Annotated in this window: 50 protein-coding genes (1 of these 50 running past the window's edge); 17 read left to right on the top strand and 33 right to left on the bottom strand. The window is 70.9% G+C overall.

The features are described 5' to 3' along the window. Positions 1-360: 360 nt before the first annotated feature. Complete coding sequence (locus AB0N07_RS17915; RefSeq protein WP_365835952.1) at positions 361-1,632, bottom strand: family 10 glycosylhydrolase; 1,272 nt, start codon at positions 1,630-1,632, stop codon at positions 361-363. A gap of 185 nt (positions 1,633-1,817) precedes the next feature. Here AB0N07_RS17915 and AB0N07_RS17910 point away from each other — a divergent pair, with 185 nt between their 5' ends. Further along, on the top strand, positions 1,818-2,693 hold the full coding sequence (locus AB0N07_RS17910) for a 3-hydroxybutyryl-CoA dehydrogenase (protein ID WP_365835950.1): 876 nt from the start codon (positions 1,818-1,820) through the stop codon (positions 2,691-2,693). A gap of 224 nt (positions 2,694-2,917) precedes the next feature. Continuing rightward, positions 2,918-3,175, top strand: a complete 258-nt coding sequence (locus AB0N07_RS17905) for a hypothetical protein (protein ID WP_030945808.1) — start codon at positions 2,918-2,920, stop codon at positions 3,173-3,175. 27 nt (positions 3,176-3,202) lie between these two features. On the opposite strand, the gene AB0N07_RS17900 is transcribed toward AB0N07_RS17905, so the two are convergent. The 10 genes from AB0N07_RS17900 to infC form a co-directional block, all read right to left on the bottom strand. Continuing rightward, positions 3,203-3,742, bottom strand: coding sequence for an NUDIX hydrolase (locus AB0N07_RS17900; RefSeq protein WP_365835948.1), 540 nt, complete (start codon positions 3,740-3,742; stop codon positions 3,203-3,205). A gap of 74 nt (positions 3,743-3,816) precedes the next feature. Beyond that, positions 3,817-5,157 (bottom strand): transcriptional regulator, encoded by a 1,341-nt coding sequence (locus AB0N07_RS17895; RefSeq protein ID WP_365835946.1) that lies wholly within the window; start codon positions 5,155-5,157, stop codon positions 3,817-3,819. A 336-nt stretch (positions 5,158-5,493) separates the two neighbouring features. Further along, the gene (locus AB0N07_RS17890; RefSeq protein WP_365835944.1) at positions 5,494-6,567 is read right to left on the bottom strand and encodes a PP2C family protein-serine/threonine phosphatase; all 1,074 of its coding nucleotides are present in this window, start codon (positions 6,565-6,567) and stop codon (positions 5,494-5,496) included. Positions 6,568-6,867: 300 nt separating this feature from the next. Continuing rightward, complete coding sequence (gene pheT / locus AB0N07_RS17885) at positions 6,868-9,381, bottom strand: phenylalanine--tRNA ligase subunit beta (RefSeq protein WP_365835942.1); 2,514 nt, start codon at positions 9,379-9,381, stop codon at positions 6,868-6,870. Next, the gene (gene pheS / locus AB0N07_RS17880; RefSeq protein ID WP_365835940.1) at positions 9,381-10,502 is read right to left on the bottom strand and encodes a phenylalanine--tRNA ligase subunit alpha; all 1,122 of its coding nucleotides are present in this window, start codon (positions 10,500-10,502) and stop codon (positions 9,381-9,383) included. The genes pheT and pheS overlap by 1 nt, the downstream gene beginning before the upstream one ends. Before the next feature lie 150 nt (positions 10,503-10,652). Beyond that, entirely contained in the window at positions 10,653-11,798 is a 1,146-nt protein-coding gene (locus AB0N07_RS17875) for an ATP-binding protein (RefSeq protein ID WP_365835938.1), read from the bottom strand. Between the two features lie 55 nt (positions 11,799-11,853). Next, a complete protein-coding gene (locus AB0N07_RS17870; RefSeq protein WP_365835936.1) occupies positions 11,854-12,696 on the bottom strand; it encodes an RNA methyltransferase in 843 nt (280 codons plus the stop codon). A 95-nt stretch (positions 12,697-12,791) separates the two neighbouring features. Then, positions 12,792-13,175, bottom strand: a complete 384-nt coding sequence (gene rplT, locus AB0N07_RS17865; RefSeq protein WP_004933571.1) for a 50S ribosomal protein L20 — start codon at positions 13,173-13,175, stop codon at positions 12,792-12,794. A gap of 111 nt (positions 13,176-13,286) precedes the next feature. After that, positions 13,287-13,481 carry a 50S ribosomal protein L35 gene (gene rpmI, locus AB0N07_RS17860; RefSeq protein ID WP_004933563.1) on the bottom strand — a complete coding sequence of 65 codons (195 nt, stop codon included), beginning with the start codon at positions 13,479-13,481 and terminating at the stop codon, positions 13,287-13,289. Between the two features lie 111 nt (positions 13,482-13,592). Next, positions 13,593-14,285, bottom strand: coding sequence for a translation initiation factor IF-3 (gene infC / locus AB0N07_RS17855; RefSeq protein ID WP_365835958.1), 693 nt, complete (start codon positions 14,283-14,285; stop codon positions 13,593-13,595). A gap of 361 nt (positions 14,286-14,646) precedes the next feature. Between infC and AB0N07_RS17850 the strand changes: the two genes are divergently transcribed. Continuing rightward, positions 14,647-15,024, top strand: coding sequence for a DUF1844 domain-containing protein (locus AB0N07_RS17850; RefSeq protein WP_365835933.1), 378 nt, complete (start codon positions 14,647-14,649; stop codon positions 15,022-15,024). Between the two features lie 15 nt (positions 15,025-15,039). Here the strand turns inward: AB0N07_RS17850 and AB0N07_RS17845 are convergent, their stop codons facing one another. Next, positions 15,040-15,774: an SseB family protein gene (locus tag AB0N07_RS17845; protein ID WP_365835931.1), complete on the bottom strand. Its 735-nt coding sequence runs from the start codon at positions 15,772-15,774 to the stop codon at positions 15,040-15,042. A gap of 160 nt (positions 15,775-15,934) precedes the next feature. On the opposite strand from AB0N07_RS17845, the gene AB0N07_RS17840 reads away from it, so the two are divergent. After that, complete coding sequence (locus tag AB0N07_RS17840; RefSeq protein ID WP_365835929.1) at positions 15,935-16,939, top strand: serine hydrolase; 1,005 nt, start codon at positions 15,935-15,937, stop codon at positions 16,937-16,939. Between the two features lie 13 nt (positions 16,940-16,952). On the opposite strand, the gene mycP is transcribed toward AB0N07_RS17840, so the two are convergent. Together mycP and AB0N07_RS17830 are read right to left on the bottom strand one after the other, a co-directional pair. Continuing rightward, a complete protein-coding gene (mycP, locus tag AB0N07_RS17835; protein WP_365835927.1) occupies positions 16,953-18,119 on the bottom strand; it encodes a type VII secretion-associated serine protease mycosin in 1,167 nt (388 codons plus the stop codon). Continuing rightward, a complete protein-coding gene (locus AB0N07_RS17830) occupies positions 18,116-19,036 on the bottom strand; it encodes a hypothetical protein (RefSeq protein ID WP_365835925.1) in 921 nt (306 codons plus the stop codon). The genes mycP and AB0N07_RS17830 overlap by 4 nt, the downstream gene beginning before the upstream one ends. Before the next feature lie 1,123 nt (positions 19,037-20,159). Here AB0N07_RS17830 and AB0N07_RS17825 point away from each other — a divergent pair. After that, the gene (locus AB0N07_RS17825; RefSeq protein ID WP_365835923.1) at positions 20,160-21,362 is read left to right on the top strand and encodes an amino acid deaminase/aldolase; all 1,203 of its coding nucleotides are present in this window, start codon (positions 20,160-20,162) and stop codon (positions 21,360-21,362) included. Between the two features lie 15 nt (positions 21,363-21,377). Here the strand turns inward: AB0N07_RS17825 and AB0N07_RS17820 are convergent, their stop codons facing one another. Genes AB0N07_RS17820 through AB0N07_RS17805 form a run of 4 tightly spaced genes read right to left on the bottom strand, consistent with a single transcriptional unit; the run spans position 21,378 to position 26,181 of the window. Continuing rightward, the gene (locus tag AB0N07_RS17820; protein ID WP_365835921.1) at positions 21,378-22,616 is read right to left on the bottom strand and encodes a haloacid dehalogenase-like hydrolase; all 1,239 of its coding nucleotides are present in this window, start codon (positions 22,614-22,616) and stop codon (positions 21,378-21,380) included. A gap of 33 nt (positions 22,617-22,649) precedes the next feature. Continuing rightward, complete coding sequence (locus AB0N07_RS17815; RefSeq protein WP_365835919.1) at positions 22,650-23,432, bottom strand: 3-oxoacyl-ACP reductase; 783 nt, start codon at positions 23,430-23,432, stop codon at positions 22,650-22,652. Beyond that, positions 23,429-24,802, bottom strand: a complete 1,374-nt coding sequence (locus tag AB0N07_RS17810) for an aldehyde dehydrogenase family protein (protein WP_365835917.1) — start codon at positions 24,800-24,802, stop codon at positions 23,429-23,431. Before AB0N07_RS17810 ends, AB0N07_RS17815 begins: the two co-directional genes overlap by 4 nt. A gap of 8 nt (positions 24,803-24,810) precedes the next feature. Then, positions 24,811-26,181 (bottom strand): glutamine synthetase family protein, encoded by a 1,371-nt coding sequence (locus tag AB0N07_RS17805; protein WP_365835915.1) that lies wholly within the window; start codon positions 26,179-26,181, stop codon positions 24,811-24,813. Between the two features lie 95 nt (positions 26,182-26,276). On the opposite strand from AB0N07_RS17805, the gene AB0N07_RS17800 reads away from it, so the two are divergent. Together AB0N07_RS17800 and AB0N07_RS17795 are read left to right on the top strand one after the other, a co-directional pair. Continuing rightward, complete coding sequence (locus AB0N07_RS17800) at positions 26,277-27,011, top strand: FCD domain-containing protein (protein WP_351466300.1); 735 nt, start codon at positions 26,277-26,279, stop codon at positions 27,009-27,011. Between the two features lie 85 nt (positions 27,012-27,096). Next, a complete protein-coding gene (locus AB0N07_RS17795; protein ID WP_365835912.1) occupies positions 27,097-27,810 on the top strand; it encodes a gamma-glutamyl-gamma-aminobutyrate hydrolase family protein in 714 nt (237 codons plus the stop codon). Positions 27,811-28,124: 314 nt separating this feature from the next. Here AB0N07_RS17795 and AB0N07_RS17790 read toward each other — a convergent pair whose 3' ends face one another. Then, positions 28,125-29,048: a LysR family transcriptional regulator gene (locus AB0N07_RS17790; RefSeq protein WP_365835910.1), complete on the bottom strand. Its 924-nt coding sequence runs from the start codon at positions 29,046-29,048 to the stop codon at positions 28,125-28,127. A 69-nt stretch (positions 29,049-29,117) separates the two neighbouring features. On the opposite strand from AB0N07_RS17790, the gene AB0N07_RS17785 reads away from it, so the two are divergent. Next, positions 29,118-30,290: a TDT family transporter gene (locus tag AB0N07_RS17785; protein ID WP_365835908.1), complete on the top strand. Its 1,173-nt coding sequence runs from the start codon at positions 29,118-29,120 to the stop codon at positions 30,288-30,290. Here AB0N07_RS17785 and AB0N07_RS17780 read toward each other — a convergent pair. The 4 genes from AB0N07_RS17780 to AB0N07_RS17765 all read right to left on the bottom strand — a co-directional run bounded on the left by AB0N07_RS17780 (position 30,202) and on the right by AB0N07_RS17765 (position 35,949). Further along, complete coding sequence (locus AB0N07_RS17780) at positions 30,202-30,921, bottom strand: helical backbone metal receptor (protein WP_365835906.1); 720 nt, start codon at positions 30,919-30,921, stop codon at positions 30,202-30,204. The genes AB0N07_RS17785 and AB0N07_RS17780 overlap by 89 nt on opposite strands. Positions 30,922-30,926: 5 nt before the next feature. After that, on the bottom strand, positions 30,927-31,502 hold the full coding sequence (locus tag AB0N07_RS17775; RefSeq protein WP_365835904.1) for an XRE family transcriptional regulator: 576 nt from the start codon (positions 31,500-31,502) through the stop codon (positions 30,927-30,929). Positions 31,503-32,288: 786 nt separating this feature from the next. After that, positions 32,289-34,907 carry an ABC transporter permease/substrate binding protein gene (locus AB0N07_RS17770; RefSeq protein ID WP_365835902.1) on the bottom strand — a complete coding sequence of 873 codons (2,619 nt, stop codon included), beginning with the start codon at positions 34,905-34,907 and terminating at the stop codon, positions 32,289-32,291. After that, positions 34,900-35,949: a glycine betaine/L-proline ABC transporter ATP-binding protein gene (locus tag AB0N07_RS17765; protein WP_365835900.1), complete on the bottom strand. Its 1,050-nt coding sequence runs from the start codon at positions 35,947-35,949 to the stop codon at positions 34,900-34,902. The genes AB0N07_RS17770 and AB0N07_RS17765 overlap by 8 nt, the downstream gene beginning before the upstream one ends. 140 nt (positions 35,950-36,089) lie before the next feature. Between AB0N07_RS17765 and AB0N07_RS17760 the strand changes: the two genes are divergently transcribed. From AB0N07_RS17760 to AB0N07_RS17750, 3 genes are all read left to right on the top strand, one after another. Further along, positions 36,090-36,443 (top strand): hypothetical protein, encoded by a 354-nt coding sequence (locus AB0N07_RS17760; protein ID WP_365835898.1) that lies wholly within the window; start codon positions 36,090-36,092, stop codon positions 36,441-36,443. A gap of 21 nt (positions 36,444-36,464) precedes the next feature. Next, complete coding sequence (locus tag AB0N07_RS17755) at positions 36,465-37,394, top strand: 5'-3' exonuclease (RefSeq protein ID WP_365835956.1); 930 nt, start codon at positions 36,465-36,467, stop codon at positions 37,392-37,394. 102 nt (positions 37,395-37,496) lie between these two features. After that, positions 37,497-38,345, top strand: a complete 849-nt coding sequence (locus AB0N07_RS17750; protein WP_365835897.1) for a siderophore-interacting protein — start codon at positions 37,497-37,499, stop codon at positions 38,343-38,345. Between the two features lie 70 nt (positions 38,346-38,415). Here the strand turns inward: AB0N07_RS17750 and AB0N07_RS17745 are convergent, their stop codons facing one another. The 3 genes from AB0N07_RS17745 to AB0N07_RS17735 all read right to left on the bottom strand — a co-directional run bounded on the left by AB0N07_RS17745 (position 38,416) and on the right by AB0N07_RS17735 (position 41,013). Further along, positions 38,416-39,192 carry an ABC transporter permease gene (locus AB0N07_RS17745; protein WP_365835896.1) on the bottom strand — a complete coding sequence of 259 codons (777 nt, stop codon included), beginning with the start codon at positions 39,190-39,192 and terminating at the stop codon, positions 38,416-38,418. After that, complete coding sequence (locus tag AB0N07_RS17740) at positions 39,189-40,205, bottom strand: ATP-binding cassette domain-containing protein (protein ID WP_365835894.1); 1,017 nt, start codon at positions 40,203-40,205, stop codon at positions 39,189-39,191. The genes AB0N07_RS17745 and AB0N07_RS17740 overlap by 4 nt, the downstream gene beginning before the upstream one ends. Positions 40,206-40,392: 187 nt before the next feature. Then, positions 40,393-41,013 (bottom strand): PadR family transcriptional regulator, encoded by a 621-nt coding sequence (locus AB0N07_RS17735; protein ID WP_115909222.1) that lies wholly within the window; start codon positions 41,011-41,013, stop codon positions 40,393-40,395. A 228-nt stretch (positions 41,014-41,241) separates the two neighbouring features. Between AB0N07_RS17735 and AB0N07_RS17730 the strand changes: the two genes are divergently transcribed. Continuing rightward, complete coding sequence (locus tag AB0N07_RS17730) at positions 41,242-42,801, top strand: amino acid permease (RefSeq protein ID WP_365835892.1); 1,560 nt, start codon at positions 41,242-41,244, stop codon at positions 42,799-42,801. 1 nt (position 42,802) lies between these two features. Here AB0N07_RS17730 and AB0N07_RS17725 read toward each other — a convergent pair whose 3' ends face one another. Next, on the bottom strand, positions 42,803-43,384 hold the full coding sequence (locus tag AB0N07_RS17725) for a GNAT family N-acetyltransferase (RefSeq protein WP_365835890.1): 582 nt from the start codon (positions 43,382-43,384) through the stop codon (positions 42,803-42,805). 67 nt (positions 43,385-43,451) lie between these two features. Here AB0N07_RS17725 and AB0N07_RS17720 point away from each other — a divergent pair, with 67 nt between their 5' ends. Beyond that, complete coding sequence (locus tag AB0N07_RS17720; RefSeq protein WP_365835888.1) at positions 43,452-44,402, top strand: RluA family pseudouridine synthase; 951 nt, start codon at positions 43,452-43,454, stop codon at positions 44,400-44,402. Positions 44,403-44,891: 489 nt separating this feature from the next. Beyond that, positions 44,892-45,941, top strand: coding sequence for a hypothetical protein (locus AB0N07_RS17715; protein ID WP_365835886.1), 1,050 nt, complete (start codon positions 44,892-44,894; stop codon positions 45,939-45,941). 49 nt (positions 45,942-45,990) lie between these two features. Here AB0N07_RS17715 and AB0N07_RS17710 read toward each other — a convergent pair whose 3' ends face one another. From AB0N07_RS17710 to AB0N07_RS17685, 6 genes are all read right to left on the bottom strand, one after another. Further along, positions 45,991-47,475, bottom strand: coding sequence for a cytochrome P450 (locus AB0N07_RS17710; RefSeq protein ID WP_365835884.1), 1,485 nt, complete (start codon positions 47,473-47,475; stop codon positions 45,991-45,993). Positions 47,476-47,623: 148 nt separating this feature from the next. Further along, positions 47,624-48,244, bottom strand: a complete 621-nt coding sequence (locus AB0N07_RS17705) for an ATP/GTP-binding protein (RefSeq protein WP_365835882.1) — start codon at positions 48,242-48,244, stop codon at positions 47,624-47,626. Beyond that, positions 48,225-48,638, bottom strand: coding sequence for a DUF742 domain-containing protein (locus tag AB0N07_RS17700; RefSeq protein ID WP_365835880.1), 414 nt, complete (start codon positions 48,636-48,638; stop codon positions 48,225-48,227). The genes AB0N07_RS17705 and AB0N07_RS17700 overlap by 20 nt, the downstream gene beginning before the upstream one ends. Beyond that, positions 48,635-49,042: a roadblock/LC7 domain-containing protein gene (locus AB0N07_RS17695; protein ID WP_016434374.1), complete on the bottom strand. Its 408-nt coding sequence runs from the start codon at positions 49,040-49,042 to the stop codon at positions 48,635-48,637. Before AB0N07_RS17695 ends, AB0N07_RS17700 begins: the two co-directional genes overlap by 4 nt. Continuing rightward, positions 49,039-50,631: an ATP-binding protein gene (locus AB0N07_RS17690; RefSeq protein ID WP_365835878.1), complete on the bottom strand. Its 1,593-nt coding sequence runs from the start codon at positions 50,629-50,631 to the stop codon at positions 49,039-49,041. The genes AB0N07_RS17695 and AB0N07_RS17690 overlap by 4 nt, the downstream gene beginning before the upstream one ends. Before the next feature lie 316 nt (positions 50,632-50,947). Continuing rightward, positions 50,948-51,583, bottom strand: a complete 636-nt coding sequence (locus AB0N07_RS17685; protein WP_365835876.1) for a helix-turn-helix domain-containing protein — start codon at positions 51,581-51,583, stop codon at positions 50,948-50,950. A 183-nt stretch (positions 51,584-51,766) separates the two neighbouring features. Between AB0N07_RS17685 and AB0N07_RS17680 the strand changes: the two genes are divergently transcribed. The 3 genes in view from AB0N07_RS17680 to AB0N07_RS17670 are tightly spaced (each overlapping or abutting the next) and all read left to right on the top strand, a layout consistent with a single transcriptional unit that may run on beyond the window. Next, entirely contained in the window at positions 51,767-52,591 is an 825-nt protein-coding gene (locus tag AB0N07_RS17680; protein WP_365835874.1) for an urea amidolyase associated protein UAAP1, read from the top strand. Continuing rightward, entirely contained in the window at positions 52,588-53,190 is a 603-nt protein-coding gene (locus AB0N07_RS17675) for an urea amidolyase associated protein UAAP2 (RefSeq protein WP_365835872.1), read from the top strand. The genes AB0N07_RS17680 and AB0N07_RS17675 overlap by 4 nt, the downstream gene beginning before the upstream one ends. Continuing rightward, on the top strand, positions 53,187-55,114 hold the 5' portion of the coding sequence (locus tag AB0N07_RS17670) for a 5-oxoprolinase/urea amidolyase family protein (protein WP_365835870.1). It continues 1,600 nt past the right edge of the window; only the first 1,928 of its 3,528 coding nucleotides appear in the window; the start codon lies at positions 53,187-53,189; its stop codon lies off the right edge, out of view. The genes AB0N07_RS17675 and AB0N07_RS17670 overlap by 4 nt, the downstream gene beginning before the upstream one ends.

The following is a 55,114-nucleotide window of genomic DNA, read 5'->3' as shown; positions in this document are numbered from 1 at the left end:
ATCTACCAGCGGTCCCGTTCGTCATTCACCGCAGGGCCAGCACGCCCACCCGCGCCTGGACAGCGCCCCAGCCAGCCTTAACTTCCCGGCCTTGCTCTTTGGAGGGGCTGTCCCGCCTCCCCGCTTGAGCCTCAGACGACTACGCCCCTTGCCTTCTGACGACAACCTTGACGGAGCCGTCCCCTGCCTTTCTCCGGGGCAGCGGAGCCACATCCCCCACTTCTGCGCATCGTTGTTGGGAGACCACCTCAGCTCTGAACAACTGCCCCCGTATAAGGGCCTGCTCCCGCTCGCTGTGCTGGTCAAGAAGCTTGGCTAACAGGGCATAGCAACCATCGAGCCCCGCCCCACTGCTGTCCGTCATCGCGGCACCCTCGCTGGCCGCTGGTAGTGATCGGCAACCACGCGAGCCATCGCACCGATGCGATCCGTCGCAACATCCTTGGCTGCGAAGAAGATGTGGCCCTTCACCTCCGGATACTTCGCGGCCAGCGTGAGATGCCGGGAGAGTTCGGCCGGGTCCTGCCATGCCGCAGGCTGCGCCGGGTCGCCCGCCTTGTACAGAGCTTCGCCGATGTAGAGCTGTACGCCGGTACCCCGCGCGACGTTCGCCCACCACGGCACGACGACGGAATAATTTGCGGGAACCTGCTGGTCAAGAGGTTGTGCCAACCAATACACCTGCGGGGCGATGTAGTCGATCCAGTGCTCCCGCACCCATTTGCGGGTGTCCGCGTGCAGGTCGTCGTACGTCTGCACGCCCGCCCGGGTGTCGGAGCCGCGTGCGTCGGTGGCGGCGTTGCGCCACACCGCGAACGGGCTGATGCCGAAGCGCGTGCCCGGCCGCACCTGCTTGATTCGCGCGGCGATCCCGGACACCAGCTTGTCGATGTTGTCGCGGCGCCAGGCGTCCCGGTCCGGGAAGGCCTTGCCGTGGCGGGCGTAGGCCGCGTCGTCGTCGAAGGTCTGGCCGGTCACCGGATACGGGTAGAAGTAGTCGTCGAAGTGGACGGCGTCCACGGGGTACTTCCGCACCGCGTCGAGCATCGCGTTCTGCACGAAGGCACGCACCTTCGGCAGCCCCGGGTTGTAGTAGAGCTTCCCGCCGTACGGCACCACCCACTCCGGGTGCTTGCGCGCGGGGTGGGAGGGGGCCAGTTTCGTCACGTCGGTGTTGTTGGCGATGCGGTACGGGTTGAACCAGGCGTGCAGTTCCAGACCGCGGGCGTGGGCCTCCTTCACCGCCGTGCCCAGCGGGTCCCAGCCCGGGTCCTGGCCCTGGGTGCCGGTGAGGACCTGCGACCAGGGCTCGTACGGGGAGGGCCACAGCGCGTCGGCCGTCGGACGTACCTGGAACATCACCGCGTTGAGGCGGTCGTGCACGGCTCGGTCCAGGATGGCGATCAGCTCGGCCCGCTGCTCGGCCGCGGTCAGCCCCGGTTTGGAGGGCCAGTCCCGGTTGGCGACGGTCGCCACCCAGACGCCCCGCATCTCCGGCACGGACCGCCGGCGCTCGGAGTCGCCGCCCGCCATCGCGGCACTCGCCGCCACTGCACCGCCCCCCGCCACAAGAGCCGACAGGGCCGTCGCTGCGAACGCCCGCCGCGACAGCCGAGACCTACGGTGCAGCATTCCCGTACCTCCATGCGCCGATGTGCGTGACCGGGGGAGATTCTCGACCCGGGCCGCCTCCCGCGTCAGGCTGCCACGCGGACCCGAACGATCGATCAACGATCGCCGGAGGTAACGTGCAGGTTTGGAGCAGGCACCGAACCACCGGGGCGCTGCCGCATTCGTAGATCAGCGAAGGGGACGATGTGACGGACTTCCCAACGGGAGACATCTCGCGCGTCGGAGTGGTCGGCTGTGGCCAGATGGGAGCGGGCATCGCCGAGGTGTGCGCCCGGGCCGGTCTGGACGTCAAGGTCGCCGAGACCACCGGGGAGGCCCTGGAGATCGGCCGGACCCGGCTGTTCAGTTCCCTGGGCAAGGCGGCCGAACGCGGCAAGATCACCGAGCGGGAGCGGGACGAGACGCAGGCCCGGCTGAGCTTCACCACCGACCTGGGCGAGTTCGCCGACCGTGACCTGGTGATCGAGGCCGTCGTCGAGAACGAGCAGGTGAAGACGGAGATCTTCCAGGTGCTCGACCAGGTGGTGACCCGCCCGGACGCCATCCTGGCCTCCAACACCTCCTCCATCCCGCTGGTGAAGCTGGCGGTCGCCACCTCCCGCCCGGACCACGTCGTGGGCATCCACTTCTTCAATCCGGCCCCGGTGCAGCAGCTGGTCGAGCTGATCCCGGCGCTCACCACCTCCGAGGGCACGCTGGGCCGGGCGCACCTGTTCGCGGAGAAGGTTCTCGGCAAGCACGCCATCCGCGCCCAGGACCGCTCCGGCTTCGTGGTCAACGCGCTGCTCGTGCCGTATCTGCTGTCCGCCATCCGCATGTTCGAGTCCGGCATCGCGGGCCGCGAGGACATCGACAACGGCATGGAGATGGGCTGCGCCCACCCGATGGGCCCGCTGAAGCTGTCGGACCTGATCGGCCTGGACACCATCGTGTCCATCGCCAATTCGATGTACGCGGAGTACAAGGAGCCCCTGTACGCCGCTCCCCCGCTGCTCCAGCGCATGGTCGACGCGGGCCGGCTCGGCCGGAAGACCGGCTCGGGCTTCTACACCTACGGCTGACCTCGGCCGGGGTTTTGCACAGTGCCCGTTCCAGGGTGCTGATTACACAGTGCGACCGACACGGGCCCGGCACTCTTCGGAGTGCCGGGCCCGTGCCATTCACACACCGTGTGCGCGCCGGGCCCGCATATGCCCGTCGCACACGCTCCCCACGCACCCACCAGGCGGGTTGACTCTCCATGCGCAATGCAAGGGATGTGACGACTACGGAAAGGAGCGGACTCGTGACCGCCGACCCGGAGCATCCCGTGGTCCATGGAGAACTCGCAGAGTTACGCCGCCGCCTCGATGTCGCGTACGCGCGTGTCGAGGGAGGGCTGGCCCTGCTCAACCATCGCACCGAGGAGACACACAAGGAAGTCGACGATCTCAGCGCACGGATCATCGCCCTGGAGCACGCCCGCTGGCCGCTGCCCGCGGTCGCGGCACTGACGGCAGTGGGCGCGCTCGTCGTGACGGTATGGCAGGCCCTGGGCCACTGAGGGACAAGGGCGCGGTAGGGATCAGGGTCAGTCGTCCTGCCCGAGCCTGAGGTGGTGCAGGAGCAGTAACGCGGCCGCCATGTTGGCGGCCGGGACCTCGCCGCGGGCGACCATGTCGGGGACGAGTTTGAGGGGGACCCATTCCCGGCGGTCCGACTCGAAGTCGTCCACGGGATGTCCGACGTACTCGCCCTCGTCGGCCCAGTAGATGTGATGCCGGGCGTCGGTGAGGCCGTTGGACGGCTCGACGCTCATGAGGTGCTGCAGCGGTCCCGGTCGCCAGCCGGTCTCTTCCTCGAGTTCCCTGGCGGCCGCGACGGCGATGTCCTCGCCGTCCTCGACCACGCCCGCAGCGAGTTCCCACCCCCAGCTGTCGGTGATGAAGCGGTGGCGCCACAGGAGGAGGACTTCATTGGCCTCGTTCACCACCGTGGCCACGGCGACGGGCCGCAGCCGTATCAGAAAGTGGTCCAGGTGCCGCCCGTCCGGCAGTTCCACATCTGCCAGGTTGACGGTGAACCAGCGGTTTTCATACACAGTTTGTTCGTTCTGTTTCGTCCACTGCACGGTTCTGCCACCTTCCGTCGAGTAAGTGGCAATATCGCAGCAGGGACGGTGAGTGTCGGCGCTCAGGAACCTGTCTACAGCGGTACGCGCAGTGCTCCGTCGATGAGTTCGGCGGCTTCGCCGGTGCCCGCACAGCCGCTGCGCACCAGGTATTCGCGTACCGCGCGGAGTCTGTCGCGCAGCCGCTGGGACTCCATTCCGCGGGCCTGTTCGGCCATCTGCACCGCGGTGGCCACGGCCTTGTCGGCGTTGCCCTGGCGCAGTTCGATCGTGGAGAGCATGGCGAGCCGGTGCACCCGGCCGCGGTCGTGCGCGGGGTTGTCGACGGCCGCCGCGGCATGCTCCCCGGCGGCCACGAGTTCGCCGAGGCTGAGCAGTGCCTCCGCCACCTGGACGTTGACAAGACCCGGCTGGACATAGCCGGTTTCGTCGGGTTCGTACCCCCGCCGGATGCGTTCGGCGGCCAGCTCGGCACGCCGGATGCAGGACAGGGCGCTCGTGCCGTCGCCGAGGTGTGCGTACGCCTTGGCCTGCATCGCGTACAGATCGGAGGCGAGGGCGGGGGTGATGTGCTTGCCGGCGGCGCGCAGCGCGGCCTCCGCGAAGGCCACCGCCTGGCGGTACTCCCGCATGAACAGCGCCTGGTTGACCAGCAGTGCGATCACATAGGCGCCAAGGCCCCGGTCCCCGCTGGCCTTCGCCAGCCTGAGCGCCTGGTGGAAGTAGCGCTGGGCGAGCCCGTGCGCGTCGGAGTCGTAGGCGCAGATGCCCGCGATCGCCACCAAACCGCCCGTGGCCCGGTGCAGTTGGCGGCCGGTGGCGTCGGTGTAGCTGCCGCGCAGCAGCGGGGCGGCCTCGGCGTTGAGGAAGCCGACGATCCGCGTGCGCGTGGCTATGCCGCCGGCCTTGCGGTACATCTGCTCGTAGTGGGTGCGGGCCGCGCGCAGCATCTCGATGTCCCCCGGGGTGACCCGGTGCCGGCCGCCGCGCGAGACGTCCACGTCCTCGGGCGGGTTCTCCCACTCCCACACGGGCATGACGGCAGGCGTGCCGGTGACCGCGGGCGCACCCAGGATGTGCGGGCGCTGCTGCTCGTCGGAGCGCCACAGCGCGGTGGCCCGCTCGACGAAGCCGGACAGCGAGGTGCCGTGCGGGGTGGACGGCTCGCCGGGCACCCCGAGGCCGATGTCGTCGAGCGTGACCGGCCGGTGCAGCCGTCCCGCGAGCACCTCGCAGATCAGGTCGGGCACCTGCCCTCGGGGCCGCTGCCCCTTCAACCACCGCGCGACGGCGGTGTGTTCGTACCGGAGCGCGAGGCCGCGCGCCCGCCCCGCCTGATTGACGTGTGCCGCCAGCCCCGCATGCGAGATCCCGGCCTCGTCCAGGATCGCGTCGAGCAGAGTGTTGGGCTGCATAGGTGCCCCCCGGATCGCTCGGTGCCGTCAGCGTAGTGCGAACGGCTTCACACGGGGTGTGAACGGAGTGCTCGAATCCGCAGCGTACGCGCTCTGTCGCGGAGAGTTTCCAGCCGGTTGACTGAAATGCCTCGCAAGAGGCCGGCCGGGCCGCCGGCTCCCCCTCGTACAGTGCGGCGGCCCGCTTCCGCGCCGTCCGCCCAGCTGCCTGCCCGACACTCCGTGGCGGGGCGGACGGCCTGCCGGCGGCTTGGCGGTGCGACTCAACGCCGTGGCGTATCGGGCGCATTGTCGGCCGCGGGTGCGTCGTGGCTTGTCGCGCAGTTCCCCGCGCCCCTAAAGACGGTGGTGTGCCCGGTGGCCTACCGGCTCCCCAGGGGCGTGCACCGCGTGGCGGCGGTCGTTGCGGAGGACGAGGAGTGCGACGTCGTCGGCAGGTCTTCCTCCCGCATGGCGCAGCAGCCCGGCGAAGACGGCGCGCAGTACCGACTGCGGGGAGACCGGCCCGGCACCCACGGCCTCGGCTAGCGCGGCCGGCAGCGAAAAGAACCGGCCACGTCCGTCCCGGGCGTCCTCGACACCGTCCGTGTGCAGGAACAGCGCCTCGCCGGGCAGCAGCCGACCGCACGGCAGCGCGGGCAGCTCGGCGGGCAACGGGAACGGCCCGAGGGGAGGCAGCGGTTCGGCCCGGGTCAGCAGCTCGGCCCGGGCCGGCCCCAGCAGATACGGCCAGGGGTGCCCGCAGTTGAGGACGCGCACCTCGCCGTCCGGCTGGATCTCCAGCAGCAGTACGGTGACGAACTCCTCGGCGACCGGGTGGTCCGGCTCCGCTCCGGCCGAGGGATGCTCGGCGCGGGCCCGTTCCCGCAGATGCCGGGCCAGCGCCCGCTCCAGCCGCCGCAGCACACTGCCGAGTTCGGCCTCGTCGTGCACGGCCTCGCGGAAGCTGCCGAGCACGGCTGCGGCCGTACCGATGGCGGCGAGCCCGTGCCCACGCACATCGCCCATCACGACCCGCACACCGTGCTCGGTGGCGATGACCTCGTACAGATCGCCGCCGATGACCGCACTGCGGTCCGCGGACAGCTGGGCCGCGGCGATGTCGAGCCCGTCGATCCGCGGCGGCAGCGGCCGCAGCAGCACACTCTGCGCGGCCCCCGCGACCTGCCGCACCTCTCTGAGCTCGCGGAGCATCACATGCCGGACGTGGAGTATCAGCCCGGTGCCCACCGCGAAGAAGACGGCACTGGTGCCGATGCGCGCCCCCAGTCCGTTCTGCTGGGCGAGCGGACAGGCCAGTTTGTACGTGATCGCCATGGCGCCCCACACCGCGGGCAGCCCCAGCGCAAACACCCGGCGCAACGGCAGCCGCCCCGCCCCGCGGGGAACGCCAGCCTTGATGCGGATCATGCCGATTGGCCCCCCACTCAGGCCCAGAAGCACAGACGGACCGACCCCGAAAGGCCGGTCCGATTCTGTCCACGGCATGGCCGGACAGGGCCAGATCACCCGAAGTTGCCACCCAAACGAGTGACAACCTCCAGGCCATCCGCATTTATGCAGGTGGGGGGCATATTCACAGGGCGGGGCAGGAGCGCCCCCGAAGGGGCGCGGGGCTGTGTTGAATTTGCGGCTACCGCCGCGTGGGCGCGATCAACCACGTAGAACCCTCAGCCGCCAACCAACAACAGCTCCCGCACCTTGGGCGCACTAGGCCCGCAAGACCGCCCCGGTACGCTCGCCCGCCAGGGCAACGGCGGCATCCCGAGCAGCGGACGCCTCGTCGACCGTCAGCGTCCGATCCGCGGCCCGGAAGCGCAATGCATACGCCAGCGACTTCCGCCCCTCACCCAACTGCTCGGCGTTCTCGTACACGTCGAACAGCCGGATCGCCTCCAGGAGCTCTCCCGCCCCGTCCCGCAGCGCAGCCTCGACCTCGGCATGCGGCACGAACTTGTCGACGACCAGCGCGACATCCTGCGTGGCCACCGGGAACGTGGAGATGCCCGGCGCCTGCGGGGTGTCGTTGCCGACCTGCTCCAGCACATCCAGGTCGATCTCCATCGCACTGGTGCGCTCGGGCAGCCCGAGGGCCTTCACCACCCGCGGGTGCAGCTCACCCGCGTGCCCGACGACCGTCTCCGTGCCGTCGACGACGACCGCGAGCTCGGCGCAGCGACCGGGGTGCCACGGACCGTACTGGCCCTTGCGGACGATCAGCTCGGCTCCGGCTTCCCGCGCGGCGACGCGCCCCGCCTCGACCGCGTCGGCCCAGTCCGCCGGACGGCCCTTGCCCCACCAGCCGGCCTGCTCGCGGGCGCCCGCGAGGACGACGGCGAGATGGCGCGGCTGCTCGGGCAGCGCGGCGTTCAGTTCGGCGATCTCCTCGTCGGTGGGACGCCGGTCGACGGGCAGGGCGACGGCTGTCTTCTGCTCCTCGCGCGGGAGGAACACCAGTCCGGTCTCGAACAGCGCGAGGTCGTGCGAGCCCCGGCCGTTGTTGCGGCGCAGGGCACCCAGCAGGCCCGGCAGCAGCGAGGTGCGGAGCGCGGGCTCCTCGTCGCTGAGCGGGTTGGTGAGCTTCACGAAACGGCGGCTGGGGTCGTCGGCCTCCAGCAGCAGCTGGTCGAAGACCTGCTCGCTGACGAAGGGGTAGTTCGGCGCCTCGACATAGCCCGCCCCGGCCAGCGCGCGGCCGACCCGGCGGTGCAGCCGCTGCCGGTGGGTGAGGCCGCGGCCCGAGGGGAGCTTGGGCAGCGTGGAGGGCAGGTTCTCGTAGCCCTCCAGGCGGATGACCTCCTCCGCGATGTCGTTGACCTCGCGGAGGTCGGGCCGCCAGGACGGCACGGTGACGATCAGCTCGTCCTGCCCGTACACGTCGCAGCCGATCTCCTGCAGCCGCCGCACGACGGTCTCGCGGCCGTAGTCGACGCCCGCCACCTTGTCCGGGTGGTCGGCCGGGACGGTGATGGTGTGCGGGCCGGACGGCGTGATGACCTCGGTGACGCCGGCCTCGGCGGTGCCGCCCGCGAGCAGCACCAGCAGGTCGACCGTGCGCTGTGCGGCGGCGGCCGCGGCCTGCGGGTCGACGCCGCGCTCGAAGCGGCGGGACGCCTCGGAGGACAGCTTGTGGCGCCGTGCCGTGCGGGCGATGGAGACCGCGTCGAAGTGGGCGGCCTCGATCACGACGTCGCTGGTCGAGTTCTCGGTGTCGTCGTGGTCGGCGATCTCGGTGTTGGCGCCGCCCATGACGCCCGCGAGGCCGATGGGGCCGCGGTCGTCGGTGATGACGAGGTCTTCGGCGTCCAGGGTGCGGGTGACGCCGTCGAGCGTGACGAGCTTCTCGCCCGGCTCGGCGCGGCGCACGCCGATGGTGCCCTTGACCAGCGAGCGGTCGTAGGCATGCAGCGGCTGGCCGAGCTCCATCATCACGTAGTTGGTGACGTCGACGGCGAGCGAGACCGGGCGCATGCCGACCTTCTGCAGCCGGCGCTGCAGCCAGATCGGGGAGCGCGCCTCGGGGCTGAGCCCGGTGACCGTGCGCGCGGTGAAGCGGTCGCAGCCGAGCGGTTCGGAGACCTGCACCGGGTAGCCGAACGCGTTCGGGCCGGGTACGTCGATCAGGGCCGGGTCGCGCAGCGGCAGGCCGTAGGCGATGGCGGTCTCGCGGGCGACACCGCGGATGGACAGGCAGTCGCCGCGGTTCGCGGTGACGGCGATGTCCAGGACCTCGTCGACGAGTTCGAGCAGTTCGATGGCGTCCTTGCCGACCTCGGCCTCCGGCGGCAGCACGATGATGCCGTGCGTGCCGTCGTCGCCCATGCCCAGCTCGTCGCTGGAGCAGATCATGCCGTGGGACGTCTTGCCGTACGTCTTGCGCGCGGAGATGGAGAAGCCGCCGGGCAGCGTGGCCCCCGGAAGCACGACGACGACCTTGTCGCCGACGGCGAAGTTGCGGGCGCCGCAGACGATCTCCTGGGGCTCGCCGGTGCCGTTGGCCTGGCCGACGTCGACGGTGCAGAAGCGGATCGGCTTCTTGAACTCCGTCAGCTCCTCGATGGTCAGCACCTTGCCGACGACGAGCGGGCCCTTGAGGTCGGCGCCGAGGTGCTCGACGGTCTCGACCTCGAGCCCCGCCGAGACGAGCTTCTCCTGGACGTCACGGCCGGTTTCCGTCGCTGGCAGGTCGACGTACTCCCGCAGCCAAGAAAGCGGGACCCGCATCAGATCTCCATCCCGAACGGCCGGGTGAACCGGACGTCACCCTCGACCATGTCTCGCATGTCCTCGACGTTGTGGCGGAACATCAGCATCCGCTCGATGCCGAACCCGAAGGCGAAGCCGCTGTACTTCTCCGGGTCGACGCCGCAGGCGGTGAGCACCCGCGGGTTGACCATGCCGCAGCCGCCGAGCTCGATCCAGCCTTCGGAGGAGCAGGTGCGGCAGGGGCGGTCGGGGTTGCCGACGGACTCGCCGCGGCAGACGTAGCACACCATGTCCATCTCGGCGGACGGCTCGGTGAACGGGAAGAAGTTGGGCCGCAGCCGGGTCTTCATGCCCTCGCCGAACAGCGACTGGACCATGTGGTCCAGGGTGCCCTTGAGGTCGGCCATGGTCAGGCCCTCGTCCACGGCGAGCAGCTCGACCTGGTGGAAGACGGGGGTGTGCGTGGCGTCCAGCTCGTCGGTGCGGTACACCCGGCCCGGGCAGATCACGTAGACCGGCAGCTCACGGCTGAGGAGGGAGCGGATCTGGACCGGCGAGGTGTGGGTGCGCAGCACGACACCGGACTCGGTGCCGCCCTCGGGGCCTTCGACGAAGAAGGTGTCGTGCTCGCCGCGGGCCGGGTGGTCCGGGCCGATGTTGAGGGCGTCGAAGTTGAACCACTCCGCCTCGATCTCGGGGCCCTCGGCGACCTCGTAGCCCATGGCCACGAAGACGTCCTCGATGCGCTCCGAGAGGGTGGTCAGCGGGTGGCGGGCGCCGGCCGGTACGCGGTCGTACGGCAGCGTGACGTCCACCGACTCCTCGACCAGCACGCGCGCGTCCCGCTCGGCCTCCAGCTCGGCCTGCCGGCCGGCGAGCGCCTTGTTGACGGCGCCGCGGGCCTGGCCGACCAGTTTGCCGGCGGCGGCCTTGGCGTGCGGGGGCAGGGCGCCGATCTCGCGGTTGGCGAGGGCCAGCGGGGAGGTGCCCCCGGTGTGGGCGACCTTGGCCTCCTGGAGCGCGTCGAGGGAGCTCGCTGCGGCGAAGGCGGCGAGCGCCTCGTCCCGCATGCGCTCGATCTCTTCCGGTTTCAACGCCTCGACCTCTACAGGGTCGTACGACTTATTCGGTGCCGACATCTCTTCCCGTGCTTCCGATTGGCTGGCTGAAGGTCCCCGTCACCGACTCACACAGAGGTCAGAGGGCCGTCCATGGGACACAAAGGTGCCAAAGGCCGAGTCTAACGGGGTGGAGGTGTACGAATGCGCCCGTGGACCGCTCTCCGGCACTCAGGTGAGATACGCCGGGGCCGCCACGGGCAACGTAAATCGGAACTCCGCCCCGCCCTGGGACGCGCGGCCGACCGTGATGGTGCCGCCGTGGGCCTCGACGATGCCCTTGACGATGTAGAGCCCGAGGCCCGTGCCGCCGCGCTTGCTGCCCCGCCAGAAGCGGGTGAAGACGCGGTTCATGGACTCCTCCGGGATGCCGGGCCCCTCGTCGCTCACCGTGACCGACGTGGCTGCTGCTTCCTGGCCTTCGTCCTCTCGGGGGGACGCCGTGGCCGTGATGTCAATCGTGACGGTTCCCTCGCCGTGCCGCACCGCATTTTCCAGCAGGTTGCTGAGCACCTGGTCGATCTTGTCGGGGTCCGCCCACAGCGAGGGCAACGGCTGCTCGATCCTCAGCAGGAACCGGTCGGCGGGCTGCCCGGCGGCGACGTACGCCTGGATGTGCCGCCCCACGGCCGCACCGATGTCGACCGGCTGGCGCCGCACTTCCAGCCGCCCGCTGTCGATCCGCGAGATGTCCAGCAGCTCGGCGATGAGCCGGGTGACCCGGTCGGCGTCGGCGTCGACGGTCTCCAGCATCAGCCGCTTCTGGTCGTCGGTGAACCGTTCCCACTTGGCGAGGAGCGTGGCGGTGAAGCCCTTGACGGAGGTCAGCGGCGAGCGGAGCTCATGGGCCACGGTCGCTATCAGCTCGGCGTGACTGCGCTCGGTGCGGCGGCGGGCCTCGGTGTCGCGCAGTGAGACGACGACACGGCGGACCGGGCCGGCGGCTTCACTTCGGACGTACCGGGCGGAGACGAGAACCTCGCAGCCTCCGGGAAGCAGCAGGTTCCGCTCGGGCTGCCGCCGGCGAATGGCGAGCCCGCCGTACGGGTCGGTCAGCTGCCACCAGCGCCGCCCCTCCAGGTCCTCTAACGGCAGCGCCTTCTCCAGACGCTGTCCGAGGGCGTCCCGGGCGGGGACGGCGGTGATGCGCTCGGCGGCGGCGTTGAAGCAGATGACATGGCCGTGCTCGTCGGCGACCACGAGGCCGTCGGGCAGTTCGTCGGGGTCGATGCCGAGCCCGGCGAGATCGCCGTGCCGGGGCGCGGGCGCCCGCTGCGCGTCCCGTGGTCCCCGTGCACTGCCCGTGCCGACACTCATTCCCCGCAACCCCACCCTTCAGACGGCGCAGGTGGCCCCCGAGCTGGTCACCCTACTAGCTCTCAGTGACGGAACGGCACCCTGTCGAGGCGCGCTGTGCACGGGCCGACGCATACAGACATACGGCGGCCGCGGTGGCGAGGTTCAGGCTCTCGGCCTTCCCGTGGATCGGCACGCGCACCACGGCGTCCGCGAGTGCGCGGGTCTCCTCCGGAAGCCCCCACGCCTCGTTCCCGAACACCCAGGCGGTCGGCCCGCCCATGGTCCCCTTGTCGAGCTCGTCGTCGAGGTCGTCGGCCCCGGCCCCGTCGGCGGCGAGGATCCGCACACCGACCCGCTTGAGCCCCTCGACCGCGTCCTCCACGGGCACGCCGACGGCGACGGGGAGATGGAACAGCGAGCCCACGGACGCCCGTACGGCCTTGGGGTTGTAGAGGTCGACGGACGCGTCGGTCAGTACGACGGCCTCGGCTCCGGCGGCATCGGCGCACCGCAGCACGGTCCCGGCGTTCCCCGGGTCCCGCACATGCGCGAGCACGGCGACGAGCTTGGGCCGGGCGGCCAGGATCTCCTCGAAGGGCGTGTCCAGGAACCGGCAGATGCCGACGAGCCCCTGGGGCGTGACGGTGGTCGAGATGTCGGCGATGACGTCCTCGGAGGCGAGGTGCACACGAGCCCCGACGGCCCGGGCCTCCCCCACGATGTCGGCGTACCGCTCCGCGGCCTCGACCGTGGCGAACAGCTCCACCAGCCCGTGACCGGCGGCTTCCCGCACGGCCTGCGGCCCCTCGGCCAGGAACAGCCGCTCCTTCCCCCGGAAGTTCCGCCTGGCGAGCCGCCGGGCGGCCAGGACGCGGGGGGAACGGGGTGAGATCAGCTCAGGGGTAACGGGAGGCATCAGGGTCACCTAACTCACTCAACGAAACGGACCCGCGGGCAGCAACCCACGGGTCCGTACAGTCACGTCGGCTCACGCCAGCGCAGCGAGAAGCGTCACGCCGCCTTGGGGGCGTTGACGTCCGCCGGCAGGGCCTTCTGCGCAACCTCGACCAGCGCGGCGAACGCGGTGGCGTCGTTGACGGCCAGCTCGGCCAGGATCTTGCGGTCGACCTCGACGTTCGCGGCCTTCAGACCCTGGATGAAGCGGTTGTACGTGATGCCGTTGGCGCGGGCAGCGGCGTTGATGCGCTGGATCCACAGCTGGCGGAAGTCACCCTTGCGCTTCTTGCGGTCGTTGTAGTTGTAGACCAGCGAGTGGGTGACCTGCTCCTTGGCCTTGCGGTACAGGCGCGAACGCTGACCGCGGTAGCCGGAGGCCTGCTCGAGGATCGCCCGGCGCTTCTTGTGGGCGTTGACTGCCCGCTTGACGCGTGCCACTTGTTAACTCCTTGTAGCGGGGCCGTGGTTGGACTCACACGGCCCGGAAACGATTGGGTCCCGGTCCAGACGTACGGCGCTCGGCGATCGAATGATCAGGCGCCGTTCACGTCACTTGCCGAGAAGCTTCTTGATCTTCGCGGCGTCGCCCGGGGCCATCTCGGCGTTGCCGGTGAGGCGACGCGTCACGCGGGACGACTTGTGCTCGAGCAGGTGGCGCTTGCCGGCGCGCTCACGGAGCACCTTGCCGGAGCCGGTGACCTTGAAGCGCTTGCTGGCACCGCTGTGCGACTTGTTCTTCGGCATAGCGCCGTTCTCTCCTCGTCGGTGGCGCTCCGGTGCCCGGTCGCGAAAACCGGGCACGGTGGAGCGTCGTTCGTGTTTCGGTTACGTCCTGGGGACTTGCGTCCCCCGGGATCACGCCTCGGCGGAAGCCTCGGCAGGAGCCTCGGTCTCCACGGAGTCCTCGGTCTCCACGGAGTCCTCGGTCGCCACGGCATGCTCGGTCTCCGCGGCGTTCTGCGACTTGCCGGGGTTGGCCTTCGCGTCTGCCTTGCGGGCTTCCTGCGCCTGGCGGGCCTCGGCCATCGCCTCGGTCTTCTTCTTGTGCGGACCGAGAACCATGATCATGTTTCGGCCGTCCTGCTTCGGGTTCGACTCCACGAAGCCGAGGTCCTGGACGTCCTCCGCGAGACGCTGCAGCAGTCGGTAGCCGAGCTCCGGCCGGGACTGCTCGCGACCACGGAACATGATCGTGATCTTGACCTTGTCGCCCTGCTTGAGGAACCGGACGACGTGACCCTTCTTGGTGTCATAGTCGTGCGGGTCGATCTTCGGCCGGAGCTTCATCTCCTTGATGACCGTGTGCGCCTGGTTCTTGCGCGCCTCACGGGCCTTCATGGCCGACTCGTACTTGAACTTCCCGTAGTCCATGAGCTTGCACACGGGCGGACGGGCGTTCGCCGCGACCTCGACCAGGTCCAGGTCGTACTCCTGCGCAAGCTCCAGTGCCTTGGCCAGCGGGACAATGCCCACCTGCTCGCCACTGGGACCGACAAGTCGCACCTCGGGAACGCGAATCCGGTCGTTGATGCGGGGCTCGGCGCTGATGGATCCTCCTCGGTTAGCACCACACGGCGGTCTGGCGGACAGCCGCGTATGTCTCTTTCGTTAGACCTAACCGCGCCGAAGCATGAAAAATGCCCCGGACGATCACAGGCGGGGCTCCAAAGCACTACCGGAGCACCGCCGCGATGACGCGGGGCGCGCTTTCGGGCGACTCCATCGTCCGTACGGAACGATGGTGGCCGCCTGACCGGGGTGACCCGCCATCCCTGGGGACGGTCGGGTGGGAGATCGGAGCCTCCACTTGTGGGCCGGACACGCGAGCGTCCAGCCGGTCGTCACACAAGGTTAGCAGCAACCCGGGGGTGGTGCTAACCGGCCTGCACCGGGCCCTATCGTGTGGGACATGAGTGACACCCCTCCTGAGTCTTCCGAGTCCCCCGCCGACTTCGACGCCATGACCCGCGACATCGCCGAGGTGCCCGCCGTCGAGGTGATCGTGACGGTCGCCGTCAACCTGATGAGCGCCGCCGCGGTGAAGCTCGGTCTGGCCCCACAGGAAGGGGAGGGCGACAAGTACAAGGACCTGGACGAGGCCCGCAAGCTGGTGACCGCGCTGGCCGGTCTGCTGGACGCGAGCGCGACCGAGATCAGCTCCTTCCACGCGGCGCCGCTGCGCGACGGCCTGAAGTCGCTGCAGCTGGCGTTCCGCGAGGCGTCCCTCGTCCCGGACGAGCCGGGCCAGGGGCCGGGCGAGAAGTACACGGGCCCCGTTTACGGCTAGCTCCGGGTAGTAAATCTACTTGCCGCGTACGTACAAGGGCTCGCCCGGCGGCGTCGCCCCGGCCGGCAGCAGTGCCAGGTCGAGGCCGCGCACCAGGCGGGCCCTCAGTGTTTCGTCGGCGGCGAGGCGCCGAGCGACGGCATGGACGCTCGCGTCGTTCGGCATCCCGGGGTAGAGGACCAGGGCGAGAGTGCCGTCGCCCTGTCCAGGTCCGAGATAGGCCCGCTCCACCGCTCCCACGGCAGCGACGGCGGTACGCACCGACTCCACGACCGCGGGATCGGCCAGCGGGTCGGCCGTCGTACGTCCCTCCGCAAGCGCGAGCAGCGCGGAGCCGGTCAGTTCGAAGGGCACGGGTCCAGCGAGGTCCAGTACCACCGTGTCCGCCTTCTCGTGCGCGGCGGCCTGCAGCGCCTGGTGCAGGGGTACGGCGACGGGGCGGGCCGCCGGGTCCCAGCGGGCCAGCGAGTCGGTGGAGGTGAAGGCCGGCAGGGCGGTGCGGGAGCCGGCCTTGAGGGTCGGTACGGCCATGTCGCTGGTCTTCTCGCGGCGCAGCCCGTTCTCGTCCTCCTCGACCTCGCCGAGCACGGCCACCACGGGGACGAGCAACCGGGCGCCCTTGAGTGCCTCCAGGACGGGGCCCACAGCGGTACGGTCCTCGGCCCAGGCGGTGAGCGCGGCGCTGAGCCGGGGGTCGGCGGTGCCGTCGTCGTCGGAGAAGCCGGAGTCGGGAATGTTCTTGTTCGCCACGGTCACCGACCCTATCGGGCGGATATCGGGGGGATGCTGCTGGGCTTGTGCGGCCCCGGAAACCGCCGGTTCACAGGGTTCACGGCTTTCTCAGATTTCCCTGACGCACATCTAACTTCCGTCTAACGGGGCGCACAGTCGCCGCCTCCAGCATCGCGGGATGGAGTCCCCCAGAGCCCGCCGCAGCCGCCGCGCCCGTCCGTCCGGGACGCGCACCCTGCTCCATACCGCCCTCGCCGTCGTTGCCGTCGTCGGCGGTACGGCCGCCGGGACCGTGTATGTGAAGGCTCGGGCGCACTCCGGTGGGAGCCCCGTATCGTCGTCGGCGACGGCGTCGGCCTCCACCTCGGGCACGGCGGACGGGGAGGATGCGGTGGAACCTGTGGCGGAGCCGGCCGTGGACCACGACGCGTTGCTGGCCGAGGCCGTGAAGTCGGTGCCCGTCGAGGACGGCGTCCAGGTGTCGGTGGCGGTGCTGGACCTGGACTCGGGCGAGAGCGCCTCGTACGGGGACGGCGCGTTCGACACGGCGAGCATCGTCAAGGTCGACATCCTGGCGGCGCTGCTGCTCCAGGCGCAGGACGCGGGCCGGCACCTCACGGCGGCCGAGAAGTCGTACGCCACCACGATGATCGAGAACAGCGACAACACCGCCGCCTCCGAGCTGTGGCGGACCATCGGCAGGGCGGAGGGTCTCGACGCCGCGAACGAGCGGCTGGGGCTCACGGACACCGAGGGCGGCGACGGCATGCTGTGGGGGCTGACGCAGACCACGGCCGCCGATCAACTCACGCTGCTGCAGCAGGTGTTCGAGGAGGAGTCGAAGCTCAGCGAGGCCTCGCAGACGTATCTGCGGGGGCTGATGGGACGGATCGAGGCCGACCAGCAGTGGGGCGTGTCGGCGGCGGCCGACGGCTCAGCGTGGGCGCTGAAGAACGGCTGGCTGCCGCGCAGCACGACCGGACTGTGGGACGTCAACAGCATCGGGCGGGTGACGGTCGACGGCCGCGACCACCTGGTGGCGGTGCTGTCCAAGGGCAACTCGACACAGGCGAAGGGGATTTCGCTGGTCGAGTCGGTGGCGAAGGCGGCGGTTTCCGTGCCGGCCGGGCGCGCCTCGTCCTCGTCCGCCGCTGCTTCGCCCTCCGCGTCCGTCCCGGAGTGACGGGCCGGCGGGCTCAGAAGCCGTCGAAGCGTGGGCGGCGGCCGCGCCACAGGAAGACCGCCACGACGAGCAGCACCCCGCCGAGGCTGCCCGCGAGCGGGGCCGCCCAACCGCTGGTGCCGTCACCGGACGTGGACGCGTCCGGGCCGGGGCCGAAGTACTTCTCGCCGTACGACACCGCCTGCAGGCCCTTGGGCTTGAGGCGGCCGGCGGCCTTGATCGCGGCGGCCGGGTCGATCATGCCGAAGCCGCGGGAGTCGTCGCGGCCGCCGGCGGGAGGGTTGCGGGCGGTGTCCTCGAGGAGCTGCTTGATCTGGGCGGGGGCCAGCCCGGGGTGGGCGGCCTTGATGAGGGCGACCGCGCCCGAGACGAACGCCGAGGCGGCGCTGGTCCCCCAGCCCTCGTAGTACTTGTGGTCGGGGTCGGCGATGACGATCTTGTCGCCGGGGGCGCTGACGGTGGCGTACCAGCGGCGGGTGGAGAACGAGGCGCGGACGCCGAAGCTGTCGACGGCGGTCGCGGCGATGACGCCCGGGTAGGCGGCCGGGTAGGAGACGTGGTCGCCCTTGTCGCCGCCGTTGCCGGCCGAGGCGACGACGGTCACGTTCTTCTTCAGGGCGTACTGGACGGCCTCGTCCTCGGCGGGTTCGGGGTGGGCGGAGGCGGAGTCGTCGCCGAGGGAGAGGTTGATGACGTCGGCGCCGTGGTCGGTGGCCCAGCGGATGCCTTCCGCGAGGGCGTTGCCGCGGGTGGAGCGGGCCTTGCCGCGGGCGGTGTCGCCGTCCTCGAGGATCACCCGCACCGGCAGGATCTTCGCCTCGGGGGCGATGCCCATGACGCCGTCGGCGTCGCCGGGGCCGTGTCCGTGCCCGGCGATGATGCCGGCCATGGCGGTGCCGTGCCGGGCCCATGCCCGGTCGCCCTGCCTGGCCCCGAAGCCGATCATGTCCTGGGCGGGCAGGACGTTGCCGACGAGGTCGGGGTGGTCGGCCTCGACGCCGGTGTCGAGGACGGCGACGGTGATGCCCCTGCCCTTGGTGATCTGCCAGGCCTGCTGGGTGTGCAGGGCGTCGAGGGCCCATTGCTGGGCGCGTATGCCGTCGGCGTGCGCGACGGTGGACGGCACCAGGGCGAGGGAGGCGGCGAGCAGGACGCTCAGCGCTGCGGTGCGGCGCGTCACGAGGGGTTCTCCGTGGGCGAGGTGACGTCTTTGCGCAGGGCCCGTTCGATGCGGTCGGCGAGGCCCTGGGCCTCGTTGCCGAGGCCTGCCTGGGCGGGGGCCGCGGTGGCGCCGGCCTGGGTGGCCTGCTCGGCGGGGACCGGGGTGTCGACGCTGCGGCCGTCGGCCCAGCCGGAGACCGCGTAGACGACGACGGGGGCGTCGGTGAGGACGGAAACCGTCCAGGAGGCGCGCTGCTTGCTGCCGAAGCGGGCGGCGGCGGTGTTCTTCGCGGCGTAGGGGCGGGGCATGAGGTCGGTGCGGGTGCCGAGGCCCTGGCTCTGGAAGCGTTTGGCGAGGGAGTTCATGGATGCGGTGTCGGCCTCGGTGAACAGGAGGCCGACGGTCGTGACGAAGCTCTGGGTGGCGTCGGTGTAGGTGGCGCGGAGCAGCCGCCGGCAGCCGACCGGTGCGAGGGCCTTCTTCAGCAGGGGGTCGAAGGCGTCCTTGCATCCGCTGTCCGGTGCGACGGCGATGCGGGTCCAGGTCCGGTCGGCGCCGCCGGGTCCGGCACCCGTGCCCTGCACGGTGCGCGGGAACAGCCGGTCCACGGGCACGCTGTGCCACAGGCTCCCGGCCGCGGCGAAGGTGTCCTGTCCTCCGTCGTCCCCGGAACCGCCGACCAGCCAACTCCCGGTCACGGCCCCGCCGATGAGACCGAGTCCGAGCACGACACACGCGGCGACGGCGACAGTGCGCGAACGCACCCGCCCGCTCAGCGGCCGTGGCCGGACCCGCTCGTCGTACCCCTCGGGCTCCCCGAAGGACACCAGGGGCCGCCCGCCCGCGAGTCCCCCGCCGGGCGCCCCCGGAGCACTCCAGGAAAGCGCCGGGTCGGGCCCCACGCCTTCCACCCGGGTGTCCGGCAGAGGCGGCATGGGCGGCGACTGCGACGCGGGGCCGGCGATCGGGCGCGTGGACGGCATGGGAGGTGCGGCCGCGCCGGGGGGTGCACTCGGGCGCGCAGACGGCACCGGAGGGACGGCCGTGCCGGGGGTTGAGCCGGGCCGGTGGGTCGGTTCGGCGGGGGCAGCGGCCGGGCGGGGTGGCGGCGTGGCCGTGGCCGGGCGGGAAGGAGGCATGGGCCCGGCAGCCGAGCCGGGGCGCCGCGGCGGATCGACGGGAGGCGGGCCGGTCGTCACCGGAGGCGTGGTCGAACCGGCAGGAGGCGCGGACGCGGCGGCCGGCTCAGGCCGGTGCGACGGGTCAGCAGACGGCGACGGGGTCCCCGACGGCTTGCTCGAACCGGCCGAGGCACGCGAACTCGGCGGCACGGCCGAGCCAGACCCCGAAACCGCACCCGCAGAAGGCGATCGCGTGCCCGGAGCAGCGGGGGCGTTCGTGGCGCCGGGCGGGGGTGTGGGGCGGTGGCTCCGGCGTGGGGGTACGGCGGTGCTCGGTGCGGGTGTGCGGGCTTCCTCGCGGTCGGCCACCGGAGGGGCGTCCGGGAAGCGGGCCGAGGTCTGCGGCGGGGGTGGAGTCTGCGGACTCGACCAGGCCTCGCCCCCTGCAACACCGTCCCGGGTCGGTTCCGGCTCGGCGTTCGAACCCGTGGAGGGGGTGCGGTGGCCGAAGGCCTCGAAGCGTTCGGAGCCTCGCCACGGGGACCAGGCAGCGCCGGAGGCCGTCTCGGCGTCCTGCGGACGGCTTTCCGACGGCGACGATCCGACCGTCGGCGGCTGGGCAGGGCGCGGCGGAATGGAGGCGTGCTGCGCTTCCGTGCTCATGCGCCCCCCGTTTCCTCGCGCCCGGGCCGTCTACCTGTACGCGGGCCGTCGTCCTTGCGCTCAACCGGTCGACGCCGGGCCAGTCCGTCCCGGGCACGCATACCCGCACGAACGGACCGGCATCCGGATGCATGTGCAACCGTCGCCGTTCCGCCGTACGTGCGCGTCACTCTACGGGCTGCCCCTGTCAGAACGGGAACCAGTCCACGAGCACGAGGCATCTGCCCGGAACGTCCCCCTACCCTGCGGTAATCCTGTCTGGCAGGCTTCGTTCATGACTGCGCGCGCCGCCGACCGGGTCCGCTACGACCGGGCCACCGCCCATCTCGACGCCCCTCTCGCCATCGTGGACCTGGATGCCTTCGACGCCAACGCGGACGATCTCGTGCGCCGCGCGGGCGGCAAGCCGATCCGGGTCGCCAGCAAGTCCGTCCGCTGCCGGGCCCTGCTGGAGCGGGTCCTCGCACGGGACGGGTTCGCGGGCATCATGTCCTTCACCCTCGCCGAGTCCCTCTGGCTGGCACGCGGCGGCTTCGACGACATCCTGCTCGCCTATCCGTCCGCGGACCGCGCCCGCTTCGCGGAGCTGGCCTCCGACCCCAAGCTGGCCGCCGCGGTGACCGTCATGATCGACGATCCCGCACAGCTGAGGCTCATCGACGAGGCCCGCGACGGCGGGCGTGAAGTCATCCGGGTCTGCCTGGAGTTGGACACCGCTTTGAAGCTGTTCGGGGGGCGCGTGCGCGTCGGGGCGCGCCGCTCGCCGCTGCACTCGCCCGCCCAGGTCGCCGACATGGCCCGGCTGGTGGCCCGGCGCCCGGGGTTCAAGGTCGTGGGGATCATGGCGTACGAGGGCCACATCGCGGGCGTCGGTGACTCCGTCGCCGGGCAGCCGCTGCGGTCGCGTGCCGTACGGCTCATGCAGGCGACGGCCCGCCGGGAGCTGGCCGAGCGGCGCGGCGAGGTGGTGCGGGCGGTGCGGGCGGTCGTACCGGACCTGGAGTTCGTCAACGGCGGCGGCACCGGCAGTGTGCAGCACACCGCCGCCGAGGACGCCGTCACCGAGATCGGCGCCGGCTCGGGGCTGTACGTGCCCCGGCTGTTCGACAACTACACCTCGTTCAGCGGGCGTCCGGCGGCCCTGTTCGCCCAGCCCGTCGTACGCCGGCCAGGGGTCGGGGTCGTGACGGTCCTCGGCGGCGGATATCCCGCCTCCGGTGCGCCCGGGAGCGACCGGCTGCCCGTCCCGCACCTGCCTGAGGGGCTGCGCTACGACCCCCAGGAGGGACCCGGCGAGGTGCAGACCCCGCTGCTCGGCTCCCCTGCCGACGACCTGCTGATCGGCGACAAGGTGTGGTTCCGCCACGCCAAGGCCGGTGAGCTGTGCGAGCGCTTCGACGTGCTGCATCTGATCGAGGGGGACGCGGTGACGGCGACCGTCCCGACGTACCGCGGGGAAGGCCACACCTTCCTCTAGCCGGTTGACTGCCCGTCAGTACACGGTGTCCGCCTGGTCCGGGACTGCGAAGCCGTCGTCCCGCAGGAGGGGGTCCTTGGCGCCGTCGGACGCGTTGTGGGCCCTGGTCGAGCAGGGGTACGGGTCCGGCCTGCGCGGCAGGGGGTCGATGAACATGGGGTTGATCAGCCAGCGGCCGTCGGCGTTGTCGTAGGCCCGGCACATCAGTTCCGGCTTGTTGCGGTTGAGGACGAGGTGCGCGCCGGTCGCGTCGCCGACGAAGGTGACGTCGGTGTCGGCGTCCCCGGCCGCGAGGGCCGGGCGCCGCGGCCACGGCTGCCGCTGCCAGGCCGCGGCGCCGTGGACGCCGTAGATCTCCTGGTTGATCCAGCAGCGTTTGCCGTCGATGTACGGGATCACCGTGCCGCGGGTCGCGGGTACGTTGCCGCAGCCCTGGTTGCTGGGCGTGATGCGGCCGCGGCGGTCGAGGAGCGAGCGGATGGCGATGGTGTGGGCCGGGTCGATGCCGATGGCCCGGGACCAGACCTCGGTGATCGGTCCGGAGCCCGCGGAGACGATGTAGACGTCGAATCCGGCCCGCTGGAGGGTGCGGATGAGGTCGCGCTGCTGGTCGTAGTAGCGGACGTAGGCGGGCACGGTGTGGGTGCCGAGGGTGCGGGTGGCGCCGATGGGGGCCGCCAGGGCCTCGGTGCGGGCCTGGCGGGCGTAGGAGGCGAGTTCGGCGGGAGTGCGGCCGGCGAAGAGCTGGGGCACCCAGGCGTACTGCGGGACGGTGCGGCGGTGGTTCCAGGTGCCGGCGAAGGCGGGGGCGCCGCTCGCGGTGGTGGCGTTCTCCCGGATGTCGAGGATCTCGTCCGTGCAGCGGGCGTTGGTCGAGGTGCGCAGGGGTTCGGGGGTGCCGGTCCCGCAGGCCTCGGTCAGGGCGTGGTCGGCGGCGTCCGTGAGCCAGGGGCTGGTGTGCTTCCAGCTCGCGGGGCGCAGGAGCCGGTCGTGTCTGAGGGACCAGGAGAGGGTGGCGTCGGTGACGTCGTTCTTGGTGACGGTGTTGTCCCAGTCGAAGACGGCGACCGGGTGGCCGCCGGCTCCCGAGCAGGTGCCGCGCTCGTCGATCACCTGCTGGAGGCGGGCGCGGTTGTCGCCGTACCAGATGCCGGTCAGGCGGGGGCAGTCCGAGTGCGGGGAGACGGGGGGTGCGGTGGGCGCGGCCGCCAGGGCGGCGGCCGCGGCCAGGGTCCACGCGAGAAGCTGTCGCATACGCGTGGACCGTACCGTTTTGTCCCCGTGGACCTACAGAGGCGTGACGTACGCGCCCGCGATTCCGCCGTCCACCAGGAAGTCGGTGGCGTTGACGAAGGAGGAGTCGTCGCTGGCCAGGAAGGCGACGGCGGCGGCGATCTCCTCGGCCTCGGCGAACCGGCCGACCGGGATGTGCACCAGGCGGCGGGCGGCCCGCTCGGGGTCCTTCGCGAACAGTTCCTGGAGGAGCGGGGTGTTGACCGGGCCCGGGCACAGGGCGTTCACGCGGATGCCCTCGCGGGCGAACTGCACGCCCAGCTCGCGGGACATGGCGAGCACACCGCCCTTGGACGCCGTGTACGAGATCTGGGAGGTGGCGGCACCCATCCGGGCCACGAAGGACGCCGTGTTGATGATGGAGCCCTTGCCCTGCTGCCGCATGTAGGGGATGGCGGCCTTGCAGCACAGGTAGACGGAGGTGAGGTTGACCTCCTGGACGCGCTTCCAGGCCTCCAGACCGGTCTCCAGGATGGAGTCGTCGTCGGGCGGCGAGATGCCCGCGTTGTTGAAGGCGATGTCGACGCTGCCGTAGGTGTCGAAGGCCGTCTTGAAGAGGGCCTCGACCTGCTCGGCGTCGGTGACGTCGACCTTCACGAAGGTCCCGCCGACCTCGTCGGCGGCCGCCTTGCCGCGGACCTCGTCGACGTCGCCGCAGACGACGTGCGCGCCCTCGGAGGCGAGCCGGCGCGCGGTGGCGAGGCCGATGCCGCTGCCGGCTCCGGTGATGACGGCGGTACGCCCGACCAGGCGTCGGCAAACAGGGGTGTCGGTCACTGTGCGGGGCCTTCCGTGCTGATGAAGACGTTCTTGGTTTCGGTGAAGGCGGTCAGGGCGTCCGGACCGAGCTCGCGGCCCAGGCCGGACTGCTTGTAGCCGCCGAAGGGGGTCCAGTAGCGGACGCTGGAGTGGGAGTTGACGGAGAGGTTGCCAGCGCGGACGGCCCGCGAGACGCGCAGGGCGCGGCCCAGGTCACGCGTCCACAGGGAGCCGGCCAGTCCGTACGGGGTGTCGTTGGCGAGGCGGATCGCGTCGGCCTCGTCGGTGAAGGGCAGCAGGACGGCGACGGGGCCGAAGATCTCCTCGCGGGCCGCCTCCGCGTCGTGCCGCTCGCCGGTGAGGACGGTCGGCGGGAACCAGAAGCCGGGCCCGTCCGGAGCGTTCCCGCGCAGGGCCGGAGCGTCGTCGGACACGAACGACCGCACCCGGTCCAGCTGTTGACGGCTGATCAGCGGGCCCATCTGGGTCTTCTCGTCGGCCGGGTCGCCCACCACGACCGTGGAGAGCGCGTCCGCGAGCACTTCGCGGACCTCGTCGTAGACGGACTCCTGGACCAGGATCCGGGTGCGGGCGCAGCAGTCCTGGCCGGAGTTGTCCAGGAAGGAGAAGGGGTCGACGGCGGTCCTGAGGTCGGCGTCGGCGAAGACGATGTTGGGGCTCTTGCCGCCGAGTTCGAGGGTGACCGGCTTGACCAGCCGGGCGCAGCGCTCCATGACCTCGCGGCCGGTGCGGGTGGAGCCGGTGAACACGATCTTCGCCACGTCGGGGTGGTCGACGAGGGCACGGCCGGCGGTGTGGCCGTGGCCCGGGACGACCTGGAAGAGGTGCTCCGGCAGGCCCGCCTCCAGGGCGAGTTCGGCCAGGCGCAGGGCCGTCAGCGGGGTGGTCTCGGCGGGCTTGAGGACGACCGCGTTGCCCGCGGCGAGGGCCGGGAAGGACCCCCAGGCGGCGATGGGCATCGGGAAGTTCCAGGGGGCGATGACGCCGACCACGCCGAGCGGTTCCTGGAAGGTGACGTCCCAGCCGCCGGTCACGGGGATCTGCTTGCCGAGGAGGCGTTCGGCGCCGCCCGCGGAGTACAGCAGGAGGTCGCGGGCGTTGCCGGCCTCCCAGCGGGCGTTGCCGAGGACGTGGCCCGCCTCGCGGACCTCCAGCTGGGCCAGCTCCTCGAGATGCGTGTCGACGACGTCGGCGAAGCGGCGCAGCAGCCGGGCCCGGTCGGCGGGTGCGGCGGCCGACCAGGTGCGCTGGGCGGCCACCGCGCGGGCGACGGCGCGGTCCACCTCGGCCGCGTCGGCGGCGGGGACGGTGGCGACGACCTCCTCGGTGGCGGGGTTCAGGACGACGAGTTCGTGCTCGGCAGACAACAGGGGCCTCACATGCGTTCGAAGGAGCGGCGCAGCTCCCAGTCGGTCACCGCGGCGTCGAAGGCCTCGAGCTCGACGCGCGCCATGTTGCGGTAGTGCGCGACGACCTCGTCGCCGAAGGCGGCCTTGGCGATGGGGCTGTTCTCCCAGAGCTCGGCGGCCTCGCGCAGGGTGGTCGGGACGTGTTCGTACTCGGCGGTGTACGCGTTCCCCGGACAGGGCTCCGGCAACTCCAGCTTCTGCTCGATGCCGTACAGCCCGGCCGCCACCAGCCCGGCGACGGCGAGGTGCGGGTTGACGTCACCGCCCGGCAGCCGGTTCTCGAAGCGCATCGAGCGGCCGTGGCCGACGACCCGCAGCGCACAGGTGCGGTTGTCGTGGCCCCAGGCCACGGCGGTCGGGGCGAAGGAGCCCGGCTGGAACCGCTTGTAGGAGTTGATGTTGGGGGCGTACAGGAGCGAGAAGTCGCGCAGGGCGGCGAGCTGGCCGGCGAGGAAGTACCGCATGACGTCCGACATGCCGCCGGGGTCGTCGGAGGTGCCCGCCATGGCGTTGTTGCCGGCCGTGTCCGCGAGGGAGAGGTGGATGTGGCAGGAGTTGCCCTCCCGCTCGTTGTACTTGGCCATGAAGGTGATCGACACGCCCTCCTGGGCGGCGATCTCCTTGGTGCCGGTCTTGTAGATCGCGTGCTGGTCACAGGTGACGAGGGCGTCGTCGTAGCGGAAGGCGATCTCGTGCTGGCCGGGGTTGCACTCGCCCTTGGCCGACTCGACGGTGAGCCCCGCGCCCGCCATTTCATTCCTGATCCGGCGGAGCAGGGGCTCGATGCGTCCGGTGCCCAGCACCGAGTAGTCGATGTTGTACTGGTTCGCCGGCGTCAGCCCTCTGTAGTTGGCATCCCAGGCCTGCTCGTAGGTGTCCTTGAAGACGATGAACTCCAGCTCGGTGCCCACCTGGGCGGTGAAGCCGTGCTCGGCGAGGCGCTCCAGCTGGCGGCGCAGGATCTGGCGCGGGGCGGCGACCACGGGCGAGCCGTCGTTCCAGGCGAGGTCGGCGATCAGCATGGCCGTACCGGCGTTCCACGGCACCCGGCGCAGGGTGCGCAGGTCCGGGTGCATGGCGAAGTCGCCGTAGCCCCGCTCCCAGGAGGACATCGCGTAGCCGTCGACCGTGTTCATCTCGGTGTCGACGGCGAGGAGGTAGTTGCAGCCCTCGGTGCCGTGGTGGAGGACCTCGTCGAGGAAGAAACGTGCGGCGAACCGCTTGCCCTGGAGCCGCCCTTGCATGTCGGGGAAGGCCAGGACGACAGTGTCGATCTCACCGCTGGCGACGAGGGCATGCAGCTCCTCGACGCCGAGCGGGGGTGTGCGGTCTGCCACGGGAGAGCTCCTTCGGCTGCTGCTCGCTTTTTCGACCGGGCCGGAAGCCATAAGGTATTGCGGAGAACCATTGCTTGGGAAGGGGGTGCGGCGGGATGTCGCTGGATCCGGACGGCAGCCTGGAGGACCGGCTCACACCGGTACTGCGGCCGGTACGCGCGGGCAACGGCTTCGAGGAGGCTCTGGAGCAGATCCTGCAGGTCGTTCGGCTGGGCCTGGTGCCGGGGGGCGAGCGGCTGCCGGCCGAGCGGGAGTTGGCGGAGCGGCTCGGTATCAGCCGGGTGACGCTGCGCGAGGTGCTGAAGGTGCTGCAGGACCAGGGTCTGGTGGAGTCCCGGCGCGGGCGCTACGGCGGCACGTTCGTCCTGCCCCGCGCGGACGCGGGCGGCGAGGACGAGCTGCGGCGCCGGGTCGCCGAGGTCGACATCGAGGACGTCCTGCGCTTCCGGGAGGTCCTGGAGGTCGGGGCGGCGGGGCTGTGCGCGACGCACGGTCTGGGCAAGGAGCAGGCGGACCGGCTGCGTGAGGCGCTGGCCCGCACGGGCGACGCACCGCTCGCCGACTACCGGCGGCTGGACACGATGCTGCATCTGACGCTGGCCGAGCTGTGCGGGTCGCCGACGCTGACCGCGCAGTACGCGGCGGTCCGGGCGACGGTGAACGATCTGCTCGACTGCATCCCACTCCTCGTCCGCAACCTGGAGCACTCACAGCGGCAGCACGTCGCGCTGGTGGAGGCGGTCCTGGACGGGGACGCGGACGGGGCGCGGGAGATGATGCGGGAGCACTGCGCGGGGACGGCGGCGCTGCTCAGAGGGTTCCTGGCGTGAGGTGCCGGGGCCTTGGAGGCCTTGCCTTGGAGGGCACCTCTCGACAAAGGTACGAATACAATCCTTTGCAGGAGCGGGAGGACGCATGGCGGACGGGCCACTGATCGGCATCAGTACGTATCTGGAGGCCGGCGCGCGCTGGGGCGTGTGGGAGCTGGAGGCCGCGCTGCTGCCGGCCGGCTACCCACGGCTGGTGCAGCGGGCGGGCGGGCTGGCCGCGATGCTGCCGCCGGACGCGCCGGAGCACGCCTCCGCGGCCGTCGCGCGTCTCGACGGTCTGGTGATCGCGGGCGGCCCGGACGTCGAGCCGGTCCAATACGGCGCGGAGCCCCATCCCCGGACCGGCCCGCCGGCCCGTGCCCGGGACGCCTGGGAACTGGCGCTGATCGACGCGGCCCTGGCCGCCCGGGTCCCCCTGCTGGGCATCTGCCGGGGCATGCAGCTCCTGAACGTCGCCCTGGGCGGCACGCTCGTCCAGCACATCGACGGCCACGCCGAGGTCGTCGGCGTCTTCGGCCACCACCCGGTCAAGCCGGTGCCCGGCACGCGGTACGCCGCCGCCGTCCCCGAGGAGGCGTCCGTACCGACCTATCACCACCAGGCCGTCGACCGGCTCGGCACCGGCCTGATCCCCTCGGCGCACGCGACGGACGGGACAGTGGAGGCGCTGGAACTGCCGTCCGCCGACGGCTGGGTGCTGGGCGTGCAGTGGCATCCGGAGATGGGGGACGACCTGCGGGTGATGCGGGCGCTGGTGGAAGCGGCTTCTTCGGCTACGAGGCCGTCAGCCGTCTCCTGAGCCGGGCGAGGGCGGTGTCGCCCTGGGCGCGCTGGAAGGCGCGCAGAGTGCCTCCCAGGGCGTGCGGACGCCTGCGGCGGGCGGGGCGGGGGTGGTCATGCGCCTCATGCTGCATCCCGACGGCCCTCAGGGTTTTCGCCCCCGCCGCCCCTACCCGTCCCGACCCGGGGGCCAGCCCCCGGCCCCCCGCTCCTCAAACGCCGGAGGGGCTGAATTTTTGCCGGCCGGGGTTTGATCTTTCAGCCCGTCCGGCGTTTGAGGACGAGGCCGTTGAGGCCGAAAGCGGGGGTCTGGGGGCGGCAGCCCCCAGGTCGTCAGCCGCGGGTCAGTGACAGGAGATCGCGTGCCGGCCCCACCGGCCGATGCCCCGTCGGCCACACCGCCCGCAGATCCCTGGCCAGCGCGACGCCGTCGACCGGCACCGGCACCAGCCGCCGCATCGCAAGCTCCTCCCCCACCGCCAGCTCACTCAACACCGCCGGCCCGGCCCCACTGACCGCCGCAGCCTTCACCGCGGTCGTCGAGGACAGCTCGATCAGCGGCCGCGCCAGCCCGCCCAGCGCCGCATCCAGGACCTGCCGGGTCCCCGACCCCTTTTCGCGGAGGATCAGCGGCGTCGCCGCCAGCTCCGAGGCCTCCAGCGGACGCCGGCGCCGGGCCCACGCATGCCCCGGTGCCGTCACCACGATCAGACGGTCGTGGGCGATCACCGTCGAGTCCAGACCCGGCGGCACACTCACCCCCTCCACAAAACCCAGGTCCGCCTCGCCCGACAGCAACCGCTCCCCCACCGCCGCCGAGTTGCCCGCAAGCAGGGACACCGCCGTGTCTGGCCGCTGGGCGCGCAGCGCCAACAGCCAGCCGGGCAGCAGGTACTCGGCGATGGTCATGCTCGCCGCCACGCGCAGCCGGGAGTCCCGCCGGTCCCGCAGTGCCTGCGCCCCCACGTCGAAGGCCTCCGCCGCCTCGACGATCCGCCGCGCCCAGTCCGTGACCAGCGCACCGGCGTCCGTGAGCCGCGAGCCGCGCGGCGACCGGTCGACGAGGGCCACCCCCAACTGCCGTTCCATGGACCGGATCCGGCTGCTCGCCGCCGGCTGCGTGATCCCCACCTCGCGCGCGGCCCCGCCCAGACTGCCGAGCCGCGCCACCGCCAGCAACAGCTCCAGCGCCCCGAGATCGGGCACCCGATGCGCCAGCGAGACGACGACGGCCGACGGCCCCTCCCTGTTACTCATAACTCCAGCTTATGTCCTCATAGAGACATACTCCCTGGTCGCGGGGAAGCGGCAGCGAGACCGTGAGGCATGGTCACCGCAGCCCAGCCCCTTCCGCGTGCCACCGCACGCCCTCCGCGCGCCACGGCCGTCCGCCACCTCGGGCCCAACTGGTACGCCACCGTCATGGGCACCGCCATCGTCGCCACCGCAGGGTCGGCGCTCCCCTTCCACTTTCCCGGCCTGCGCACCGCCTGCGCGGCCGTGTGGGCCCTCTCCCTCGGCCTCCTGCTCGCTCTGCTCGCCGCCCGCGCCCTGCACTGGAGGCACCACCGCGACCAGGCCCGCGCGCATCTCCTCGACCCGGCGACGGCACCGTTCCACGGGTGTCTCGCGATGGCCCTGCTGGCCGTCGGCGGCGCCGCCGTCACCGTCGGCCGGGACTGGATCGGACCGGACGGCGCGCTCGTTCTCGACGCCGTGCTGTTCACCGCCGGGACGGCGGTGGGGCTCGCGGCGGCCGTCACCGTCCCGTACCTCATGGCCGTACGACACGAGGTCGAGCCGGACCAGGCCACGCCGGTGTGGCTGCTGCCCGTCGTCGCGCCCATGGTGTCCGCGGCGCTCGGTCCGCTCCTCGTGCCGCACCTGCCGGCCGGGCAGGCCCGGGAGACGCTCCTGTTCGCCTGCTTCGCGATGTTCGGGCTCAGTCTCCTCGCGACCCTGTTGATGCTGCCGGTGATCTTCGGTCGGCTGATCACCGGCGGCCCGCTGCCCCTCGCTCTGACCCCGACGCTGTTCCTGGTGCTCGGGCCGCTCGGGCAGTCCACCACGGCCGTCGGCAAGTTCGCGGATGCGGCACCGGGGGTCGCACCGGCGCCGTACAGCGAGGGATTCGGCATCCTCGCCGTCCTGTACGGCGTGCCGGTCATGGGTTTCGCGCTGCTCTGGCTGGTGTTCGCCACCGCGCATGTGGTGCGGGCACGGCGGCAGGGCATGGGCTTCGCGATGACGTGGTGGGCGTTCACCTTCCCGGTGGGGACCTGCGTCACGGGCTCCGAGGCTCTCGCCCGGCACACCGGGCTCGTCGCATACGACTGGCTCGCGGTCGGGCTGTACGTTCTGCTCGTCGCCGCCTGGTCCACCGCCGCCCTGCACACGGCCCGCGGGCTGATCAGTGGAGCGCTGCTCGCAGGGCCTCGCCCAGCACCCGCGGCGCTTCGGCCAACGACGGTCCGTACCAGGTCAGATGGCGTCCGCTGACCAACGCGCACGTCAGGCCCCGGAACGCCTCCGGGCCGTCGTCGGCCGTGAAGCGGTACGGCTCGTCCGGCAGTACGACGACGTCCGGGGCGGCCGCCCGCAGGTCGTCGAGCGGGATGCGGGGGTAGCGGTCGGGGTGGGTGGCGTGGAGGTGGTCGACGCCGAGGCGGGACAGGACGTCCCCGGCGAAGGTGTCCCGGCCCAGGACCATCCAGGGCCGCCGCCAGATCGGGACCACGGCCGTCGTACGGTGCTCGGGGCGCGGCAGGTGGGACCAGGTCGTCTCGGCCTCGTCGAGCCAGCGGGGGCGGGCGGTCGCCCCGCAGGCCTCCAGCACCCGGGCGAGCTCCGCGAACGCCTGCGGTACGTCACACACCACCGTCACCAGGACCTCGACGCCCGCCGCGCGCAGCGCCGCCAGGTCGGGTTCGCGGTTCTCCTCCGCGTTGGCCACCACCAGGTCGGGGCCGAGCGCGAGGACGCGGTCGAGCTTCGGGTTCTTGGTGCCGCCGATGCGGGGGACGTCCAGGTCGGCGGGGTGCGTGCACCAGTCGGTCGCGCCGACGAGGGCGCCCGGTACCGAGACCGCGACCGCCTCCGTCAGCGACGGGACGAGGGAGACGACGCGCACCGGCACTACCGTGACCGGTTCTGGACCGCCTCGACGTGCTCGGCGACCGCGACGACGACCACGCGCGTGTCCGACACGGTCGCCCGCCACCGGTGGCGTACGCCGCCCGTCAGATACAGCGTGTCGCCGCGGCCGAGCCGGTAGGCCCGCCCCTCGGCCTCGATCTCCACCGCGCCGTCGGCGACATACATCAACTGGTCGTTGCGGTACTGGAATTCGCGGCCCGCGTCATGGTCCCCGGTGAACTCCGAGGCGTGCATCTGGTGGTGCCCCCGCACCAGGGAGCGCATCCGCGGCTCGGCCACCGGCTCGGGCTCGGCGCGCACGACGTCGACGCTGCACGCCGGGTCGGCGGCGGCGAGGAGTTCCACGGCGGTGGTGCGCAGGGCGTCGGCGACCTTCTCCAGGGACGTTCTGCTGGGCCGCGCCCGGTCGTTCTCGATCTGGCTCAGGAAGGGCACCGACAGGCCGCTGCGCCCGGCCACCACGGCGAGGGTGAGCTGCAGCGCCCGACGGCGTCGCCGCACGGCCGCGCCCACTCGCAGGGGCTGATCCTTGTGGTCGTCTTTGTGGTCGCCCATCGCTCCGGCTCCCTCCTTCGCTCGTGTGTCCGTGTGGCGCGGTTCCGTGTGCCGTGCACCGGTGTCCGGGTGCGGCTCTTTGATGAGTTCTCTGCACCTTACGCAGGTTCGGCAAACCGTTTCACGCGCCCGTCACATCCCCGTAAACCCTGCGTGCGGTCAATTCGCCAACTCTGCCCCGTGGATGGGCTCTGCGGGCCGGCCGGACGCGGATTCCTCCTTCGGGACGAAGCCGCTGACCAGCGGGGCCGAAGGGCGGTCCGGGCCGGTGGCGGGGGCCGTCGGCGGTCGGTGCGGGATCGGCCGTCTGCGGGCGGGCGGACGAGGCTCCGGTCGGCCCGTCCGGTGCCGGGATCGCGGGTGTACGTCCGCCGGTTCCCCACGTCGGCGGGGCCGCCCCCCGTTGGCGCACCGTGTCGCGGTCCGGCCGGTCATGGCTGGTCAGTTCGATGGCGCCGCCATGCATCGAGGTGACGCGGGGGCGGCTTCGACCCGGCCGGCCAGGGTGCGCGGCGCTGTGCATGTGCACTCGGCACTTCCGGCCCGTGGAGCGATGAGGCTCGGGCGATGACATGGCGCTCCGTGGTTGGCCGGATCCTTTTCGTACGCCCTTCACGCGCGCGTGGGGGGGGCGGGGCGGAACCGTCCGCCCCCGGGGGCGTGGTAACCCACGCAAGGGGGCACAGGCCGCGGTCCCCCGCCGCCTCGTCCTCGGCCACTCCCCTCCGGGTGCCACCGACAACACTCCCCCTCCCCCCCACGCGCGCGTGCTTCCCTACGGAAGCGTCATCCGGCCGACTGGGGTGTCATCCGGCCGACCGTGTCCGGGTGCTCCTTGAGCCAGGCGGCGACGGCCTCCTCCTCGTGGCCCTGGCCGCGCTTGTTGATCTCGGCCTCCAGGCTGCCGAGCTCGGCCTCGCTCATCCTGAAGTTCTTGATCCACTTGGTGAGCTGCGGGTACTGCTCGGGGAACTTCTCGTTGGCGATGGTCCGGATCGTGTTGCCCTCGCCGAAGAGCTTCCTGTCGTCCTTCAGCTTGGTCAGGTCGTACCGGCTGTACGCCCAGTGCGGCGACCACAGCACCACGGCGACGGGCTTCTTCCGGGCGTAGGCGCGCTTGAGCTCGGCCAGCATCGCCGGGGTGGAGCCGTCGACGACCTTGTACTCCTTGTCCAGGCCGTAACCGGGCAGCACCTTCGTCTTGAGCAGGTTCATCTCGCCGGTGCCCGGCTCGATCCCGATGATCTTCCCGCCGAAGAGGCCCGCCTTGCCCTTGAGGTCCTCGTAGGACTTCACGCCCTTGACGTACGAGGGCACGGCGACCTCCAGCGAGGTCGGCTGGTACCAGGTGCCGAGGTCCTTGAGTCTGTCCTTGGACTTGTCCCAGTAGTTCTTCTGCGCGTACGGCAGCCAGGCGTCGAAGTTGACGTCGAGGTCGCCGGAGGCGAGTCCGGTGTAGACCGGGCCGACGTCCATCTGCTTGAGGTTGAGCCTGTAGCCGCGCCGCTCCAGGACGCTCTTCCAGAGGTAGGTGACGGCGATGTCCTCGTCCCAGGGGAACCAGGCGACGTTCACGGGCCGCTTGGCCTCGGCGGAGGTCGAGTTGTGCGGGACGGGAGCCGCCTTGTCCACGAACCCCGGATTGTCCTTCAGCCAGGCGCGCACGGCGTCCTGCTGCTTGCCCTTGCCCGCCTTGTTGATCTCGGCTTCGAGGCTGGTGAGCTGCTTCTCGTTCATCCTGAAGTTCTTCAGCCACTTGCCGACGACGGGGTTGTCGCCCGCGAAGCCCTTGCGGGCGAGCGTGTGCACGCCGTCGCCCGCACCCCAGGCGCCCCTGGGGTCCTTCAGCTTCTTCAGCTTGTAGTCGTTGTACGCCCAGTGCGGCGACCAGAGCGTGACGACGACGGGCTGCTTCTGGCTGTACGCCCGCTTGAGCTCGGCCAGCATCGCCGGGGTGGAGCTGTCGACGACCTGGTACTCCTTGTCGAGGCCGTAGTCCTTCAGGACCTTGCTCTTGAGCAGGGCCATCTCGCCGGCGCTGGACTCGATGCCGGTGATCTTCCCGCCGAAGGTGCCCGCCTTGCCCTTGAGGTCGTCCAGGGAGTCGATGCCCTTCATGTACGAGGGGACGCTCAGCTCCAGGGAGGTCTTGCCGTACCAGGCGCCGAGGTCGTCGAGCTTGCTGCCGTACTTCTTCCAGTACTGGGCGTGCGTGGTCGGCAGCCAGGAGTCGGTCTCGAAGTCGACGGTGCCCTGGGCGAGGGCGGTGTAGAGCGGGCCGGCCTCGAACTGCTTGGCGTCCACCTGGTAGCCGCGCTCTTCGAGGACCTCCTTCCAGAGGTAGGTGGAGGCGACGCCCTCGTCCCAGGGGATGTAGCCGATGCTGATCTTCTTGCCCTGGCCGACGTCCTTGCCGTCGGCCACCGGGGTGGAGCCGCTGCTGCCGCCGAAGATGCCCATGCCGCCCGCGACGAGCGCGAGGACCACGACACCGATGACCGCGATCTGCGGACTGGGCCGGTAGGACCAGATCTTCGGGCCCTGGGCGGCGCGGGCCTTGGCAGCGGCGCGGCGGCCCAGCGGGGAGACATGGGTGCCCAGGGCACTGGTCATCCGGTCGAGGTAGATCGCGAGGATCACGATCGCGACACCGGCCTCGGAGCCGAGGCCCACGTCGAGCTGGCCGATGGCCTCGTTGACGTCGCCGCCGAGGCCGCCGGTGCCGACCATGCCGGCGATCGCGGCCATGGACAGGCCGAGCATGATGACCTGGTTCACACCGGCCATGACGGTCGGCAGTGCAAGGGGCAGCTGGACGCGCAGAAGGGTGTCGCGGGGCGAGGTTCCGAAGGCCTCGGCGGCCTCGACCAGTTCCTTGTCGACCTGGCGGATGCCCAGTTCCGTCATGCGCACGCCGGGGGCGAGCGCGAAGATCAGGGTGGCGACGATGCCCGCGGAGGCGCCGGTGCCGAAGAACAGGATCGCCGGGATGAGGTAGATCATCGCGGGCAGCGTCTGCATGAAGTCCAGGACGGGCCGGACGAGCCCGCTGACCCTGTTCGAACGCGCGGCCCAGATGCCGACGGGCACCGAGACCACCAGCGCGATGATGGTGGCGACGAGGACGAGCGACAGGGTGACCATCGCGTCGTCCCACAGTTCGAGGGAGTCGATGAAGGCGAACCCCACGAAGGTCAGGACACCTGCGAGGCTGCCGCGCAGCCAGAACGCGAGCACGGCGAAGATGCCCGCGAGCAGCAGGGGTTCGGGGGCCTGCAGAACGGCGTTGATGCCGTCGTAGGCGCCCGAGAAGACGGCCTTGAAGAAGTCGAAGAGCCAGGACACATGGGCCAGCAGCCAGTCGACGGTGCTGTTGACCCAGTCACCGAGCGGGATCCTAGGCATGGACGGCCTCCTCGTTACCGAGGAAGGCGACCAGGCGCCGGGTCGGGACCACTCCGACGAGTTTGCGCCGGGAGTCGAGGACGGCCACGGGGTGCGTCGTCCGGGCGCTCATCGCGCAGAGCTCGGTGAACGGTGTGTCGGGCGTCGCGGTCTCGCAGTCGCTCGTGCAGCCGCAGTCGGCCTCGTCTCCCTGTACGTCCGTGTCCATGACTGCGGACGCGGTCAGCACGCGGGAGCGGTCGACGTCCTGGATGAAGGAGGCGACGTAGTCGTTCGCGGGCCGCAGCAGGATGTCCTCGGCGGTGCCGGTCTGGACGATGCGGCCGTCACGCATGACGGCGATGCTGTCGCCCAGGCGCATGGCCTCGTTGAGGTCGTGGGTGATGAAGACGATGGTCTTCTTCAGGCTCCGCTGCAGTTCGAGCAGCTGGTCCTGCATGTCGCGGCGGATCAGCGGGTCCAGGGCGCTGAACGACTCGTCCATCAGCAGCAGGTCGGCGTCGGTGGCGAGGGCGCGGGCGAGGCCGACGCGCTGCTGCATGCCGCCGGACAGCTCGTCGGGCCAGGACTTCTCCCAGCCGGCCAGTCCGCACAGGGCCAGCGCCTCGCCGGCGCGCTGCTCGCGCTCGGCGCGGGGCACGCCCTGCACGGCCAGGCCGTAGGCCGCGTTCTCGAGGACGCTGCGGTGCGGGAACAGCGCGAAGTGCTGGAAGACCATGCTGATCTTCCGCGCGCGGACCGCACGCAGTTCACGGTCGCCGAGCGCGGTCAGGTCCTGGCCGTCGAAGCGGACCTGTCCCGCGGTCGGCTCCAGCAGGCCGTTGAGCATGCGCAGCAGCGTGGATTTGCCGGAGCCGGACAGGCCCATGACGACGAAGATCTGGCCCGGTTCCACGGTGAAGGACGCGTCGATCACGGCGGCTGTGGTGCCGTCGGCGCGCAGCTCCTCCCGTTCGGCTCCCTGTCGGAGCCGCTCGACTGCGTCGTCGGGTCGTCTGCCGAACACCTTGTAGAGATGTTCGGCCTCTAGCCTGGATGACACGTCTGCCTCTCATCACGCGGTGGGGGGACAAGGGCCGCGCCTGCCCCCGGCCGACCAGGACAAACGGGGAAGTGGTTCAGTTCACAACCAGTGCGTAGGATCGCCGCCGGTGCTTCACATCGGTGTGTGGGGGGACGGCTGTGGAACGACCGGACGACTCACGCGCGTCGGTGCTGCGCTTCGCGACGGAGCTGGTGGCCTGGATCGCCACGCCCTGGGCCCTGTGGCCGTACTCCTGGCCGCTCGCCGTCCTCGCGGTGCTGGTGCTGATCGGTCTGCCGGCCGTGTTCTCCACCCCCGGGGACAAGGAGAAGGTCGTCGTCGCCGTGCCGGGCTGGGGCACTGTCCTGCTCGTACTGCTCCAGCTCGTCGCGGCCGTGATCTCCGCGTGGCGGCTGTTTCCCGTCTGGGCCGCCGTCCTCGTGTCGTTGCTGGCCGCCGCCACCCTGGTGACCGAACGTCCCCGCTGGCGGTGGCTGCTCGCCGGCGGGTGACTGTCAGTGCCGTACGGCATGATGCGAGGCGTGACCGGACGACTGATGCTCCTCGACACCGCCTCGCTCTATTTCCGCGCCTACTTCGGCGTTCCGGAGTCCGTGAAGGCCCCGGACGGCACACCGGTGAACGCCGTGCGCGGGCTCCTCGAATTCATCGACCGCCTGGTCAAGGACCACCGCCCCGACCACCTCGTGGCGTGCATGGACGCCGACTGGCGCCCTCAGTGGCGGGTCGACCTGATCCCCTCCTACAAGGCGCACCGCGTCGCCGAGGAGCACGAAGTGGGCCCGGACGAGGAGGAGGTGCCGGACACGCTCTCCCCGCAGGTGCCGGTCATCGAGGCGGTCCTCGACGCGCTCGGCATCGCGCGCGTGGGCGTCGAGCCGTACGAGGCGGACGACGTGATCGGCACGTTCACCGCGCGGGCGAAGGGCCCGGTCGACATCGTCACCGGCGACCGCGACCTGTACCAGCTGGTGGACGACGCCCGCGGGGTGCGCGTGCTCTACCCCCTGAAGGGCGTCGGCACGCTGCAGCTCACCGACGAGGCTTGGCTGCGCGAGAAGTATGGGGTGGACGGCGCGGGGTACGCGGATCTGGCGCTGCTGCGCGGCGACCCGAGCGACGGGCTGCCCGGGGTGCCGGGCATCGGCGAGAAGACGGCCGCGAAGCTGCTCACCGAGTTCGGGGACCTGGCCGGGATCATGGCCGCGGTCGAGGACCCGAAGTCGAAGCTCACACCGTCGCAGCGCAAGCGGCTCGACGAGGCGCGGCCGTACGTCGCCGTGGCCCCGAAGGTCGTGAAGGTCGCCGACGACGTGCCGCTGCCGGGCGTGGACACGGCCGTGCCGCACGCCCCGCGCGACTCGGCGGCGCTGGACGAGCTGGCGGCACGGTGGGGACTGGGCGGCTCGCTGCAGCGTCTGCTGACGACGCTGGGGATGTGACGTTGCGGCGACGCACACTCATCAAGTCTTCATGGGAGAGGTGTTAACTGGGGGAAGATGCTAACTTAGGTAAACCTAAGCTTGGGAAACAGGGAGGCCGCCATGGCAGAACGCCCGGCACGGAAGCCGCGGAAGGCCCAGTCCGCGCAGGTCGTCCGCACGGAACGGCTGACTCCGCACATGCAGCGCGTGGTCCTCGGAGGCGAGGGTCTGGCCGGGTTCGCGGCGGACACCTGCACCGACCACTATGTGAAGCTGCTGTTCCCGCCGAGCGAGGGCGTTGCCTATCCCGAGCCCTTCGACCTGGAGCGCATCCGCGAGGAACTCCCCCGCGAGCAGTGGCCGGTGACCCGGACGTACACCGTGCGGACCTGGGACCCGGTCCACCGCGAGCTTGCGCTGGACTTCGTGATCCACGGCGACGAGGGCCTGGCGGGCCCGTGGGCGGCGCGCGTCCAGCCGGGCGAGACCGTGCACTTCATGGGCCCGGGCGGCGCCTACGCCCCGGACATCAGCGCCGACTGGCATCTGCTCGTCGGCGACGAGAGCGCCCTGCCGGCGATCGCCCGCTCCCTGGAGTCGCTGCCCGCCGGCGTCACGGCGCACGCCTTCGTGGAGGTCTCGGGCCCCGAGGAGGAGCAGAAGATCGACTCCGAGGTGGAGGTCGTCTGGCTGCACCGCGGGGACCGGCCCATCGGCGAGGCACTCGTCGAGGCCGTACGGTCGCTGCAGTTCCCGGAGGGCCGGATGCATGCGTTCGTGCACGGCGAGGCGCACTTCGTGAAGGAGCTGCGCCAGCTGCTGCGCTGCGACCTGGCGATCCCGCGCGAGGACCTGTCGATCTCCGGCTACTGGCGGCTCGGTCACAACGAGGACGGCTGGCAGGCCTCCAAGCGGGAGTGGAACGCGCGCATCGAGGCGGAGCAGGAGAGCGCGGCGTCCGCCGCATGAGACGTCCGAAGGGGCGGCACCTCGTCGAGGTGCCGCCCCTTCGCCATTGCCGTCACACCGAGAGGTGCGCTCACACCGACCGCTGGTAGGAGCGGAACGTCCGGATCGAGAGCCACACGGCCGCCACCGCGAGCGCCAGCAGCGCCCCGCCGCGGCTGAGCACGTCACCCCAGTCGGGGTGCTCCGACAGTGCCGAACGGCCCGCGACCATCGCCCAGTTGAGCGGGTTGAAGTCGGCGATGTGCCGCATCCAGGACGGCATCTGGGACGGCGCCATGAAGGCACTGGAGAGGAACGTCAGCGGCAGCAGCAGGAAGGTGTTGATGCCGATGATCGACTCCCGCTCCTGCACCAGCATGCCCAGCGCGTTGGACAACGCCCCGAAGACGGTGCCGAGCAGCACGGAGGCGAGGACCAGGATCGCGATGCCGCCGATGCCGCCCGGGTAGTGGGCGCCGCCCGCAAGGGCGAGCAGCACGATGACGACCGACTGGAACGCGGTGACCAGGCCGTTGTTGACGACGTTGCCGTTCATCAGCGCGGCCCGGCTGACCGGAGTGGTCAGGAAGCGGTTGAGCGTGCCCCGCTGGATCTCCTCCAGAGTGCCCATCCCGGCCCACATGTTGGAGCTGAGCGCACTCATCACGACCACGCCGGGGACGAGGTAGTCGAGGTACGTCGTCGTTCCGAAGCCGCCCAGTTCGACGACCTTCTTGAAGAGGCTGCCGAACAGGAACAGCCAGATCACCGGCTGGATCAGCGTGATGACCGCGTACGCCGGCTGCCGGGTGAACACCATGAGCTGGCGCTGCGTCATGTACCAGGTCTGGGAGACGGCCGTGCTCATCGCGCACCTCCGGCGAGGACGAGGTTCTCGGTGGCTTCGGCGTCGGCCTCCGAGTAACGGCGGCCGGCATGGCGGAGGTAGACGTCGTCGAGGGAGGGGCGGGCGACGGTCGCCGCGGCGACCCCGACTCCGGCCCGCTCCAGCGCCCCGAGCAGTGCGGGTACGGCTGCGGCCCCGTCGTCGGCGCGGACGCTGACCCGGCGCCCGTCGATCAGCACCTCGTGCATCCCGGGCAGAGCGCCGAGGGCGCCTTTCAGGAGCGTACGGCCGGCCTCGCCGACCTTCTCCCGGAGCTCCAGGTGGACGGCGTCGCCGCGGAGTTCGCCCTTGAGGGAGTCCGGGGCGCCCTCGACGACGACCCGGCCGCGGTCGACGATGGCGATGCGCTCGGCGAGCCGGTCGGCCTCCTCGAGGTAGTGCGTGGTCAGCAGGATCGTCAGGCCCTCCTCCCCCGCCAGCCGGTCGATCTCGTCCCACATGGCCGTGCGGGCCTCGGGGTCCAGGCCGGTGGTGGGTTCGTCGAGGAAGAGCACCTCGGGCCGGTGCACCAGACCGAGGGCGACGTCGAGCCGCCGTCGCATCCCGCCGGAGTAGCCCTTGACCGGACGCTTCGCGGCGTCGGCGAGACTGAAGCGGTCGAGCAGCTCGTCCACCCGCCTGCTCAGGGCGGCGCCCTTCAACCCGTAGAGCCTGCCCTGCAGTTGGAGGTTCTCGCGGCCTGTGGCGACCGGATCGGCGCCGGAGCTCTGGGCGACCACGCCGATCGCCCGGCGCACCCGGTCCGGGTGGCGCAGCACATCGTGCCCGGCGACGGTGGCGGTGCCCGAGTCGGGCTTCGCGAGGGTGGTCAGGATCTTGACGGTGGTGGACTTGCCGGCGCCGTTGGGTCCGAGGAGCCCGAAGACGGTGCCCGGTTCGACGGTGACGTCCATGCCGCACAGGGCGGTGACCTCACCGGGGTAGGTCTTGATCAGCTGGCGCGCCTGCACTGCGGGCGCACGGGTAGCACTCACGACTGCTCTCCTGAATGAGCGGATGACAAACGACCGGATGACAACTGATCCGTCCGCATGAAGAGCGCCGGGCTATCCTGGGTGTGCCGCACCTCGATCGCCTGGAGCCGCTTCACGGCGGATTCAGTTCGGGGTTCGAGACCCCGGCCCAGCTGCTCCAACAGCCCGGCCGGGGTCTGTTTTTTCGTCAGGTGAACTCCGGTGGCAGCTCCCCCGTTTCGTGGAAGTGGCGCCACCCGTCGACGCCCGGCAGCGAGCCCTTCTCGATCTCCTCCAGGAAACCTCGGACCCATTCCGCCTGCGCCTCGACCATGTGCAGCTGGTACTCGACCTCGACGAGGAAGAGTCGCGGGAGCGTCTCGCCGAGCTTCTGCAGCGCCGCGCGCCCGCTCGCCACCTCCACCTCGAGGTTCTGCAACCGCTCCTGAAGCAGCCGCACCACGTCGTCGGGAGGCAGCGCCCCGAGCAGTGACAGCGCGGTCTCGAAGATCGGGAACTCCTTGGCCGGGACGGCCAGCAGATCGGACAGCCAGTCGGCCATCTCCTCCCGCCCCGCCTCGGTGAGCCCGTAGACCGTGCGCTCGGGCCGGTTGCCCTGCCGCTCGACGTCCGCGACCTCGACGAAGCCGTGCTTCTGGAGGTTCTGCACGACCGTGTAGAGCGAGCCGTACTTGATCTTCGTGCTGACGTCCTTGCCCTGTCGGCGCAGTGTCTGGGCGATCTCGTACGGATGCATCGGCTTCTGCCAGAGCGTGACCAGCACGGCGAGCGCCAGCGGGTTGCTGAGCTTGCGGCGCTTCATCGCCATGACCGATCACCTCGCTTACGAATATCCGTGGCCGAACATATCGCGACCTCCAGCGAACGTCAATACACACGATGTATCGCGTTCCACAGCGCATAGCAAGGACGTGAGGACTTGGGCCCGCCGTGGACACGGCGGCGTGACGCGCACGAAACAGCCCGTCCCTAATTTCTGTCGCCTGACAGGAACCCGCGCAACTCCCCGCTCCCCGCGCCGAAGGCAGGTGCCGCCGTGACGACAACCACCCCCTCCGACGTCCGCCCCGATCCACCGCACCCGCCCGACGACGGCTCGCTCGCGGAGTTCGGCTACCACCAGGAACTGCACCGCAGCCTGGGCAGGTACGCCTCCTTCGCGGCCGGGTTCTCCTTCATCTCCGTCCTGACGACCGTCTTCCAGTTCTTCGCCTTCGGGTACGCGTTCGGCGGCCCCGTCTTCTTCTGGGCCTGGCCGGTGGTGATGGTCGGGCAGCTGCTGGTGGCCGCGTGCTTCGCGGAGCTGGCCGCCCGGTATCCGATCTCGGGCGCCATCTACCAGTGGTCCTCCCGGCTTTCGAACCTCACCTTCGGCTGGTTCGCCGGCTGGATCATGGTGATCGGACAGATCGTGGTGGTCGCGGCGGCGGCGCTGGCGCTGCAGATGGTGCTGCCGGCGATCTGGTCGGGCTTCCAGCTGGTGGGCACCGACCCGGCGGTGACGTCGCAGGACGGCGCTGCGAACGCGGCGGTCCTCGGAGTGATCCTGCTGGTGCTGACCACGCTCGTGAACATCGTGGACAACCGGGTGATGTCCCTGATCAACCGGGTCGGGGTGACCGCCGAGATCATCGGTGCGGCGCTCATCGTCGTGCTGCTGCTCACCCACTCGAAGCGCTCCCCCGGCATCACCTTCCACACCACGGGAGCCGCAAGTTCCGGCCTGTTCGGGGCACTTGCCGTGGGTTCCTTCACGGCGGCGTACGTGATGATCGGCTTCGACAGCGCGGGCGAGATGAGCGAGGAGACACACCATCCTCGGCGTACGGCGCCCCGCACGATCCTCACGGCACTCGGGGCCGCGGGCCTGCTCGGCGGCCTGGTCATCCTCGGCGGCCTGCTCGCCGCGCCCAGCCTGACCGACGGCCGGCTGGGCGTCGACGGTCTGAGCTACGTCCTCACCAGCAGCCTCGGCGACGGCGTCGGCAAGGTGCTGCTCGCCGACGTGGTGGTGGCGATCGCGGTGGCCACGCTCGCCATCCAGACCGCGGCCTGCCGGATGCTGTTCTCCATGGCCCGCGACGGCCAGCTCCCCTTCTCCCGCCGCCTCGCCCGCGTGAATCCGAGCACGGGCATGCCGAACGCACCCGCTCTCGTCGTCGGCGTCCTCGCCGCGGCCCTCCTGCTGCTCAACTTCGTCTCCCCGGACGCCTTCCTGGCCATCGGCACCACCTGCATCGTGATGCTGTACCTGGCGTACGCGATGGTCACGGGCCCGCTCCTGATCCGCCGCCTGCGCGGCGAGTTCACCTCCGAAGGCACCGACGAGACGGGCGGCCGGCTCTTCTCCTTGGGCCGCTGGGGCATCCCGGTCAACGCCCTCGCCCTCCTCTACGGCCTCCTCATGACGGTCAACCTGGCCTGGCCGAGGGCGGCGGTGTACGACCCGGCGGGCGGGCACTGGTACTTCCAGTGGTTCACGGTGCTGTTCCTCGCGGCGACGTTGGTGGCCGGTGGCGCGTACCGGGCGTACCGGAAGCAGACCAGCACGCGAAGCGCCGTACCGGAAGAGGCGGTTCCGGAGGCCGCGGTCTAGCTCAGTCGCCTTGCACGCGCGCGTGCAGGTGCATGTCGTGCCAGCCGTCAGGATGCAGGAAGGCGCTGCGCTTGGTGCCCTCCAGGGCGAAGCCCGTCTTGGCGGCGACCCGGCAGGAGGCCTGGTTGGCGATCGCGTGCAGGAGTTCGAGGCGGTGGAAGCCGATCTCCTCGAAGGCCCACCGGGTCAGGGTGTTCGTCGCTCGTGCGGCGACGCCCTGGCCGCGGGCCGCCGCCGTGGTCCAGTACGCGACCTTGGCCACGCCCTCGGCGAGCCTGATGTCGCGCAGCGCCACCCGCCCGAGCAGCCGATCGGTGTCCGCGTCCACGACGGCCCACTGGGCGCCCCGCTCCCCCTCCCATTCCTTGCACCACGTCTCGATCCACCCGGCGGCCTCCGCCTCCGAGTCGCTACGCATGAGATGCCACTGGTGCATCAGCGGATCCTGGAACGCCGCATGGACCGCGGACACGTCATCGGCCCGCCACGGGCGCAGGCCCAGACCGTCGCCGTCGAAGAGCAGGGGCTGCGGGGCCCGGGAGAGGGTCTTCTCGGGCAGCACGGAGTCAGCGGTGTACGGCATGATCCGCATCCTCCCGCCGGAACGCGACCCGGCCAACGGATTTTCCGGCGCCGTACCCTTGATCGTGATGAGACGCAGGCCCCGCATTCCCCCCTCCCCCCTGCCGCAACGCCACGGAGTCGATCCGGTGCGGGTGCGGCTGCCTGTCGAGGGCGCATGGGCCACGGTGCGCGAGCATCTGGTCGAGCGGCTCAGCGGGGCGGGTGCAGGTGTAGTCGACGCAATGCTGGCCGCCGGGAAGATCGTCGGCGCCGACGGGCGGGCCGTCGCCCCCGACGCCGCGTACGTGCCGGGCATGTTCGTGTGGTTCCACCGGGAGCTGTCCGACGAGGTGCCGGTGCCGTTCCCGCTGGAGGTCGTGCACCGCGACGAGCACATGGTCGTCGTCGACAAGCCGCACTTCCTGGCCACGACCCCGCGCGGCAGCCACATCGCCGAGACCGCGCTCGCTCGGCTGCGTCGGGAGCTGGGGACCGAGACCCTCGGCGCCGCTCACCGGCTGGACCGGCTCACCGCCGGGCTGGTGCTGTTCACGGTGCGGCCCGAGGAGCGGGGAATGTACCAGTCGCTGTTCCGTGACCGACTGGTGCGCAAGGAGTACGAGGCGGTGGCCCCGTACGATCCCGGGCTGGCCCTGCCGCGAACCGTGCGGAGCCGGATCGTGAAGGAGCGGGGCGTGCTCGCCGCCTACGAGGTCGCGGGTGAGCCGAACGCCGTCAGCCGCGTCGAGCTCATCGAGCGCAATGCGCACGGCCTCGGCCGGTACCGGCTGACACCGGCCACCGGGCAGACCCACCAGCTGCGCGTCCACATGAACGCGCTGGGGGTGCCCATCCTCGGCGATCCGCTCTACCCCGTGGTGACCGCCCCCGTGCCGGCAGGCGACTTCCGGCGCCCCCTCCAGCTGCTGGCCCGGGCACTGGATTTCACCGATCCGGTCACCGGGGTGGAACACCGGTTCCGCAGTGGGCGAACCCTCGGAGCCTGGAGCTCGTACGGCGACTGGGCGCGGCAGTAACTCGTTCCTGCACTGCCGGCGACAAGTGTCGCGTGTATCCCACCGGTTCACCCACACAGCTATGAACGAATGAGAATCAACTCTTTCGGATCGATGCCACACATGACAACATTTCAACCAAGTGCGCCCCTCGCGTGCCGACGTACGCTCCGTCTACGCTCCTTCACGGAGACGGGCGCCGCACGCACGCTGGGGATTACAGCCAGAAGTGGGACGTTCTTGCGGAGGCTCGGGTCATGGCATCAAGTCGCGTCGAGTTCGCGACAGCAACCCCGGACATGCCGACTCGGGAGGGCTCAACGCAGGAGACACTGGAACAGCTGTCAGGTGCACGCGGTATTCAGGAACCGCTGAATCGTTCGCGCCACCCTCGGTACGAATCGACTGACGAAAATGCCCATGGCTCCGTAGCCCTGCGCACGTCGGCGCTCCGCACGCATTCGGCGAGGCACCGTTCGACCGGTTCCGTAAGCAGGCCCAGTTCGTGCGGTGCAGAAGCACGCCGTCACCACACAGGAGGCAGCCGTGTTGTTGGACACCTTCCAACTACCCTCGTTCTACATGCCGTTCAAGACCAGGGTGAACCCACACTTGGAGGAGGTCCGTCCGCGCGTCCGCGCCTGGGCATGGTCATTAGGTCTGCTCGAGCCACAGCACACCGACTCACACCACGGCGGGTGGAGTGCCGAGGTCTTCGACCGGGCGGACTTCACTCTGTTCACCGCCCTGACCTACCCTCATGCCTCCGCACAGGAATTGGAGCTGCTGTCCGGCTGGCACAGCGTCATCTGGTGCCTTGACGACGTTTTCCTCCCCTGGTGCGAAGCCCTCGGCAATCGTCGGCGGATCCTGCAGCGCATCGAACGGCTGATGGCCTTCCTGCCGACAACGGCATATGACTCGGGCCCAGTCCCGGAGCAGCCGCTGGAACGCGCACTCGCAGACCTGTGGCACCGCACAGCTCCCTCGGCGACGCGCTCCTGGCGGATTCTGTACGCCAGGTCCGTACGACAGTTCCTCGAAGCATCGCTGTGGGAAGCGGACAACCTCACGCGCGGCCGGTTCCCCGACCTCATCGAGCAGACAGAAATGCGCCGGGATTACGGGGCGGCCGGGTGCAGTGCACTTTTGATGGAGCACTCACTGGGCTGGGAAATTACCGAGGAGATACGCGAAACCCGCCCCTTCACCGTACTGATCAACGCATTCCGGGACACAGTCGATCTGCACAACGACATCGTGTCCTATCCCAAGGAAGTCCGCGAAGGTGCCGCGAGGAACAACATCGTGCAAGTGGCGCAGGAACTGTACGACATCCCCCTCCACTCGGCAGTGTCCCTCGTCGACCGCATCCTGACGGGGCGTGTCAGGACACTGGACGAAACCGTCAGGACCGACCTCCCGCAAGCACTGCGCGATCTGCACTCGGATCCGGCCACCCAGCACGCCGTGCTCAGGCACGCCCGGGCCATCCAGGGCTGGGCTGCAGGCTCCTACCACTGGCACAAGGGCACCGAGCGGTACCGGTCCGCCGCTTGACTCGGACCGTCCGGCAGCCGCTCGGTACTCCGCGCATACCCAGGGCCGGTCAGTAGCCGCGCCACCAGCGCAGGAAACGGCGCCAGGCGCCCATCGGGCGGACCGGTTCCTGGGGTGCCGGCGCGGGCTGCTGGGGTGGTGCCGCCGGCTGGGGCACCGCGGCGGCAGCGGCCCGCTCGGGCTGCGCGGTGCCGACCTCCCAGTCGGTGCGCTGCGGCGGGACGGGGGCGTGGCTGGGCTTCGCCTTCACGTCCTGCTGCGACCTCGGCTCGAAGTACACCGGCAGCTCCACCAGATGCCGGTTCAAGATGGAAGTTCGCCAGCGCAACTCTTCTTCCTCGCAGTCGAGTTGAATGTCCGGAAGACGGCTGAGCAACGCATCGACGCCGACGTCCGCGATGGCGCGGCCGATGTCCTGGCCCGGGCACTCGTGCGGGCCGCCGCTGAAGGCGAGGTGGGAACGGTTGCCCATCATGTTGGCCGACAGGTCGGGGCGGACGCGCGGGTCGACGTTGCCAGGCGCGATGCCCAGGAGCAGGCCGTCGCCCTTGCGGATGCGCCGTCCGCCCAGCTCGGTGTCCTGCTTGGCGATGTAGGCGAGCTGGGCGCTGAACGGCGGCTCGTCCCACAGCGACTGCTCGACCGCCTGGGGCACCGTCATCTGGCCGCCGTTGAGCTGGGCGCGGAATCCCGGGTCGGTGAGCACCAGTCGCAGCACGTTGGCGAGGAGGTTGGCGGTGGCCTCGTAGGCGGCCATCAGGACGACGCGCAGGTGCTGGCCGACCTCCTCGTCGTTGAGCCGCGCCGGATGGTTGATCAGGTGGCTGGTGAAGTCGTCCTCGGGTTCGGCCCGGCGGCGGGCGGTGAGCCGCATCAGGACCTCCATGATGTACGCGTTGCTGGCGATGGAGGTCTCGGTGCCCTTGAGCATGTCGCGGGCGGCATGCACGATCCGGTCGTTGTACTCCTCGGGCATGCCGAGGATCTGACACATCACCGCCATCGGCAGGTGCTCGGCGAACTGACCGACGAGGTCGGCCCGGCCTTTCTCGCAGAACTTGTTCACGAGGTGCTGGGTCGCACGGTTGATATGGCGGCGGACGCCCCGGTGGTCGATGGTCGACATGGCACCGGTGACCGCACCGCGCAGCCTCAGGTGCTCGTCGCCCTCGGCGTGGCAGCAGATGGGCTGCCAGGCGACGAGTGGCATGAGCGGGTGGTCCGGCTTGATGGTGCCGTCCTGCAGGGCTGTCCACAACCGGGTGTCACGGCAGTACTGCGAGGGACTGCTCACCATGTGCAGGTTCTCGCTGTGGCCGAGCACCACCCAGATCGGCACGTCCTCGTGGAGCAGCGCGGGAGCCACAGGGCCGTACTCGGACCGGAGCTTCTCGTACACGTCTGGGAGGTCCTCCGCCTCGGGGCCGTACAGGCGGCGCAGCCCGCCAGGGCCCATACCGTGCGCGGGGCAGCCGGGAGGCGGGCCGGCCAGGGGCGCGTCCGTACCGGTCGGAAAGAGGGGTTCAGGCGTCACGATGGTCGCTCCGAAGCTGAAGTGAAACGGTGTACAGGAAGGGTGGGGGTCCCCCGGGCTGTTCGAGCGAAGCCGGGAACGTGGGGGAGGTCGTGCGTGGGAGAGGGGAACTGGTACGGCCGTACGGCTCAGGCAACGTGCAGGCGACTCAGGTGGACGCCTTCGCCATCGCCAGTGAATGCAGGAAGCGCAGCAGCGTCATCAGCACATCCCGGCTGGAGGCCCGGCGGCGCGCGTCGCAGTCGATGATCGGGATCTCCTCGGCCAGGTCGAGCGCGGCGCGCAGTTCGGCGACGGGGTAACGGGGCGCGTCGGGGAAGGAGTTGACGGCCACCACGAAGGGCACACCGCGCTCCTCCAGCCGCCCTATGACGTCGAAGCTGACCTCGAGCCGCCGGGTGTCGATCAGTACGACCGCGCCCAGCGCGCCCTCGAACAGCCCGTTCCACAGGAACCAGAAGCGCTCCTGGCCGGGGGTGCCGAAGAGGTAGAGCACCAGTTGGTCGGTGATGCTGATGCGGCCGAAGTCCATGGCCACGGTGGTGGCCGTCTTGGACTCGGAGCCGTAGTTGTCGTCGACCCCGACGCCGGCCTGCGTCATGGTCTCCTCGGTGGTCAGCGGCCTGATCTCGCTGACCGAGCCGACCATCGTCGTCTTGCCGACTCCGAAGCCGCCCACGATCACGATCTTCACCGCGGCCTGAGCCGTGTGCGGCAGATGATCCTCTGTTCGTGGTCCGGGGATGGTGTCAGAGCCTTTGAAGTCCATGCATCACCGCTTCGAGAAGGGAACGGTCGGGGAGCGCCTGCCGGACGATCGGGGCGCGCGCCTGCACCAGTTCCGCCGTCAGCATCTCGGTCAGCAGCACGGTCACCACGCTGAACGGCAGACGCAGATAGGCCGAGAGCTCGGCCACCGAGAGGGGGGCCGTGCACAGCCGGAGCATCGCCGTCTGCTCCGGGGTGGCGGAAGGCGGCGGGTCGGCGCGCGCCACGATTAACGTGACCAGGTCGATGTCGGCGCGTTCCCCGTCCGGCCCGGCGACGACGTAGAGCCGCTCCGGGGCCTTCGTGTCGCCCTCCTGGCCTTCCTTGGAGGGTGCCGGGGGAGGTTCCGGGATGTCCTGACCGGGGTATCGCCGTCGGCGTTGCGGAGGAGTCATACGGTCTGCCCGTTGCGCCGGGGCGGGCTGGTGAGGTGGGCCCCGATGCGTACGACGAGATCGCGCATGCGGTTGCTCATCAGACCGGGTTCGGCGACCACGTCGGAGAGCACCGCGAGGTAGGCGTTGGCTCCGGCGGCCATCAGATAGAAGTAGCCGCCGTTGATCTCGATGATGACCAGCTTCATCCGGCCGTCGCTGCCCGGGATCTCATGGGCGACGGCGCCCGCCAGGCTCTGCAGTCCCGCGCAGGCCGCGGCGACGCGGTCGGCGGCGTCCGGATCGCCCCCGTAGCGAGCGATGCGCAGGCCGTCGGCGGAGAGCACCACGATCATCTCGATGCCGGGTACTCCGTCGGCGAGGTCCTTGAGCATCCAGTCGAAGTTGGCTCGCTGCTGGATCACTTGTGGTCCCTCTCGTCGTCGGCCTCGATACGGGCCGGCTCGTTGGTCGGCTGGGTGAATGCGGTCGGGTCCGGGTCACCCTTGAGGCCCTCCCAGAACGCCTCGACCCACAGTCCGGGTTCGGGTTCCTTGGTCTCCGGCTCCGGCTCGGGCACGGGCGTCGCCCAGGCGGGCCTGCTCGCCCGGGCCTCCCGCTCGGCCTCTTCGGCGGCGGCCTGTTCGGCGAGCCGCTGGCTGAGCGGGATCTTGACCCGGCTGCGGCGCTGCGGCAGGCCGCCCGCGGTCCACTCCGTGACCTCGGGGATCTCGTCCTCCATGGACACGCCGGCCGGGATGCGCGGGCTGGTGGGACGCCGCCTCTTCGGTGCGCGCTTGGGACCTTCGAGCGCACCGAGTTCGAGCTTGGGCGCCGCGGTCGCGCCGATGCCGTGGGCGAGGCCGGGCGCCTCGTCGCCGGTCACCATCACACGCGGGATGACGAGGACGGCGCGGACACCGCCGTACGCGGAGGCGCGCAGCGAGATCTGCATGTCGAACGCCTTGCACAGGCGGCCCACGACGGCCAGGCCAAGTCGGGGGGAGTCGCCGAGTTCCTGGAGGTCGACGCCGGCCTTGGCACGCTCCAGCATGGACTCGGCCTTGGCGCGGGCCTCCTCGCTGAGACTGACGCCGGCGTCCTCGATCTCGATGGCGATGCCGGTCTGCACCTCGGTGGCGATGACGTGCACCTTGGTCTGCGGCGGCGAGTAGCGCGTGGCGTTGTCGAGGAGTTCGGCGCAGGCGTGGATGACCGGCTCGACGGAGATGCCGCGGATGTTGACCTTGGCGATGTTGTCGAGCGAGATGCGCCGGTACTCCAGGATCCGGGACATGGCGCCGCGCAGCACGCTGTACAGCGCTACGGGCTGCGGCCACTGGCGTCCGGGGCGGCCGCCGCCGAGCACCGCGATGGAGTCGGCGAGGCGGCCGATCAGCGCGGTGCCGTGGTCGATGCGCAGGAGGTCGTCGAAGACCTCGGGGTTGCGGCCGTGGTCCTCCTCCATCTCGCGGAGTTCCTTGGCCTGTTGGTGCACGATCGCCTGGACGCGGCGGGCGATGTCGACGAAGGAGCGCGCCGAGGAGTCCCGCAGGGCTTCCTCGTTGTCGATGATGTCGAGCATCCGCCTGACCAACGCCACCTGGGCCTTGGGCAGGTCGCGGTAGGCGGGGTCGATGTCGCCGAGGAGGTTGACGACGTCTCTGGGCGTGTGCCCGCCGCGCAGGTACTCGATGGCGATGGGGACGATCTCGTGCGAGAGGCGGTGGACCTCCTGTTCGTGTCCGGCGATCCGCCGTTCCATGTACGCACGGTGACGGGCGCTCTCCTCGCGCTCCGCCCGCAGTGCGCGGCCGCGGCGTACCGCTTCGGCCGCCGTCGCGATCACCAGGAGCGTGGCGACGGCGCCGCACCACACGACGGCCGCGCGGGCCGGCACGGCCACCAGGGCGACGGCTGCTCCGGTCGCTGCGGCCATCACTATGGCGGGCAGCAACAGCACGCGCGCGTACGGAAGTTCACGGCGCCCGGGAGGGGATTGAACACTCACCATGTAGGCCCTCTGAAAAGGATCGGCTGGGTGTCTGGGGAGCTTGCAAGTGGGGTACGTATGGGACTGCGCTGAATCTTCGGTATTTTTGGGAACAAGCGCACGAATACGCCTCAACTCGGTGCGCTGCGGGCGAGCTTAGTCCGACCGGATCATCGCCGTGTCATATTCAGCAAGCACCTGAAATGGGACCGGACCAAGGGGTACCCTCGGCTCCATTTGCACACTCGGCGGCCGTTCGAACACGCCACGTCACGACGTACGGGCGTACGAAAACCACTCACCGTGACGAGTGAAGATCAGGTTCCGCGACGGTGGGTCAGATGCCGGCGATCCGCAGCGCCGCGTCCGCCGTGGCCTCGGCGAACACCGACACCGGACGTTCGGGGTCGGAGCGGTGCACGAGGATCACGCCCTCGATCAGACCGAACAACAGGTCCGTACGGAGGTCGAGCTCGTTCTTGGCGAGCGCGCTCCCGGCGGCCGTTCCGGCGAGCAACTGCCGGTAGGCGTCCTTGAGTTCGGCGCGCACGGCATGGAAGCCGGCGAACCGCTCGGCCCGCACCTCGGGCAGCAGATACAGCCCGCCGAGGTTGTGGGGGCCGCCGCACAGCAGCTCCACGTCCGTCCGGCACAGCTCCCACAGCCGGCCCTCGGGCGGGGTCGCGTCGTCGGCGAGGAGCTGTCGGGCGTAGGCCAGTGAGGGCGTGACCGTGGACTCCAGCAACTCGGCGAGGAGTTCCTCCTTGCCGGAGACGTAGTGGTACATGGAGGCCTGCCGCATCCCCGCGCGCTCGGCGACCGCGCGGGTGGTGGTGGCCGCGTACCCACGGGTGGTGAACAACTCGGCGGCGGCCGCGAGCAGTTCGTCGCGCGGCTGCAGACCACTGTCCGGCCGTTGCGCGGCCCGCGGCCTGCCGACCCGGCGGCCGCCTCCTCCACCCGGCGTTCCCATGCGTTCGATCCTCGCACACGGCGGGGCGGGACGATCTCCGGGCGAGCCGGGGACCGGCCCGGTGAGGGCTCGGTAACCCGCCGGCAACGCGTGGGCAATGCCCGTGACCCGACCGGCTCCTAATTTCTGTCGGGCGACAGAAACAACCCCGGAAGAGACGACACCGGAGCCGGAGGTCCCGCGATGGCGACAGCGACCACATATGGAGCCCGCGACCACGCACGCGCCCAGGAGGGCACACACGCCGAGGCCATGCCCGTCGTCCCGGCGGCCGACTGGCCCGACCCGCCCTGCGCGGCGGGCCATCTGGTGTGGGCCGAGACAGTGGCGGGCGGCAACTACACCCACCGGGTGCTCGCCCGCGGCACCGAGCTGCGCCTGACCGACCTCAACGGCGAGGCCTGCGCCCATCTGCTGCTGTTCGTGGCCGACCGGCCCTGGGAGCGGCTGAACGTCGCCGACACGGTGAAGGTCCAGTGGAACGCCTACCTGGGCGAGGGCCGGCTCCTGCTGTCCGACCAGGGGCGCGTGCTCGCGAGTGTGGTCGCCGACACCTCCGGGCGGCACGACGCGCTGTGCGGCACCTCCACCCTCGTACGCAACACGGAGCGGTACGGCGACGGCACCCCGCAGTCCGCCACCCCCGCGGGCCGCGAGCTGTTCAAGCTGGCGGCCGCGAAGAACGGCCTGCAGCCGCGCGACCTGCCGCCGTCGCTGTCGTTCTTCCAGGGCGTGCAGGTGCGTGAGGACGGCGCCCTGGACTTCACGGGATCCACCGGCCCCGGCGGCAGCGTGACACTCCGCGCCGAACAGGACGTCACCGTACTGATCGCCAATGTGCCGCACCCGGCCGACCCGCGCCCCGACTACGTCAGCACGCCGCTGGAGGTCCTCGCCTGGCGTGCCGCTCCGACCCCGCCGGGCGACCCGCTGTGGGAGGCCACGCCCGAAGGCCGCCGCGCCTTCCTGAACACCGCCGAATTCCTTGCCGCGAGGGGGCTCGCATGAGCACGACGACCGTGGTTCCCGCCCGCGCCGCCTGGTCCTGCGTGATCCGCACCGGCCAGACGCTGACCGTCACCGACCTGCACGGCAACCAGGCCGTCGACTTCCTCGTCTACGACGCCCACGACACCTCGGTCCGCTACAGCGCCCCCGACACCATCCACGCGCAGGGCAGCATCTTCCTGACCACGGGCAGCGTGCTGATGTCCAACGAGCACACCCCGCTGATGACGCTGACCGCCGACGACGTGGGCCGCCACGACACGGTCGGCGGCGCCTGCTCCAAGGAGTCGAACACCCTCCGCTACGGCCACCACACCTGGTCCCAGCACGCCTGCGTCGACAACTTCCTCGCGGAGGGCGCGAAGCACGGCCTGGGCAAGCGCGACCTCGTCTCCAACATCAACTGGTACATGAACGTGCCCGTCGAGAAGGACGGCACGCTCGGCATCGTCGACGGCCTCTCGGCGCCGGGCCTCACGCTGACCCTGCGCGCCGAGCGCGACGTCCTCGTCCTGGTCTCCAACTGCCCCCAGATCAACAACCCGTGCAACGGCTTCGAGCCGACGGCGGTGGAGATGACGATCGGGGAAGCCGGATGAGCTTCGACACTCTGCTGATCGCCAACCGCGGCGAGATCGCGGTCCGGATCATCCGCACGGCCCGCGAACTCGGCCTGCGCACGGTCGCCGTGTACTCCGATGCGGACCGCTCCGCCCCGCACGTCCGGCTCGCCGACGAGGCGGTGCGGCTCGGCCCTGCGCCCGCGAAGGAGTCGTATCTCGACGCCGATCTGGTGCTGAAGGCGGCCAAGGACACCGGCGCGGGCGCGATCCACCCCGGCTACGGCTTCCTGTCCGAGGACGCGGCCTTCGCGCGCCGCTGCGAGGACGCCGGGATCGTGTTCGTCGGCCCGACGCCCGAGCAGCTGGAGCTGTTCGGCACCAAGCACACGGCACGGGCGGCGGCCGAGGCGGCGGGAGTGCCGCTGGCGCCGGGAACGGGCTTGCTGGCCTCCGTGGACGAGGCGCTCGCACAGGCCGCCGTGATCGGCTACCCGGTCATGCTCAAGGCGACCGGCGGTGGCGGCGGCATCGGCATGTCGGCATGTCGGTCCGCCGATGAACTGACCGACGCCTGGGAGCGGGTGCAGCGCGTCGCCGCCGCCTCCTTCTCCTCGGCCGGTGTCTTCCTGGAGCGGCTCGTCGAGCACGCCCGCCATGTCGAGGTGCAGGTCTTCGGCGACGGCGAGGGCCGGATCGTCACCTTCGGCGACCGCGACTGCTCCCTCCAGCGCCGCAACCAGAAAGTGCTGGAAGAGGCCCCCGCCCCGGGTCTCCCTGCCCGCATACGCGAGCAACTCGCAGCGAGCGCCCGGGACCTGTGCGCCTCCGTCGGCTACCGCTCCGCCGGCACCGTCGAGTTCGTCTACGACGCCGCCCGCGAGGAGGCGTACTTCCTCGAGGTCAACACCCGCCTCCAGGTGGAGCATCCGGTCACGGAGGAGATCTACGGCGTCGACCTCGTCGCCTGGATGCTGCGCCTGGCCCGCGGCGAGTCCCACGTCGTACGCGAACCGGGCACCCCTCGCGGCCACGCCGTCGAGGCCCGCCTCTACGCCGAGGACCCCTCACGCGAACACCGGCCCGGCGCGGGCCTGCTGACGCGGGTCGAGTTCCCGCCCGGCGTCCGCGTCGACGGCTGGGTGGAGACCGGCACCGAGGTGACGACGTCGTACGACCCGATGCTCGCCAAGGTCATCGCCTACGGCCCCGACCGCGCCCACGCGCTCCAGCGACTGGACCAGGCGCTGGCCCGCACCCGCGTCGACGGCATCGAGACCAATCTGGGCCTGGTCCGCGCGGCGCTGGACCACCCCGACTTCAGGGCCGCCGGTCACTCCACGGCGACGCTGGCCTCGGTGACCGACCCGACACCGCGCATCGAGGTCGTCTCCGGCGGCACCCTCACCACCGTGCAGGACTGGCCGGGCCGCACCGGATACTGGCAGGTCGGTGTGCCGCCGTGCGGTCCGATGGACGACCTGTCCTTCCGGCTCGGCAACCGTGCGCTCGGCAACCAGGAGGGCGCCCCCGGCCTCGAATGCACGCTCCAGGGGCCCTCGTTGAGGTTCACTCACCCGACGACGGTGTGCGTGACGGGCGCCCCGGCCGAGGTGACGGTCGACGGCACGCCCGTCGCCCAGTGGCAGCCGGTGACGGTGCCCGCAGGGGCCGTCCTGGAGATCGGCGCGCCCGCACAGCACGGCCTGCGCACCTACGTGCTCTTCGCCGGCGGCCTGGACGTACCGGCCTTCCTCGGCAGCGCGAGCACCTTCACGCTGGGCCGGTTCGGCGGACACGGCGGCCGGGCGCTGCGCACGGGCGACGTGCTGCACGGCGGCACGGTCGCCGACGGCACCCCGGTGCCTCCCGCGGACCGCCCGTCCTTCACCGCCGTATGGCACATGGGCGCCGTCGAAGGCCCCCATGCGGCACCGGAGTTCTTCACCGAGGACGACATCCG

The sequence above is a fragment of the Streptomyces sp. NPDC051172 genome, from assembly GCF_040682555.1.
Classification (GTDB): domain Bacteria; phylum Actinomycetota; class Actinomycetes; order Streptomycetales; family Streptomycetaceae; genus Streptomyces.
This window is presented reverse-complemented; position numbering and strand designations above follow the sequence as displayed.

Coding starts and splice junctions, on each gene's coding strand:
- pheS (WP_365835940.1), bottom strand. CDS start 10,502: ATGTCGGCACCGAATAAGTCGTACGACCCTGTAGAGGTCGAGGCGTTG.
- AB0N07_RS17720 (WP_365835888.1), top strand. CDS start 43,452: ATGAGACGCAGGCCCCGCATTCCCCCCTCCCCCCTGCCGCAACGCCAC.
- AB0N07_RS17770 (WP_365835902.1), bottom strand. CDS start 34,907: ATGCCTAGGATCCCGCTCGGTGACTGGGTCAACAGCACCGTCGACTGG.
- AB0N07_RS17775 (WP_365835904.1), bottom strand. CDS start 31,502: ATGGGCGACCACAAAGACGACCACAAGGATCAGCCCCTGCGAGTGGGC.
- AB0N07_RS17755 (WP_365835956.1), top strand. CDS start 36,465: ATGCGAGGCGTGACCGGACGACTGATGCTCCTCGACACCGCCTCGCTC.
- AB0N07_RS17890 (WP_365835944.1), bottom strand. CDS start 6,567: ATGATCCGCATCAAGGCTGGCGTTCCCCGCGGGGCGGGGCGGCTGCCG.
- AB0N07_RS17870 (WP_365835936.1), bottom strand. CDS start 12,696: ATGCCTCCCGTTACCCCTGAGCTGATCTCACCCCGTTCCCCCCGCGTC.
- AB0N07_RS17830 (WP_365835925.1), bottom strand. CDS start 19,036: ATGCCGCCTCTGCCGGACACCCGGGTGGAAGGCGTGGGGCCCGACCCG.
- pheT (WP_365835942.1), bottom strand. CDS start 9,381: ATGCGGGTCCCGCTTTCTTGGCTGCGGGAGTACGTCGACCTGCCAGCG.
- AB0N07_RS17795 (WP_365835912.1), top strand. CDS start 27,097: ATGGCGGACGGGCCACTGATCGGCATCAGTACGTATCTGGAGGCCGGC.
- AB0N07_RS17680 (WP_365835874.1), top strand. CDS start 51,767: ATGGCGACAGCGACCACATATGGAGCCCGCGACCACGCACGCGCCCAG.
- AB0N07_RS17700 (WP_365835880.1), bottom strand. CDS start 48,638: ATGACTCCTCCGCAACGCCGACGGCGATACCCCGGTCAGGACATCCCG.
- AB0N07_RS17840 (WP_365835929.1), top strand. CDS start 15,935: ATGGAGTCCCCCAGAGCCCGCCGCAGCCGCCGCGCCCGTCCGTCCGGG.
- AB0N07_RS17725 (WP_365835890.1), bottom strand. CDS start 43,384: ATGCCGTACACCGCTGACTCCGTGCTGCCCGAGAAGACCCTCTCCCGG.
- AB0N07_RS17745 (WP_365835896.1), bottom strand. CDS start 39,192: ATGAGCACGGCCGTCTCCCAGACCTGGTACATGACGCAGCGCCAGCTC.
- AB0N07_RS17675 (WP_365835872.1), top strand. CDS start 52,588: ATGAGCACGACGACCGTGGTTCCCGCCCGCGCCGCCTGGTCCTGCGTG.
- AB0N07_RS17875 (WP_365835938.1), bottom strand. CDS start 11,798: ATGAGTGTCGGCACGGGCAGTGCACGGGGACCACGGGACGCGCAGCGG.
- AB0N07_RS17750 (WP_365835897.1), top strand. CDS start 37,497: ATGGCAGAACGCCCGGCACGGAAGCCGCGGAAGGCCCAGTCCGCGCAG.
- AB0N07_RS17895 (WP_365835946.1), bottom strand. CDS start 5,157: ATGCAGCCCAACACTCTGCTCGACGCGATCCTGGACGAGGCCGGGATC.
- AB0N07_RS17685 (WP_365835876.1), bottom strand. CDS start 51,583: ATGGGAACGCCGGGTGGAGGAGGCGGCCGCCGGGTCGGCAGGCCGCGG.
- AB0N07_RS17850 (WP_365835933.1), top strand. CDS start 14,647: ATGAGTGACACCCCTCCTGAGTCTTCCGAGTCCCCCGCCGACTTCGAC.
- AB0N07_RS17735 (WP_115909222.1), bottom strand. CDS start 41,013: ATGGCGATGAAGCGCCGCAAGCTCAGCAACCCGCTGGCGCTCGCCGTG.
- AB0N07_RS17785 (WP_365835908.1), top strand. CDS start 29,118: ATGGTCACCGCAGCCCAGCCCCTTCCGCGTGCCACCGCACGCCCTCCG.
- AB0N07_RS17800 (WP_351466300.1), top strand. CDS start 26,277: ATGTCGCTGGATCCGGACGGCAGCCTGGAGGACCGGCTCACACCGGTA.
- AB0N07_RS17790 (WP_365835910.1), bottom strand. CDS start 29,048: ATGAGTAACAGGGAGGGGCCGTCGGCCGTCGTCGTCTCGCTGGCGCAT.
- AB0N07_RS17690 (WP_365835878.1), bottom strand. CDS start 50,631: ATGGTGAGTGTTCAATCCCCTCCCGGGCGCCGTGAACTTCCGTACGCG.
- rpmI (WP_004933563.1), bottom strand. CDS start 13,481: ATGCCGAAGAACAAGTCGCACAGCGGTGCCAGCAAGCGCTTCAAGGTC.
- AB0N07_RS17825 (WP_365835923.1), top strand. CDS start 20,160: ATGACTGCGCGCGCCGCCGACCGGGTCCGCTACGACCGGGCCACCGCC.
- AB0N07_RS17915 (WP_365835952.1), bottom strand. CDS start 1,632: ATGCTGCACCGTAGGTCTCGGCTGTCGCGGCGGGCGTTCGCAGCGACG.
- AB0N07_RS17820 (WP_365835921.1), bottom strand. CDS start 22,616: ATGCGACAGCTTCTCGCGTGGACCCTGGCCGCGGCCGCCGCCCTGGCG.
- AB0N07_RS17705 (WP_365835882.1), bottom strand. CDS start 48,244: ATGGACTTCAAAGGCTCTGACACCATCCCCGGACCACGAACAGAGGAT.